The sequence below is a fragment of the Micromonospora haikouensis genome (genome assembly GCF_900091595.1).
GTDB lineage: Bacteria > Actinomycetota > Actinomycetes > Mycobacteriales > Micromonosporaceae > Micromonospora > Micromonospora haikouensis.
In genome coordinates, this window is sequence record NZ_FMCW01000006.1 from 57,437 (window position 1) to 114,735 (window position 57,299).

Below are 57,299 nucleotides of genomic sequence, written 5' to 3' on the forward strand. Positions count from 1 at the left end.
GGGCGAAGAACGCGGCGATGTCGTTGCCGTAGTCGCGGACGGCGTCGCTGAGCCCGTGGTACGCCATCGGCCCGGCGAACTGCACGTAGAGCGGGTACGCCAGCAGCGACCCGGCCAGCACGGTGCACACCGCCACGGCGACGCCCAGGGGCCGCCACGCGGACGACCACAGCCCCGGCCGCTGCACCAGCACGGCGATCAGGAACACCCCGCAGGCCATCGCCGTGAAGAGCAGGATCTCCTCGTTGATGAACGCCTGCACGGTGACCAGCAGCGCCAGCAGCGCCCCGTCGCGGACCGGCCGCTTCGAGCGGGTGATCACCAGCACCCGCCAGACGATGAACGGCAGCAGGAACTGGCTGATGATGTTCGGGTGCCAGTTGGCGTGCGAGAGCATCGCCGGGGAGAAGCCGCAGAACCAGCCGCCCACGGCGGCGGCGAGCGGGTTGCGGACGACGTGCCGGGACAGCACCCGGTACCAGGCGGCGGCGGTGCCGGCGAGGCCGCAGGTGACCAGCACCACAAAGGAGACGGCGGGTCCGAACAGCAGGGTCACCGGCACCATCGGGATGCCCAGCGCCAGGACGGCCGTGTTGGCCATCAGGTTGACCCCGTCGGGGTAGTTGAACTGGTCGGTGTAGAACGGGAACTCGCCGTGCAGCACCACCCGCACGGAGTGGGCGAGGAAAAACTGCACCTGGGCGGGGTCGCTGCTGTAGAGCGAGGCGACCCGGCCGTCGGGGTCGACCCAGATCTGGCTGGTCACCCAGAGCGCGGCGAGCAGGAAGAGGCCGTACGCGGCGAGGTCGCGCCGCCGGGGCGTCCACCGCCAGCGCCGCCGGCTGCGGGCCACGGCGGATCCGGCCGGGGCCACGGCGGTCGCGGTCGACGAGGGGGCTGCGGCGGCGGGCTGCGGGGCTCCGACGGGCGGCGGGGCGGCTGCGGGCTCCGCGCCGGCCGGGGGCTCGACGGTCGGAGGCTCGACGGTCAGGGGCTCGGCAGGAGTCACAGTCGGCGGAGTCTACCGGAGGCGGGGCCGCGTCCGACAATCACCGTTGCGTCCCTTGTGGGCGGTCGGCGCGCGGCGCGCGGCCGGGGATCGAGGTGCCGGTTCGCGGCCGGCCGCCGTCTCGTACCATGTGGGGCGCAACACGACCGGCGACGCGATCGGGGGCGTAACAGGTGGCTTCAGCGCGCCGGCGCGGCGGGACGGCCACCACGCTGCTCGCCCTCCTGCTGACCGCGACGGCCTGCGGCCCGGTCGCCGACCGCAAGCCCGACGCCCTCCCGGTGGGCTACGACAGCCTGGACGGCTCGCTGCGGGTGTGGCCGGCGCGGGGCGGCCTGGCCGGCGACGCGGCGGCGACGGCGGCGGTGACCGACGCGGTCCGGGCCTGGCGGACGCCGGTCGACGACCGGGCGCACCTGCCCTCCTCCGGGATCCTGTGGTCCGGCGAGGCCGACGGCACGCCGCTGGCCCTGGTGGCCGCCGACGTCCCCGGCGAGAGCGCCTCCTGGCTGCTGCAGCTGACCCGCGACGGCAACCGCTACGTGGTCGACCGGGCCAGCGAATACACCGACCCCGGCTACCTCGTCTACTCCGACGTGCTGCCCGTGCAGACCAGCGCCGGGCGTCGCTACCTGCTCTCGGAGCGGGTGGAGCGGCTGCTCGGCCCGAAGGGCCGGGCCCTGGTCACCCGCGACGGCCTGACCGACCCGGTGGACGTGCCGGCATGCCAGGCGGTGCCGCTGACCGCGACGCTGCGGGCCACCAGCTCGCTGCCGCGCGGCCGGGCCGCCGACCGCCTGCTCGACCTGGGTACGGCCACCACGGACCCCCGCTACCCGCTGGTGCGGGACGAGACGGGCTCTGGCCGGCGGGCGCTGGACGACCTGGACACCTGCGAGCTGGCCGACGAGCGGGGCCCCTTCGGCAGCATCCCGCGCCGCATCGGCGACCGGGACGCGCCCCGCGCGGTGCCGGAGTCGTGGCCGCGGGGCAAGGTGAGCGTGCGCGCGCTCGGCGAGGTGGCCCTCGGTGGGGGCGACCCAGCCGACCTGGAGCAGCTGAGCTGGGAGACCGGCACGGGGACGATGACGGCGGTCGTCTACCGCCCGGCGGCCGGCGACCCGGTGTTCTCGCCGGCCGACCGCGCCAACACGCTGCAGGCGTACGTGCTGCCGGTGCCGGGGCAGCCGCTGGTGGTGCTGAGCTGGCGGGCCAACCGCTACACGTCGCTGTCGGTGCCGCCGGGCACCCCCCGGCTGGTCGACCGGCCGGGCCTGGTGGTGGTGCCGCAGCCGACGAGCAAGGCGACGTTCAGCCTGGCCGGCGCGGAGAAGACCTACTACCGCTCGGTCGGCGGCCGGTAGCCCGCACCGCGCCGCCCCGCCGCACCGCGCCGCCCCGCCGCACCGCGCCGCCCCACGGCGGACAGGTGAGAAGGGGCCCCTTCTCGACGCCAGGCGTTAAGAAGGGGCCCTTCCTTGCACTCAGTTGGGCAGGCGGACCGGCTCGGCCTGCTGGGCGTCCAGGCGGGAGATCCACCCGGTGACGTCGCGGGCCACGTCCTGGGCGGTGAGGCCCAGGTCGGCGAGGATCTGCGCGCGGGTGCCGTGCGGGTGCCAGTCGGCCGGCACCCCCAGGTCCCGCAGCGGCACCCGGACGTCGGCGTCCCGCATCGCCTGGGCGAGGGCGTCGCCGACGCCGCCGACGCGCACGCCGTCCTCGACGGTGACGACGAGCCGGTGGCCGGCGGCCAGCTCGACCAGCTCGGCGGGGACCGGGCGCACCCAGCGCGGGTCGACCACGGTCACCCCGTAGCCCTGCTCGGCGACCCGGGCGGCGACCTCCATGCCGAGGTGGCCGAACGAGCCGACCGCGACCAGCAGCACGTCGGCGCGGTCCGCCTCGGCCAGCACGTCGACCGGGCCGACCCGGCGCACGGCCGGCAGGTCGGCGGCGACGGTGCCGGTCGGGAACCGCACGACGGTGGGGCCGTCGTCCACGGCGATCGCCTCGCGCAGCTCCTCGCGCAGCGTCGCGGCGTCCCGGGGGGCGGCGATGCGCAGGCCCGGCACCACCCCGAAGACGGACATGTCCCAGATGCCGTAGTGGCTCGGCCCGTCCGGGCCGGTGATCCCGGCCCGGTCCAGCACGAACGTCACCGGCAGCTTGTGCATCGCCACGTCCAGCAGGACCTGGTCGAACGCCCGGTTGAGGAACGTCGCGTAGACCGCCACCACGGGGTGCAGCCCGCCGAGGGCCAGCCCGGCCGCCGAGGTGGCGGCGTGCTGCTCGGCGATGCCGACGTCGTAGACCCGGTCGGGGTGCTTGCGGGCCAGCTTGGCGATGCCGGTGGGCTCGGCCATCGCGGCGGTGATGCCCACCACGTCGGGCCGGGCGTCGGCGATCGCGACCAGCTCGTCGGCGAAGACGTGCGTCCACTTCACCGACGGGGCGGCCACGAGCTTGCCGGTCTCCACGTCGAACGCGCCGCCGGGGCCGTGCAGGCAGTCGGCCTCGTCCTCCTCCGCCGGCCGGTAGCCGTAGCCCTTGCGGGTCACCGCGTGCACGATCACCGGGCCGCCGAAGTGCTTCGCCGCCCGCAGCGCCGACTCGACCGCGTCCAGGTCGTGGCCGTCGACCGGGCCGACGTACTTGATGCCGAGGTCCTCGAACATGGCCTGCGGGGCGACCGCGTCCTTGATGCCCTTCTTGACGGCGTGCAGCACCTCGTACATCGGGCGGCCGACCAGCGGCGTCGAGCCGAGGGCGTCCTTGACGGTGTCGAGGACCTTCTCGTAGCCGGGGTTGAGCCGCAGCGACGACAGGTGGTCGGCGAGGCCGCCGATGGTCGGCGCGTACGACCGGCCGTTGTCGTTGACGACGATCACCAGGGGGTTGCCGGAGGTGGCGATGTTGTTCAGCGCCTCCCAGCACATGCCGCCGGTCAGCGCCCCGTCGCCGACGACGGCCACCACGGAGCGCGCCTCGCCGCGCAGCGCGTACGCCTTGGCCAGCCCGTCGGCGTAGGACAGGGCGGTGGAGGCGTGCGAGTTCTCGATCAGGTCGTGCTCGCTCTCGGCCTGGCTCGGGTAGCCCGAGAGGCCGCCGCGCTGGCGCAGCCTGTCGAAGCCGTCCTGCCGGCCGGTGAGGATCTTGTGTACGTACGCCTGGTGGCCGGTGTCGAACAGGAGCCGGTCCCGGGGGGAGTCGAAGACCCGGTGCATCGCCAGTGTCAGCTCCACCACACCCAGGTTGGGGCCGACGTGCCCGCCGGTGCGGGAGACCTTGGCGATCAGGAAGTCACGGATCTCGGCGGCGAGGATGTCCAGCTGCTCGGCGGTCATCCGCTTCACGTCCTGCGGACCCCGCACCGTGGCCAGCAGCCGGCCGTGGTTGGCCGTGTCCTCTTCAGCACTCATGAGCGAAGAGTCTATCGGCCGCCCGGTAGTCCGCAGCCTGGCCGGGGAACGACCCCGCTGACCGGGTGCGCAGTCAGGAGACGATCACCAACCGTCGCGGCGGGGCGACCGGCGGGGCGTGCCGGTCCGGCCCGGCCGGCGTCCAGGAGCCCAGCACGGCCGCCTCGCGGGCCCCGGTCACCGACGGGACCGCCCCCGGCAGGCCGTGCCAGGACAGCCAGCCGAGCAGGGCGAACGCGTACGCCTCCTTGGCCTGGGCCGGCACCCCCAGCTCGTCGCTGGTCCGCAGCCGCCACCGGCCCGCCCCCAGGGCGGCCAGCCGGCCCCACAGGGTCCGGTTGCGCACCCCACCCCCGGCGGCGACCACCTCGGCCACCTGATGCCGGTCGCAGGCGGCGGCCACCGTCCGGGCGGTCAGCTCCGTCAGCGTGGCCAGCACGTCGTCGGCGGCCACGGGCTCGCCGAGCGCGGCGAGCCGGTCGTCGAGGTACCCGGCGTGGAACAGCTCCTTGCCGGTGGACTTGGGCGGCGGCGCGGCGTAGTAGGGCTCGGCGAGCAGCAGCTCCAGCAGGCCGGGGTGCACCCGGCCGGCCGCCGCCCGGGTCCCGTCGAGGTCGCAGGGGCGGCCGAGGAACCGCCGGGCCGCCGCGTCGAGCAGCGCGTTGGCCGGGCCCACGTCGTACCCGAGGGTCGGCGCGCCCGGGGCGACCACGGTGAGGTTGGCGATGCCGCCCAGGTTGAGCGCCGCCCGGGGCGGGCCGGACCGGCCGCCCAGCAGCAGCGCGTCGAACGCCGGCACCAGGGGCGCGCCCTGACCGCCGGCGGCGACGTCGGCGGCGCGCAGGTCCGCCAGCACCGGTACGCCCACCCGCGCGGCCACCCGGGCCGGCGCGCCGAGCTGGAGGGTGCCGCGCACGGTGCCGCCGTCGACCCAGTGGAAGACGGTCTGCCCCGGCGAGACGACCGCGTCGACCCGCCCGCCGGCCAGCTCCACCCCGCGCGCCGCCGCGTCGGCGAACACCTCGCCGAGCCGGTTGTCCAGCCGGCAGACCGCCTCGATGGTGGTCGGGTGCGGCGGCAGCACCGCCTGGATCTGCGCCCGCAGCCCCTCGTCGTGGTCGAGGCCGACGTGGCCGAGCGGCCGCAGCCGCAGGTCGTCCCCGTCGACGGTGAACTCGGCGGCGACGACGTCCACCCCGTCGTACGACGTCCCCGACATCAACCCCACGATCCGCATGTAAGGAAGGGCCCCCTGTTAACGCTTTCTGTATAGGAAGGGCCCCCTGCAATCACCCGGGCGCCGGTTACCGCGCGGGTTGCAGGAGGCCGACCAGCTCGACGTGCCGGGTCATCGGGAACAGGTCGAAGCCGCGCAGCTCCGCCAGCTCCCAGCCGGCCTCGGCGAAGGTGCGCACGTCCCGGGCGAAGGCGGCCGGGTCGCAGGCCACGTACGCCACGGCGCGCGGGCCGGCCGCGACCACGTCCCGCACCACCCGCGCGCCCGCCCCGCTGCGCGGCGGGTCCAGCACCACCAGGTCCACCGGGCCGGTGATCCGGCGGCGGGCCAGGGCGGTCTCCACCCGGGCCGCCACCACCTCGACCCCGGGCAGGTCCCGCAGGTTGTCCCGGGCGGCGGCGACGCCCTCGCCGGCGGACTCGACGACGGTGACCCGGGCGGCCGGGCCGACCCGGGCGGCCACGGCGGCGGCGAACAGCCCCGCCCCGCCGTAGAGGTCCCAGGCCGGCTCGCCCGGCTGCGGGTCGAGCAGGTCGAGCACCGCGCCGACCAGGGTGTCGGCCGCCGCCGGGTGCACCTGCCAGAAACCGGACGCCGGCAGCGTCCACTCCCGGCCGGCGGCCACCTCCCGGACGGTCACCGGGCCGTCGATGGGCGGGACGGCCACGGAGCCGTCGGGGGGCAGGGCGGTGATGGTGACGTCGCCGCCGGTCGAGGCGACCGCCTCCACCGCCTCGGCCGCCGGCCAGGGCCGCCCCAGCACCGGCAGCGCCTGGATCGCCGGGTGGGCGATGAGGCAGCGGTCGACCGGCACCACCTCGTGCGAGCGGTGCTTGAGCAGCCCGGCCCGGCCGGCGGCGTCGACCGCGTACCGGACCCGGGAGCGCCAGCCGAGCGGCCCGCCGGGCAGCGCCGCGACCCGGACCCCGAGCCGGTCGATCTCCGCGTCGGTGAGGCCGGCGAGGCGGGTCAGCTGCTCGCGGACCACCGCGGCCTTCCAGTCGAGCTGGGCCGCGGGGGCGACGTGCTGCAGGTCGCAGCCGCCGCACAGACCCGGTTTCGCGTACGGGCAGGGCGGCGCGACCCGCTGCGGCGCGGCGTCGAGCACCGTCACCGCGTCGGCGCGGACGAACCCGCGGTGCACCTCGGTGACCTCGGCCACCACCCGCTCGCCGGGCAGCGCGTGCCGGACGAAGACCACCTGCCCGTCGACCCGGGCCACGCAGTGCCCGCCGGGGGCGACGGCGTCGACGGTCAGCTCGACCCGCTCGGCCTCCTCCAGCCCGCGCCGCTCGCCGTCGGCCGGTCCGGTGCCCGCCGGCCGGACCCGACCGTCGCTGCGGGCCGGTCCGGCACCCGCGCGGGACGCGTCCACGCTTGGCCGGGTCATCGCCGGTCCCCCTCGGTCGGGCCGTGCTCGCCGGGCGGGGCGGAGGCCACCGGCGGCACCGGTGGGGGCAGGGTGCTGCGCGGGGCGACCCGGGGGCCGCGCGCCGGGCCCCGGGTCAGCGTCGCGTCGAGCCGGTCGAGGTTCTTGCCGGCGGTGGAGGCGAGCTGCCACGGCACGCTGGTGACCATGACGCCCGGCTCGAACAGCAGCCGCCCCTTGAGTCGCAGCGCGCTCTGGTTGTGCAACAGGTTCTCCCACCAGCGTCCGACGACGTACTCGGGAATGAAGACCGTGACCACGTCGCGCGGCGACTCCCGGCGGGTGTTGGCCACGAAGTCGAGGATCGGCCGGGTGATCTCCCGGTACGGCGAGTCGACCACGGTCAGCGGCACCGGCAGCTCCCGCCGCTCCCATTCGGCCTGGAGGTCCCGGGTGTCCTTCTCGTCGACGTTCACCGTCACCGCGGTCAGCGTGTCCGGGCGGGTGGCGCGGGCGTACGCGATGGCCCGCAGCGTCGGCTGGTGCAGCTTGCTGACCAGCACGATGGCGTGGTTGCGGGCGGGCAGCACGCCCCGGACCTCGGTCGGCTCCAGCTCGGCGGCGACCCGGTCGTAGTGCCGCCGGATGGCGAGCATCAGCACGTAGAGCAGCGCCATCGCGACGATGGCGATCCACGCGCCGAGCAGGAACTTGGTGACCAGCACGATGACCAGCACCGCGCCGGTCATCGCCATGCCGAAGGCGTTGATGGCCCGGGACCGGATCATCCGGCGGCGGGCCTGCGGGTCCCGCTCGGTGCGCAGGTGCCGGTTCCAGTGCCGGATCATGCCGGCCTGGGAGAGGGTGAAAGAGACGAAGACGCCGACGATGTAGAGCTGGATGAGCTTCGTCACCTCGGCCTGGAAGCCGACGATCAGCACGATCGCGAAGACGGCGAGGAAGACGATGCCGTTGGAGAACGCCAGCCGGTCGCCCCGGGTGTGCAGCTGCCGGGGCAGGTAGCGGTCCTGGGCCAGGATCGAGCCGAGCACCGGGAAGCCGTTGAACGCGGTGTTGGCGGCGAGGAAGAGGATCAGCGCGGTCATCCCGGCGACCACGTACAGCAGCACCGACCCGGAGCCGAAGACCGTCTCGCCGAGCTGGGCGGTGACGGTCTTCTGCACGTACCCGTCGGGGCCGGAGAGGATCTGCAGGTTCGGGTCCTCGACGAACTGGAGGCCGGTGAGCCGGGACAGCCAGATGATGCCGACGAGCATGCTCACCGCGATGGTGCCGAGCAGCAGCAGGGTGGTGGCGGCGTTGCGGCTCTTCGGGGTCTTGAACGCGGGCACCCCGTTGGAGATCGCCTCCACGCCGGTGAGCGCGGCGCAGCCGGAGGAGAAGGTCCGCAGCAGCAGGAAGACCAGGGCGAACCCGGTGACGCTGTGCTCCGCCTGGATCTCCAGGCCGGCGCTGGGCGCGCGCAGGTCGTGGCCGAGCACGAAGTACCGGACCAGGCCGGTGATGATCATGCCGCCCATGACGATCACGAAGCCGTACGTCGGGATGGCGAACGCGGTGCCGGACTCGCGCAGCCCGCGCAGGTTCACGGCGGTGAGCAGCACCACCGCGGTCACGGCGATGAGCACCTTGTGGGTGGCCACGAACGGCACCACCGACCCCAGGTTGGCCACGCCGGAGGAGACCGACACGGCCACGGTGAGCACGTAGTCGACCAGCAGGGCGCTGGCCACCGCGACGCCGGCCCGGGGGCCGAGGTTGACGGTGGCCACCTCGTAGTCGCCGCCGCCGGAGGGGTAGGCGTGCACGTTCTGCCGGTAGCTGGCCACCACCGTGAGCATCACCACCACCACGGCGAGGGCGATCCACGGCGAGAAGAGGAACGCCGACGCGCCCGCGATGGAGAGCGTCAGCAGGATCTCGTCGGGGGCGTACGCGACACTGGAGAGGGCGTCGGAGGCGAAGACCGGCAGCGCGATGCGCTTCGGCAGGAGGGTGTGCTGGAGCCGGTCGGACCGGAACGGTCGACCGACGAGCAGCCGCTTCAGCAGCGAGGTGGGACTGGCCACAAGCGCTAAGGGTACGACCACGGTTCCGTGGTCGCCCGGGGGTGGCGGAGCGGGAGGTTCGACCGGGCGGGGTACCGTCGGCCCCCGCTGGTAACCCCGACGTGGCAGGCTCGCAGTCGAGGGGTCGACGGCGGACGGGTGCGCGCACCTTGGGAGGGACACGTGCATGTCGTGATCATGGGCTGCGGCCGGGTCGGGTCGACCCTGGCCCAGAGCCTGGAGTCCCGGGGGCACTCGGTGGCGGTGATCGACCAGGACGCCGACGCGTTCCGCCGGCTCAGCCCGGACTTCGCGGGCATCACGGTCACCGGCGCGGGCTTCGACGGCGAGGTGCTCCGCCAGGCCGGCATCGAGCGGGCGGACGCCTTCGCGGCGGTCTCCAGCGGAGACAACTCCAACATCATCTCGGCCCGGCTGGCCCGCGAGACGTTCGGCGTCTCCCGGGTCGCCGCGCGCATCTACGACCAGCGCCGGGCCCAGGTCTACGAGCGGCTGGGCATCCCGACCGTGGCCACCGTGCGGTGGACGGCCGACCGGATGCTGCGCCATCTGGTGCCCGAGGGCAACGTGGAGATCTTCCGCGATCCGACCAGCACCGTCTCGATCGTCGAGGTGCCGGTGCACAAGGACTGGATCGGCCGGCCGCTGCGGGCGCTGGAGGAGGCGAGTGGGGCGCGGGTGGCGTACCTGATCCGCTTCGGCATCGGCACCCTGCCCACCGGCTCCACCGCCGTGCAGGAGGGCGACCAGGTCTTCATGCTGGTCACCGACGACATCGTGGCGTCGGCGACCTCGGTGGCGGGCAGCCCGCCGGAAGGAGCGCACTGAGCATGCGGATCGCCATCGCCGGCGCCGGCAACGTGGGCCGCTCGATCGCGCAGGAGCTGATCGACAACGGCCACCAGGTGATGCTGATCGAGCGCCAGCCCCGGATGCTGCGGCCCGACCGGGTGCCGGCGGCCGAGTGGGTGCTCGCCGACGCCTGCGAGCTGGCCAGCCTGGAGGAGGCCGACGTCGCCGGCTGCGACGTGGTGGTCGCGGCGACCGGGGACGACAAGGTCAACCTGGTGGTGTCGCTGCTGGCCAAGACCGAGTTCGCGGTGCCCCGGGTGGTGGCCCGGGTCAACCGGGCCGAGAACGAGTGGCTGTTCACCGAGCAGTGGGGCGTCGACGTCGCGGTGAGCAAGCCGCGGGTGATGGCGGCCCTGGTCGAGGAGGCGGTGACCGTCGGCGACCTGGTGCGGCTGATGACGTTCCGGCAGGGCGAGGCGAACCTGGTGGAGATCACCCTGCCGCCGACCGCGCCGTACGTGGGGCAGCCGATCCACGCCGTGCCGATCCCCCGCGACGCCGCCCTGGTGGCCATCCTGCGCGGCAAGCGGGTGCTGGTGCCCAGCCCGGACGACCCGATCGAGGCCGGCGACGAGCTGATCTTCGTGTGCACGGCGGAGGTGGAGGACGACGTCCGCGCGGTGATCCTCGGCACGGACAGCATCGAGCGGACCCGCGGCGCGGGCTGAGCCTGGTGGCCGGGCGACGCCGCCGGTGCGGGCGGGCGCGGTGCCCGGTGGCCGCCGCCCGGGAGGATCAGCCGCCGGGCAGGGGCTCCGGGGCCGCCGTCGGGTCCTGCCCCGCCGCCGGCTGCTCGCGGGTCACCCGGCGCACCGTCCAGACCGTGATCAGCAGCAGCAGCGCGTACGGCGGGTAGCCCAGCGCCAGCCGGGCCACGCCGAGCGCGGTGTCCTGGTGGGCGAGGTAGAGCCCGGCCTGCACGCCGACCTTGGCCAGCCATACCACGCCCCACAGGACGGTGAGCTGGGTGAAGGTCCGCACGAGGCGCGGGTCGTCCCGCCACTCGGAGCGCCCCTTGGCCACCAGCACCGACCAGATCCAGCCCACGAGGGGCTGCTTGACCGCGGCCGAGACCAGCAGGGCCAGCCCGTAGCCGATGCCGTAGAGGATGCCGGGGAGGTAGAAGTCACGCTCGTCGCCGGTGCGCCAGGCGATGGCCGCGCCGATGCCGATGCCGAACAGCCCGTTGACCGCGTGCCGCACCGGCCGGCGCTGGACCAGCCGCAGCGCGGCGATGAGCAGCGCCACGGACACCGAGGCGATGACGGCGGGGCGCAGCTCGCCGACGACGTTGGCGACGACGAAGACGACCACCGGGATGCTCGACTCGACCAGCCCGCGCCAGCCGCCGAGCTGGTCGGCCATCTGCTCGGCGAGGGTCGGCAGCGGCGCCTCGTCCTCCGGCCCGGTGCCGGGCTCGGCCGCCCGCTGGGCTCCGGTGGTCATCGCGGCCCTCCCGTCGGGGGCGTGCGGGTCGTCACTTCGGCGGCTCCAACTCGTAGTACGGGTTGTAGATGACCTTGCGGTCGTCGCGCACCGCCACCCGGCCCCTGGCCGTCAGGTGCCGGCCCGGCTCGATGCCGGCGATGTGTCGCCGCCCGAGCCAGACCAGGGTCACCACGTCGCTGCCATCATATAGATCGGCTTCGAGGGTGGGGAGGTTCGTCCGGGGGGTGTAGACGACCGTGCGCAGCCGGCCGTTGACGCAGACGACCTGGCCCCGCGCGCACTGCCGGGCCGGCACGCCGCCGGACTCGGCGCTCTCCCGGCGCAGCTCCTGCGCCTCGATCTCGGCCTCGCTCGCGGTGAGCCGGTGCAGCAGCCGCCGGAACGAGACCCGGCCGCCCTCCTCGGTCGTCATGACCGCGTCAACCTCTCCTCCGCCGGCAGGCCGCGCCGGCACCGGTGCGGCCTGCGTGGGCGAGGCCGTCCCGCCAGCGTACGCCGGCCGGCGCGGGGTCGGGACCGGCGGCCGCCCCGGGCCGGCCCGGCGACGGTACGCCGACGGCGGGCCCGGGTGGGCCCGTCGGTGCCCCGCTCAGGCCTCGACGGGCGGGGCGGCCTGATCGGCGACCTCGCGCGGCAGGCGCAGCGGCAGCGGCTCGCGCACCGGCTTGGCCTCCTGGCCGCGGTCGACGACCAGCCCGTCCAGGCACTCGCGCAGCGGGCCGGCGGCGGCCGGGTCGGTCGCGGCGGCGCCCTGGTAGACGCCGCGCACCATCCAGCGCGGGCCGTCGATCCCGACGAACCGCAGGTCGGTCAGGCCGTCCGGGGTGCGCACCCGGGCGTGCAGCTCCGGGCCGTACTCGCCCTGCGCCTCCTGGGCCGCCGCGCCGTCGTTGAACAGCGACTGCCGGATCTCCTCGCGCACCTCGTCCCAGATGCCCTCGGAGCGGGGCGCGGCGAAGACGCCGAGCTGCAGGGCGCTCTGCCCGTGCACCAGCACGACCTGCTGGATCACGCCCTCCGGGTCGGCCTGCACCCGCACCTCCACGTCGGCCACCGCCGGGATGTGCAGGCTGCCCAGGTCGAGCCGCTGCACCCCGTCGGGGGCCTCGGCGACGTCGTACGGGCCGCGCGCCGGTGCCTCGGCGGTCGCGCCGTCGACGGCCTCGGCGGGCCGCTCGTCACGGGCCTGCCGACCGTCACCGGCCCGCTTTCGGGAGAAGATCACTGCACCCACCCTCCGCTGTTCGCACTCACCCTGCCACCTCTTCCGGCTGCCCGCCGGCCCGGTCCGCCGGCGGCGGGACGAGCCCGGCGTGCCCGCCGGTCGAGCCGTGCCCGCCGACGCCCCGCCGGGACGGCGGCAGCTCGGCCACCGGCCGGAAATCGGCCCGCGCCACCCGCTGGACAACGAGTTGCGCGATCCGATCGCCACGGGCGATCTTCGCCGGTGTCTCCCGATCATGATTGATCAGGTTGACGAGGATCTCACCCCGGTAGCCGGCGTCGACCGTACCGGGCGCGTTGAGCACCGTCACGCCGAGCCTGGCCGCCAGGCCCGACCGGGGATGCACCAGACCCACGTACCCCTCCGGGAGGGCGATCGCCAGGCCGGTCGGGACCAGGGCCCGGCCGCCGGGGGGCAGTTCCACGTCCGCGGCGGCCACCAGGTCCGCGCCGGCGTCGCCGGGATGGGAGTACGCCGGCAGCGGCAGCTGCGGGTCGAGCCGCCGCACGGGCACGGGTACGTCGTCGGTCACGGTCTGCCTCTTCCGTCCGGTTCACGGGGTGCCCTGTCATCCTGCCGGGTCGACCAGCCGTCGCGCGCCGTACCCTGGCAGGAGTGAGCCGATCGCCCGCCCCCACGCCCGCCACGACCGCCACCACGTACGCGGAGCGGCTCAGCCTGCCGTGGTGGCTCTGGCTGGCCGGGCCGGCCCTCGGCGGCTTCCTCGCGCTGGAGCTGTGGCTGGGCGCGGGCGGCCTGCGCGCCTGGCTGCCGTTCGTGGTGCTGCTGCCGGCGACGGTGGCCGCCCTGTGGTGGCTGGGCCGCGTCCGGGTCGCCGTGGCCGACGGCGAGCTGCGGGTGGACGACGCCCGCCTGCCCGTGCGGTTCGTGGCCGACGCCGTCCCGTTGGACGCCGCCGGCCGCCGCGAGGTGCTCGGCGTCGGGGCGGACCCGCTCGCGTTCGTGGTGCAGCGCCCCTGGATCGCCGGGGCGGTGCAGGTGGTGTTGGACGACCCGGCCGACCCCACCCCGTTCTGGGTGGTCAGCACCCGCGACCCGGTACGCCTGGCCGCCGCGCTCCTCGCCGCCCGCGACGCCAACCCGTCGTCGCCGGCCTGAGCCCGCCCACGACGCCCGCTGAGGCGCCCGCACGCACCCGCCTCGGCGGTCAGGGCAGGGCGGGCGGCGGGCCGGGCAGCTCGCGCCGCTGCCGCCCGAGGTCCTTGCGGAGCTGCTCGCCGAGGGACCGGGTGGCCCGCCGGTTGAGATAGCTGGCGACAGCCGCCCCGGTGAGGAACGGGCCGAGCGTGGTCAGGTTGCGGCCGAAGCGCTTGAGCAGGGTGTCCCGCAGCTCCTTGCGGGCCGCCGTGCCGAGCACCGCGCCGACGCCCACCCCGGGCATCATCGGGTTGATCCCCCGCTGGCTGGCCCAGGACTGCACCACGGCCACCGTCCGCTGGGTGCCGGCGGTGGGCAGCGGGGCACCGTACACCTCGTGCAGCTCGCCGATCAGCTTCAGCTCGACGGCCACCACGGCGACCGTCTCGGCGGCCAGCAGCACCGGCGCGGAGAGCAGCGTCGGCGCGACCGCCCACTCGACGGCCGCGACTCCCCCGCCGGCCGCGCCGATCGCGGCGGTCGTCCGGGCGGCGTTGCGGACCAGCCGGTCGGCGAGGGCCTCGTCGTCCAGGCCGGGAAAGTGCCGGCGCAGGGTGGCCAGGTCCCTGATCGGCACGTGCGGGGCGACGTCGGCGACCGCGTCGGTCATCCAGCGGACGGCGGCGCGCGGCTTGAACAGGTCGGCGAGGCCCCGGCCTCGGACCTGGCCGACCAGCCGGGTCAGCAGCTGCCGCCGGCGGGCCGGCTCGACGTCGTCGGCGGTCAGCGCGGCGACCGTCGCGCCCAGCTCCTCCCCCGCGCCGGTGCCGCCCGGCCGGGCGGCCTCGGACCCGGTGCGGGCGCTGCCCGGCGGAGCGGGCTCGGACCCGGTGCGGCTGTCGCCCGGCGGGGCGGGCTCCGGCCCGCCGGTGCCGTCGGTGGCGGGCCGCCCGCCGTCGTCGCTGCGCTCGACCATGCGTCGACCTCCCGGTGCTTCGGCGGGTGGGGAACCGTCCCGACGAGTCAAGCAGTTCCCCGCCACCGGCGCACGGCGGTGCCGTGGGCCGGTGGCGCACCGGCGGGCGCGGACGTGCCCGGGATCGGCGGCTCCCACAGCGGCGGCCTCACCGATGAGGCCGCCGCTGATGTCGCCGGATGGAGGCGCTGGTGTCCCCCGTCGAGGTGCTGGTGTGCCCTGTCGCGGTCAGACGCACTCGCGGCAGATCAGCTCGCCGTTGCGCTCGACCGCCAGCTGGCTGCGGTGGTGGACCAGGAAGCAGCGGGCGCATCGGAACTCGTCCTGCTGCATCGGTAGCACCTTGACCGTGAGCTCCTCGTCGGCCAGGTCAGCACCGGGGAGCTCGAAGCTCTCGGCCACCTCGGCCTCGTCGACGTCCACGGCGCCCGACTGTGAGTCGACCCGCCGGGCCTTGAGCTCTTCCAGGCTGTCCTCGCCGAGGTCGACCTCGTCGCGACGCGGGGCGTCGTAGTCGGTGGCCATCGGTTTCACTCTCCCATATCGATATGGTCGCTCCCGGTTGTAACGCCGGAAGGCGCTGTTTCGGTTCCACTGCCGGCCACCAACTTTTGTCGGTCACCCGACCCGGCCACCGGCCGGACCGGGTCCGCCAGAGAAACTCCCCCAGCGAGCGCGGTACCTTACCCCCCTCGGGCGAGGCATGTATACCGCCCTCGCGGCTCAGATGTACGCCCCAGACCTCGAAGTTGTTCCCAATGTGACTCAGGCGACACGAAGATAGGGGTAGTACTACCCGCTTCCCGGTTGGCGCGCCGGCATGTCGGACTGTTTCCACGCGACCGCCGGACAACCGTTAGCCTCAGCGGCGTACTCGGCGGCCGGCGGGGCGGCCCACCCGCCCCCGGCCGCCGCCACCCAATCACCGTCCGGGGAGCGCCAGGATGAGCTTTGCGCGAGTGCGAGCACTCGTAGTCGTCGGTCTGCTGGCGGTCGTCGCCCTGGTCTTCGTGGTCGTGGCCGTGGTCCGCGACACCCAGGGCAAGGGCGGCGCGGCAGCCGGCTGCCCCGAGGGCGCGCCGCTGGCGGACGTGACCCTGCACGAGAACAAGGACGTGAAGATCAACGTCTACAACGCCACCGACGAGGCGGGTCTCGCCAAGAAGGTGGCGGACGACTTCCGCAACCGCAAGTTCCAGGTGAAGAAGGAGGGCAACGCCAAGCAGCAGCTCGACGGCGTCGCCGTCCTGCAGTACGGCCCGAAGGGCGTCGGCTCCGCCCACCTGCTGCGCGCGTACTTCCTCAACAACGCCGAGCCGAAGTTCGACATCAAGCGCAAGGACGACACGGTCGACGTGGTCCTGGGCAACAGCTTCGCCCAGCTCGCCACCACCACGGAGGTCAACCAGTCCCTCGGCGACCTGGGCGCCCCGGTCGCCCCGGCCGGCACCTGCCCGATGCCCGTCGACAAGTGACCGGGCCGGCCGGCCCGGTCACCTCCGGGCGGTCAGGGGCCGCCCGAGGCGTCCAGGTCGGCCAGCCGGTCGTGCAGCGGCGCGAACAGCGCCGGCGGGGCCGCGATCACCAGGTCCGGGCCCGCCGGCCGCCCGCCGAGCCCGCCGACCAGCAGCCCGGCCTCGGTGCCGACCAACGCGCCGGCCGCGTGGTCCCAGAGGTTCAGGCCCTTCTCGTAGTACGCGTCCAGCCGCCCCTCGGCGGCCAGGCAGAGGTCCACCGAGGCGGCCCCCTGCCGGCGGACGTCCCGCACGTGGCTGATCAGCCCGGCGAGCACCCGGGCCTGGTGGGCCCGGCGGGCCGGGTCGTAGCCGAAGCCGGTGGCGACCAGCGCCTGCCCGAGGTCGGTCTCGGCCGAGCAGCGCAGCCGCTCGCCGGCCCGGTACGCGCCACCCCCGGCGGTGGCCGTCCACTCGTCGCCGGTGAACACGTTGCGCACCACGCCCGCGACCACCTGGCCGTCGACCTCGGCGGCCAGCGACACCGCGCAGCACGGCAGCCCGTAGAGGTAGTTGACCGTCCCGTCGATCGGGTCGAGGATCCAGCGCACCCGGGCGGCCGGGGCGGCGTCGCCCGCGCCGTACTCCTCCCCCAGGACCGCGTCGTGCGGCCGGAGCCGGCGCAGCGCGTCGAGCACCTGCCGCTCCACGGCCCGGTCGGCGGCGGTGACCACGTCGGTGACGGTGGACTTGGTGGCGGCCACCGACACCCCCTCGGCCCACATCCGGTGCGCGGTCGCCGCCGCGGCCCGGGCGACATCGACGGCGATCTCCAACAGTTCCCCGGGTGGCGGCACCGCGCGGTCCATAGGTTCGTCCCCTTCCCGCACGACCGGACCCGTCCGGGTCGCGCGCGAGTATCATCCTTACAAAGTCCACATCTGCGTCGAATCGGCGGTCCCGCCAGTCGGTCCGCCGTGCGGCGCAGGATGATCGCGGCAGACGGCGTTACAATTCACCCTGCCCACGCGCCACGGACCGCCAGCCACCGGCCGGCCCGGGACACGGGGGTCCCTCAACGACATCGCCCGGCACCGTGTTCCGCGCCGCGTCGGGCAACCCGGCCGTGCTCGCTTTTCGCCTCCGGAAGGTCTTCGTGACAGAACCCCGCCAGACCGGCGCCGACGTTCGCTCGCTCACCGACACCCTGATCGCCCACGCGCAGAGCGCCGGCGGCCAGCTCACGTCGGCCCAGCTCGCGCGCACCGTCGAGTCCGCCGAGGTGACTCCGGCCCAGGCCAAGAAGATCCTGCGTGCGCTCGCGGAAGCGGGGGTGACCGTGGTCGTCGACGGCTCGGCCAGCCCGCGCCGCCGGGTCGCCGCCGCCCGGTCCGCCACCCCGGCGTCCCGGGCCACCACCGCCAAGACCACGAAGAAGGTGGCCGCGCCCGCTCCGAAGCAGGCGCCCGCCGCCGACGACGCCCCCGCGCCGGCTCCCCGGAAGGTCGCCGCGCGCAAGGCGACGACCGAGGCGGTGGCGAAGGCCGCCGTCCCGGCGAAGGTCGCGCGGCCCACCCGGGCCACCAAGGCGACGGTGGCCGCCGCCGCGGGCAAGCCGGCCAAGGCTGCCGCCAAGCCCAAGGGCGAGGGCGCCGAGGGCGACATCGATCCGGAGGAGCTCGCCGCCGAGATCGAGGACGTGGTGGTCGAGGAGCCGGCCGAGCTGGCCCAGGCCGCCGCGGCCGACGCCGCCAGCTCCGCCACCGACAACGACTTCGAGTGGGACGACGAGGAGTCCGAGGCGCTCAAGCAGGCGCGTCGCGACGCCGAGCTGACCGCCTCCGCCGACTCCGTGCGGGCCTACCTCAAGCAGATCGGCAAGGTGCCCCTGCTCAACGCCGAGCAGGAGGTGGAGCTCGCCAAGCGGATCGAGGCGGGCCTCTACGCCGCCGAGCGGCTGCGCGCCGCCGAGGAGGGCGAGGAGAAGCTGGTCCGGGAGATGGTCCGCGACCTCGGCTGGATCTCCCGCGACGGCGAGCGGGCCAAGAACCACCTGCTGGAGGCCAACCTCCGGCTGGTGGTGTCGCTGGCCAAGCGCTACACCGGCCGGGGCATGGCGTTCCTCGACCTCATCCAGGAGGGCAACCTCGGCCTGATCCGGGCGGTCGAGAAGTTCGACTACACCAAGGGCTACAAGTTCTCCACGTACGCGACCTGGTGGATCCGCCAGGCGATCACCCGGGCGATGGCCGACCAGGCCCGCACCATCCGCATCCCGGTGCACATGGTCGAGGTGATCAACAAGCTCGGCCGGATCCAGCGCGAGCTGCTCCAGGACCTGGGCCGCGAGCCCACCCCGGAGGAGCTGGCCAAGGAGATGGACATCACACCCGAGAAGGTGCTGGAGATCCAGCAGTACGCTCGGGAGCCCATCTCGCTCGACCAGACCATCGGTGACGAGGGCGACAGTCAGCTCGGCGACTTCATCGAGGACTCGGAGGCCGTCGTCGCGGTCGACGCCGTCTCCTTCTCCCTGCTGCAGGACCAGCTCCAGCAGGTGCTCCAGACGCTGTCCGAGCGTGAGGCGGGCGTGGTCCGGCTCCGCTTCGGCCTGACCGACGGCCAGCCGCGCACGCTGGACGAGATCGGCCAGGTCTACGGCGTGACCCGGGAGCGGATCCGGCAGATCGAGTCGAAGACGATGTCGAAACTGCGTCACCCGTCGCGGTCACAGGTTCTCCGTGACTACCTGGACTGACCCGCGTTCGTCAACTGCCCGTGTCGCTTTGATCACCAGCCGTACAACACCCGATGGTGATCGGTCGGTTGCACGATTGTGATCGTTGACGTGGCACCCTTGGTGCACGGCACACTGTTGCCGCCAGGTGTGACCTCGGTCCCCCGCGGGCACACAGGGAAGGCAAGACCCTCGTCGGGTGTTGCACGATAGGTGAGCAACGACCGACGAGATTGTTCATCGGTGACGACCAGAGGAGGAAGGCGATGACCCCGACCCTCACGCCGCCGCCCGAGACGGTGGCTCCCCCAGCCGCCGATGAACGGTGCGACCGCTGCAACGCTGCCGGCAAGCTCCGTATCACTCTGGCGGGCGGGAGCGAGCTGGTGTTCTGTGGGCACCACGCGAACAAGTACGCGGAGGATCTCGTGAAGATCACCGTGCGGTACGCGACGGACCCCGAGTTCAGCTGGCGTGGCGCCGATCTCATGGCGAACTGACCCCAAGAGACCGCATACCGACATAAGCCGGCCGGAGGCACCCGTTGGGTGCCTCCGGCCGGCTTATCCGTTTCCGCCCCCGGTCACAGGGTCTGGACCGTGGCTATCCGTTCCTCGAGCTGCTCGATCGTGGCCTGGGCGCTGGGCGGGCCGCCGCACAGCCGGCGCAGCTCGGCGTGGATCTTGCCGTGCGGGAGGCCGGTGCGGTGGTGCCGCGCGGCCACGAGGGCGTTCAGTTGCCGCCGTAGCGCCACCCGGCGCTGGGCGGCGCTCATCGGCGGCGGAGGCGCCACCGTGGCCGTAGCGGCCGGCTCAGCGGCCCGCTCGGTGGCCCGGCGGCGCTGGGCGGCCAGTTGCTCGGCCTGCCGCTTGGTGAGCAGCAGGGAGACCTGGTCGGCGGTGAGCAGCCCGGGCAGCCCCAGGTATTCCTCCTCCTCGGGGGTGCCGGCCTGGGCGGCCGTGCCGAAGGACGCGCCGTCGAAGATCACCTGGTCCAGCTCGGCCGTGGCGGACAGGGCGGCGAACCGCTTCTCCAGCTCCCCGCTGGCCTGGTCGTCGCGCTGGGCGCGCTCCAGCAGGTCGTCGTCGAAGCCCTCGCGGTCCTTCGGCTTGCCGAGCACGTGGTCCCGCTCGGCCTCCATCTCGCTGGCCAGCCCCAGCAGGTGCGGGACGCTGGGCAGGAACACCGACGCGGTCTCCCCGGGCCGGCGGGCCCGGACGAACCGGCCGATGGCCTGGGCGAAGTAGAGCGGGGTGCTGGCGCTGGTCGCATAGACGCCGACCGCCAGCCGGGGGATGTCGACGCCCTCGGAGACCATCCGGACCGCCACCAGCCAGCGCTGCTCGGACGCCGCGAACGTCGCGATCCGGGCGGACGCGCCCTGGTCGTCGGAGAGCACCACCGTGGCCTTCTCGCCCGTGAGCCGCTCGATCAGCTTCGCGTACGAGCGGGCGGTCTGCTGGTCGCTGGCGATGATCAGCCCGCCGGCGTCGGGCATCCCCGCGTTGCGCAGCACGGTCAGCCGGGCGTCGGCGGCCCGCAGCACCTGCGGCATCCAGTCGCCGGCCGGATCCAGGGCGGTACGCCACGCCTGGGCGACGAGATCCTGGGTCATCGGCTCGCCCAGCCGGGCGGCCAGCTCGTCCCCGGCGTTCGTCCGCCACCGGGTCTCCCCCGAGTACGCCAGGAACAGCACCGGCCGGACCACGTTGTCGCGCAGCGCGTCGGCGTAGCCGTAGACGGCGTCGGCGCGGGACCTCAGCAGGCCGTCGCCGCCCCGCTCGTAGGTGACGAACGGGATCGGGTTGTCGTCGGAGCGGAACGGGGTGCCGGTGAGCATCAGCCGGCGCACGGCGGGCTCGAACGCCGCCTTCACCCCGTCGCCCCAGGTGCGGGAGTCGCCCGCGTGGTGGATCTCGTCGAGGATGACCAGGGTGCGTCGCGTCATGGTGCGCCGCCGGTGCACCTGGGGCGCCATCCCCACCTGGGCATAGGTGACCACCGCGCCGTGGAAGTCGGCGGACGAGTGCAGGTCGGCGTTGCGGAACGCGGCGTCGAGCTGGATGCCGACCCGGGCCGCCGCCTGCGCCCACTGGGTCTTCAGGTGCTCGGTGGGGGCGACCACGGTGACCGCCTCGACGGTGCCGTCGGCGAGCAGCTCGGCGGCGATCCGCAGGGCGAAGGTGGTCTTGCCGGCCCCCGGGGTGGCGACCGCCGTGAAGTCCTCGGTGCGTCGCCGCAGGTACTCCACCAGCGCCTTGCGCTGCCACGCACGCAGGGGCGGGAACGTCTCGAGCGCCGGCGTCCGGGCTGCCACGCGTCAGGCTCCTCTCCGACCGCGCGACGGCGGGCCCCGGTCGAGGGCCACGGGTGCCGCCGCCCATGAAAAGGCCCTCGCGCATCGGGTGCCGCGAAGGCCGGATCAGCATAACCAGCGCGGGCCGGTGGGCCCAGGCGACGCCACGCTGGTCACATCAGCACCCTCCGCACCACACGAACAGGCGGCACACGATCACCCTCGGTCAGGAGCCGGGGCCCCGGGCGCCGGTGCGGGGCGGGCGCAGCGTGGCCACCGGGGCGGACCAGCGCCGCCGCAGCGACACCAGGCGCAGCGCGAAGACGAACACCGCCGCGGCGGTCAGCCCGGCGGCGTCGGCCCGCCCGAACGCGTCGAGCAGCGCCACGGCGACCGCCCCGGCGAGGGCCGCCACCGCGTAGATCTCCCGGCGCAGCACCACGGGGATCTCGCCGGTGAGCAGGTCCCGGCCGAGCCCGCCGCCGATGGCGGTGAGCATGCCGAGCAGGCACGCGCCGACCGCCGGGACGCCGGCGTCGAGCGCCTTGAGGGTGCCGGTGACGGTGAACAGGCCGAGGCCAGCGGCGTCGAGCACCAGCACGGTGGTGCGCAGCCGGGCCAGTCTGGGGTGCAGCCAGAAGGTGGCGGCGGCGGTGAGCGCGGCCGTCGCCGCGTACCGCCAGTCGGCGAAGGCCAGCGGTGGCACCTCGTCGATCACCAGATCGCGGAGGATCCCGCCGCCGAGCGCGGCGACGAAGCCGACGAAGACGACGCCGAACAGGTCGAGGCGCTTGGCCACCGCCGCGGAGGCCCCGGAGGCGGCGAAGACGGCCACCCCGGTCAGGTCGGCGAGGAGCAGGGCGGTGGAGGTGGTCACCGCCGAAGGTTACGTGGGCGGCCGGAGGGGCCGCCCATGGTCACTCGCCCCAGGATTCGTAGATCTCCTTGCACTTCGGGCAGACCGGAGAGCCCGGCTTGGCGGCCTTCGTCACCGGGAACTTCTCCCCGCACAGCGCGACGACGAAGGTGCCCATGACGGCACTCTCGGCGATCTTGTCCTTGCGGACGTAGTGGAACATCTCGGGACCGGTGTCGGCATCCTTCAGGTCCGGACGTTCGAGAACCTGTGTGTTCACTTCTGCACCTCCAACTTTCCAGTCTGGCAGGCCGACCTGGCCGGGTCCACCGCAGGCCACCCTTTCCCGGCCCGTACCGTAACGGACGTGAACAGCTTCCACACCCGCCTCGGCGTCGAGGTGGCCGCCGCCCTGCGCGACCGGCTTCCGGTCGTCGCCCTGGAGAGCACCATCGTCTCGCACGGCCTGCCCCGGCCCGACAACCTGCGGGTGGCCCGCGAGATCGAGCAGGCCGTCCGCGCCGCCGGGGCGGTCCCGGCGACCATCGGCATGGTCGGCGGTCAGCTCGTGGTGGGCCTCGACGACGCGGAGCTGACCCGGCTCGCGACCGTCGACGGCGTGAGCAAGCTCTCGGTGCGCGACCTCGCGATCGCCGCCGCGGCCGGCGCGGACGGGGCCACCACGGTCGCCGCCACCAGCGCGGTGGCCGCCGCCGCCGGGATCGGGGTCTTCGCCACCGGCGGGCTGGGCGGGGTGCACCGGGAGGCCGCGACGACCTTCGACGAGTCGGCCGACCTGGGCACCCTGGCCCGCACGCCGATCGCCGTGGTATGCGCCGGGGTCAAGTCGATCCTCGACGTCGGGGCGACCCTGGAGCGGCTGGAGACCCTCGGCGTCGCCGTGGTCGGCTACCGCACCCGCCGGTTCCCCGGCTTCTATCTCACCGACGCCGGCTTCGACCTCGACTGGTCGGTCGACTCGCCCGAGCAGGTCGCCGACGTGCTGGCCGCGCGGGACGCCCACGGGGTGCACGGCGGGGGGCTGATCGTGGCCAACCCGCTGCCGGCCGACGAGCAGCTCGACCCCGCCCTGCACGACCGGACGCTCGCCGAGGGCCTCGCCCTGCTGGAGCGCGACGGGGTGACCGGCAAGGCCGTGACGCCGTACCTGCTCGCGCACTTCCACTCCGCCACCGAGGGCGCGAGCCTCGCGGTGAACGTGCGGATCATCCTGCGCAACGCCGACCTCGCCGCCCGGATCGCGGTCGCCGCCGCCGGCCGCGCCGCCGCATGACCGCTGCACGCCACCCGGCCGGGCCGGGCCGGATCGTCGTCGTCGGCGACCTGATCACCGACGTGGTCGCGGTGCTCGGCGGGCCGCTGGCCACCGGCTCCGACACCCCGGCCACGATCCGGGTCACCGGCGGTGGGCAGGCCGCCAACACCGCCGCCTGGCTCGCCGCCCAGGGCGTGCCGGTGACCATGGTCGGCGCCGTCGGCGACGACGACGCGGGCCGCGACCGGGTCGCCGAGCTGGAGCGGGCCGGCGTCGACTGCGCCGTCGAGCGGCACGTGGGCCGCACCACGGGCACGGTGATCGTGCTCACCGGCGACGGCGAGCGCACGATGGTGACCGAACGGGGGGCGAACCTGCGGCTGGGCGCCGGGCACGTCGACGCCGCCCTCGCCGCAGCGCCCGACGCGCGGCACCTGCACCTGTCCGCGTATCCCCTGTTGGACGTCGGGTCGCGCGGCGCCGGGCTGCGCGCGCTGGCCGCGGCGCGCGAGCGCGGGCTCACCACGAGCGTCGACGCGGCGTCCGCGGCGCCGCTGCGGCGGGTCGGCGCGGCGGCCTTCCTGACCTGGGTACGCGACGTCGACCTGCTCCTGGTCAACGCCGGCGAGGCGGCCGTGCTGGCCGGCGGGCTGGACCCGGCGGCGCAGGCGCGGGCGCTGACGGCGACGGCCCGGCGGGTGGTGGTGAAGCGGGGCGCGGCCGGGGCGGTGTGGGCGGACCGGGCGGCGACGGTCAGCGTGGCGCCGACGCGGCGGGTGGCCGTGGCCGACGTCACCGGGGCCGGGGACGCCTTCGCGGCCGGGCTGCTGTCGGCCTGGCTGGCCGGGGCGGGGCCCCGGGCGGCGCTGGACCGGGCCGGCGACCTGGGCGCGCTGGCCGTGTCGACCATCGGCGCGCGCCCGACGGGCTGACGGCGGCCCGCCCGGCGCGCGCCGGCCGCCGGGGGCCGGGCCGTGCCGGTCAGGGCTCGGCGTCGATGACCTTGTGCGGGCGCTCCTCGGCGGCCAGGCTCATCGGCGGGGCCGGGTCGGTGTGCCGGGGCTGGAAGCGGTTGGCCAGCCGGTGCTTCTCCTTCGGCGGCCGGTCGTTGGCCAGCAGCACCGCCAGCCACGGGATGAGCACCATCCCGAGGCCGCACAGCGGCAGCCAGAGCCAGAGCATGGGCGCCTGCGCGCCGACCAGGATCGCGCCGACGATCACGCAGGCCACCCGGACGCCCATCATCACGACGTAGCGGCGCTGCCGGCTGGTGAGCTGGTCGTCCTGGCTGCGGGCCGCGTCGGTGATCAGGATCGGCTGGTACGCCTGACGCTTCACCACGAACCTCCAAGAGGGATCGCCCCCATCCTGTCACCCCGGGGCGTTGATCGGTTCGTCGCGGGGCGTTGATCAGCGAAATCGACTCGTTCCGGCGCGTGTTACGCCCGTGGTACGCTCCGCTCGTGGGCAGCCGGTTCAGCTTCACCGACGAGGCGTTGGCCAACCTGCGGGTCTACGACGTCACGCCCGGGGAGGTCTGGGAGGCGCTGCACAGCCCGCGGCGGGTCATCCGGCACCTGGGCGACGACGTGATGGTCGTCTACGCCGCCGCCCGCCACGGCAGGCGGCTGGCCGTGCTGCTCGCCGAGGCCGACGGCGCCGACAACGACTGGGACGTGCTCTCCGCCCGGGAGCTGACCGACGCCGAGGCCAAGCGCTACGACGAGGCCGTCCGCCGGTTTCCCGACGACGACGCCGGCCGCAGATTCCGCCGATGAGGAGGCGTGGCGATGAACCGTAACGACGCGACCAAGCAGTTCCACGGCGGTGGCGACCCGCTGGCCGAGTTGATCGACACCGGCGCGCCCGTGGAGCTGCCCACCCCCGACACCGACGTGCCGATGGTCAGCCGCTCGGTGCGGCTGCCGCTGGAGACGTACGAGCGGATGCGGGCCGCCGCCGACGCCCGGGGCATCGGGGTGACCACGCTGATGCGGCAGTGGATCGAGGCCGGCCTGGCCGAGCTGGACGACTCGGCGACGGTGTCCCTCGCCGACGTGCGGCGGGCCCTCGCCGCCCTCTCCCGGCCCACCGCGGCCTGAGCCCCGGGCCACAACCGCGCCTGAGCCCCGGGCCACAACCGCCTGGACCCCGGGCCGCCCCGGGGCGGCCCGGGATGGCGGTGGGCGGGCCGCTACAGCGGCGATGCGGGGCGCTCGGCCGGGCGGCCCCACGACCGCGCCGCGTCGCTCACGGCGATCGCCACCAGCACGGCGGCCGCCGACGCGAGCGCAACCATCGGCGACATGCGCAGCGCCAGCGGGGCCAGCGCGACCAGCACCAGCACCCCGGCCAGCCGGGAGCGGGAGACCCGGCCGAAGATCTCGTACTCGAAGCGTGCCCGGGCGGCCAGGAACAACGCGGGGCCGCCCAGGACGAAGACTGCCCACGTCGACTCCATCCGGGCGAAGGGATGGTCGATGACCAACTCGTAGCCGACGGCCGTGAGCAGCACACCGGCCACCATCACCAGGTGGGTCCAGCTCGCCGACTCGCCCAGCAGCCCCGGCGACCGGGCCACCCGGATCGCCTCGGCCAGCAGGTGCCCGGCCCGGTGGAAGTAGATCCGCCAGAACAGCGCCGTGACCAGGAACGAGAGGGCGAACGCCCCGAACCTGGCGGCGGAGAAGTCGCTGCCGCTGAAGGTCAGCCCGATGATGAGGATCGTCTCGCCGAGGGAGATCAGGAAAATCTGCTGGTACCGCTCCGCCAGGTGCTCGCCCATCACGGCCCAGCCGGAGACCCGCGTCGGCCCGAGGCGCGGCACCGGCCAGCCGAGCGCCAGCCCCGTGTAGTCCCAGGCCACCGCGACGGTCCAGAACACCGCCCGGAGGGTCTGCTGCGGCACCAGGGCACCGGCGAGCCAGGGCACCGCGCCGAGCGTCAACCACGCCAGGATGCGCACCGTCACCGTCCGACGGGGATGCCGACGCAGCGCCACGGTGATCAGCAGCGGCCGGCCGATCTGGACCGCCAGGTACGCGCAGGCGAAGATCAGCGCCCGCTCGGCGAAGGCCCGGGGCAGGGCGACGGCCATCACCATGCTGCCGAACATCGTGGCCACCACGACGAACTGGATGATCCCGCGTTCCGGCTCGTAGCGGCTGGTCACCCAGGCCGTGAGCGTCCAGACCAGCCAGAGCGCGAGGAACAGCAGCAGGGTCTGCGCGACCTCGCTCCACACGTCCCGGCCGGGGGACGCCACGTCGTCGATGATCCGCTGCGACACCCGGGTCAGCGCGAAGACGAACACCAGATCGAAGAAGAGCTCCAGGAAGCTGGTCCGGGGCGAGCTCACCGCGCCCCGCAGCAGCGCCGTGCCCCGCTGGTCCTCCGTCATCGCCCACCCGTCGCCGACGCCCGACGGGCTCAACGAGCCCGAGCGGCGCGGGTTTCGTCAGCCCTTCGCGGCCTTCGCCTCCGCCTTCATCCGCTGCTTGTACTCGCGTACGCGGCGCAGCGAGTCCGCGTCGGCCACGTCGGCCACCGACCGGTACGCGTCGGCGTCGCCGTAGCCGCCGGCCGCCTCCCGCCAGCCGGCCGGGGTGACGCCGTACCGCTTGCCGAGCAGCGCGACGAGGATCTGCGCCTTCTGCCGGCCGAACCCGGGCAGCTCGGTGATCCGGCGCAGCAACTCCCGCCCGTCGGCGACGTCGGCCCAGAGCCGGACGGCGTCACCGTCGTACCGGTCGACCAGCACCCGGCACACCTCCTGCGTCCGGGCGGCCATCGCCTTCGGGAACCGGTGCAGGGCGGGCGGCTCGGCGAAGACCGCCACCAGGGCCTCTGGGTCGTAACCGGCCAGCTCGCGGGCGTCCGGCTCGTGCCCGAGGCGCTGGGTCAGCACGTACGGCGAGGAGAACGCCTTCTCCATCGGGATCTGCTGGTCGAGCGTCATTCCCAGCAGCAGGGCCAGCGGGCTGCGCTCCAGCAGCCGGCTGGCCTCGGGGTCGATGGGCAGCGAGAACGTCATGCCCTTATCTTGCCCGGCCAACGGCCTGGACTCGGAGCCGACACGGCTGGCCACGTCCGAGGCGGCATGCACCCCCGCATGTCGCCACCAGGTCCGAAAGGCCGGACGAGTCGAAGCCGTTAGGCTCAAACGACCAGCCACGAGGGAGACAGTCGATGCCAAGCCTCGAACGACCTCGCGTCGAGTACCGGACTCCGGAAGACCTGGTGCGCGACGTCGAGCAGGGCACAGTTCGCATCCCTCCCTTCCAGCGAGCGTTCAAGTGGGAAGCAGCCGACATCGTCAAGCTCTTCGACAGTCTGCTGCGCGGATTCCCGATCGGTAACCTTCTGCTCTGGCGTCGCCCCGCACCGGCCCAACGGCTGCAGGTGGGACCGCTGACGATCGACGCAGAGGAGACCGGCGCGGCGCTGTGGGTCGTGGACGGCCAACAGCGAATCGTGTCCCTGGTGGGGGCCCTCACCCAGGCACACCAGGCGGTGGATCCCCGGTTCCGGGTGCATCTGGATCTGGACTCCGGTGAGTTCCACACCAGCGGCACCCGTCAGCAACCGCCCCGCAGTTGGATTCCGGTCAGTTTCCTGCTGGACACCGCAGTCCTGCTTCGGTGGATGCGCAGCAACTCGAACTGGCTGACCGAATCGCAACTGACGTTGGCCGATCAGGCCGCCAAGGCCATCCGCGAATACCAGATCCCCACCTATGTCGTGCATTCCTCGGACGAGAGCGCACTGCTGGAGATCTTCACCCGGATGAACACGACGGGCAAACGCCTCACGAAGTCGGAGGTCTTCCAGGCGCTGCACGCCGGCACGGTCGCCGACGACCTCACCACCCTCCCCGGGCTCGGCCGCATCACCGCCGAGTCGGGTTTCGGGACCATCGATGACCGACTGGCCCTGCGATGTGTGCTGGCCTATCGCGGCGGGGACGTCTTCCGTGAGGACTTCCGTCAGGAGTTCGCCCCAGGGGACGACCCCGCCGAAACCCTGCGAGAGGTCGCCGGAGCGCTCCGTGACGCCGTGGACTTCCTCCGGGGCACCTGCGGAATACCGCACATCAGGCTGCTTCCCTATTCACACGTCCTGCCCACCCTGGTGCGGTTCGTCAAGCTGCACGGCGTGCCGGCTGAACGGGCCGCGACCCTGCTTCGTCGATGGGTGTGGCGCAGCGCGGTGGCCGGGACCCGTGCCCGAGGCGTCAGCGTCGCCGACATCCGCGGACAGGTCGCCGCAGTGGACGTCCCCAAGGCGGTGGACGGCGCCGCGGAACTCCTCCGGCGAGTCCAGCCCTTCCCAGACTTCGTCCCCGAACTCGACAAGATCCACTTCAGTCACGCCATGGCGAAGATCAACACCCTGGGCCTGCTGTCCTTGGAGCCACGTGATCCCGCGAGCGGGGACCTCCTGGACACCACCCGGCTCCTGGAGAACGGCAGCCCGCTACGCCCGTTCCTAGCGGCCGGCGGGTCCGCCCTGACGGACACCCTCGCCAACCGTCTCGTTCTGCCGGCCGGCGAGCGGACGTCGCCGGCGCAACTCGCGTCGGCGCCGGCCCATGTCGCCGCCAGTCAGCTCATCGACGAACGGGGCCAACAGTTGCTTGCAGACCAGCACTGGGAAGCTTTCCTGTCCCATCGGGCCACGGCCTGCACCACGGCCATCGCCGCTCACGTCGACCGGATGAGCGAATGGGGGGCTCGGGACGGACGGGCCATGACCGACATCCTCCGGTCGGCCGCCTGACATGGACACCACGACGACGGCAGAGGTCCGCCTGCACAACCGCCGGGTAGGACACATCGCCTACTGGCAAGGTGGATCGGAGTTTCACTACGAGGACGACTTGTCCCGCCCGGACCACAAGATCCTCGGCCAGGTGTTCGAGGACGATCCCCGAAAGATCCGGAGCGCACGCGTCGGCCTGCCCGCCTGGTTCGCCAATCTGCTTCCCGAGGGCGCGCTCCGCCGTCAGATCGTCCGGGAACTGGGTGGCGGGAACATTGGCGACTTCACCCTGCTGCTACGGGTGGGGAGCAACCTGCCCGGAGCGGTGACCGTTTCCGGCGACCACGAGCCCGAGGGCGACATGCTTCCACACGACTCGGACGGTCAGCTCCCCGACCACCCGCTTCGGCACTCACTCGCCGGCGTGCAGCTCAAGTACTCGATCTCCGCCGATCGACTCTCCGTGCCCGTGAGTGGTGACGGTGGCTGGTGGATCGTGAAGCTCCCGGATCAGAGCCTCAGGGAACTGCCGGCCAACGAGTTCGTCACGATGCGTTGGATGGCGGCAGCCGGATTTCCCGTCCCAGCAGTCGAACTCATCGCCGCGAGAGAGGTGGCCGGTCTCGCCGACGGAATCGTCGATCCGGCCGATCTGGTCTACGTGATCAATCGCTTCGATCGTACGGCCCAGGGCAAGGTACACGTCGAGGACTTCGCTCAGGTGGCCGACGTCGACCCCAGGTTCAAGTACAGCGAGTCCAACGTCTCCTATGACACTCTGGCATCGGCGATCAGGCAGTTGGCCGGGAAGGACGGCTACGACGACTTCATCCGCCGGCTTGTCGCCATGCTCGTCGTCGGCAACACCGACGCGCACTTGAAGAACTGGGCGCTGATCTATCGGGATGGTAGAACGGCGGATCTCGCGCCCGTCTACGATTTCCACTCACTCACCGTCTACCGACCCTACCGGTATCAGCCCCTCGCCCTCAGCCTGAACGGCGAGAAGGTGCCGTGGTCGATCAGGGTGGACGACTTCCGGAGGATGGCCGACAGGATCGGGGCCGACCCGGCACGCACCGCCGACCTCGTCGCCGAGACCGTCTCCCGACTGCGCGACGCCTGGCGCGCAGGCATGGTCGACGAGGCCACCCGGCGTTTCCAACCGCTCGCCGAGCACTACAGTCACCGCCTGGAGAGCTTGCCCATCTGCCGCCACGCGGACTGAACATGGAAATGTCGGGTGGCGACGAACGCACTCGGCCCGGCAGGCAGGATGGCGACGTGGACGAACACGACATGCTGCTCTCCCCCGCCGGCGTCGAGGCGCTCCGGACGGCGCTCGCCCGCGCCGCGTACACCTCGAACGGCATCGCCGACCGGCTCGGACCGCAGGCCACCGGCGGGATCGCCCGCAACGACTTCCGGGCGGCCCTGCGCGCCACCGCCGACCTCGACCCGCTGGCCACCCTCATCCGGGTGTTCATCTGCGACCAGACCGAGCCGGAGGCCGCGGTGGCCGCCGCGCTCGCCCCGCTGACCGTGGCCGAGGCGCTGGCCGGGGGCCTGGTGGAGCGGCACGGCGACGGGCTGCGCGCGGGCGTCGACCTGGAGCCGTACGCCGACGACTGGTGGGTCCTCGCCGACCTGCCGGTCAGCTCCCGGCCGGGCCGGCCGCTGCACTCCGAGCACGTGCTCGGCATCGGCGGGGCGACCCAGACGCTGATCGGGGCGGCGGTGCGCCGGCCGGTGGAGACCGCGCTCGACCTGGGCACCGGCTCCGGGGTGCAGGCGCTGCACCTGGCCACCCACGCCCGCCGGGTCACCGCGACCGACGTCTCCGAGCGGGCTTTGCGCTTCGCCGCCACCACGGCCGCGCTCAACGGCCAGGACTGGGAGCTGAGACGCGGCGACCTGGTCGCCCCGGTCGCCGGGCGCCGGTTCGACCTGGTGGTCAGCAACCCGCCGTTCGTGGTCGGCCCCGGCACCACCACCCACGTGTACCGGGACTCGGGCCGGGTCGGCGACGCGATCGGCGCCGAGCTGGCCGCCGCCGCACCGGGGCTGCTCACCGAGGGCGGCACCATGCAGTACCTGGCGAACTGGGTGCACGTCACCGGGGAGGACTGGGACGAGCGGGTGGCCGGCTGGTTCGCCGGCACCGGCCTGGACGCCTGGGTCATCCAGCGGGAGGTCGCCGACCCGATGGCGTACGTCAACCTGTGGCTGACCGACGTCGGGGAGGCCGCCGACCCGCACCGGGCCGCGGCCTGGCTCGACTGGTTCGACGCGCACAAGGTGGAGGCGATCGGCTTCGGCATCGTCTCGCTGCGCCGCGGCGGCCACGCCGACCCGGTGGTGCGGGTGGAGGACCTGCGGCAGCGGGTGGAGCCGCCGCTGGGCGGCCAGATCGCCGCCTGGTTCGACCGCCAGGACTGGCTCCGGGCGCACGGCGCCGACGGGCTGCTCGACGCGCGCTACCGGGCCGCCGAGGGGCTCCAGCTGCGGCAGGAGGCGACCATGGGCGACGAGGGCTGGGCGGTGGACCGGCAGGTCCTGGCGATGCCGCACGGGCTGCGCTGGACGGAGGAGATCGACCCGTTGGTGCTGGCCCTGGTCGGCGGCGCGGACGGCCGGCTGCCGATGCGCGACCAGCTCGCCCTGCTCGCCGCCGCGCACGACGTGACGCCGCAGGAGCTGGCGGAGGCGGCCGGCCCGATCGTGGCGCACCTGGTGGAGCGCGGCATCGTCGAGCCGGTGACCGACTGATGCGGGCGCTGAGAGCCACGCGGATGCCGGCGGCGGCGACACGGGCGGTGCTCTGATGCGGGCGGTCGTGCAGACCGTCGGCCGGGCCAGCGTCACCGTCGACGGGGAGGTCGTCGGCGCGGTCACCGACGGGCTGCTGGTGCTGCTCGGGGTGACCCACACCGACACCGGGGAGACCGCCCGCACCATGGCCCGCAAGATCCACGAGCTGCGCATCCTGGACGACGAGCGCAGCGCGGCGGACACCGGTGCGGGCATCCTGGTGGTCAGCCAGTTCACCCTCTACGGCGACGCCCGCAAGGGCCGGCGGCCGAGCTGGACCGCCGCCGCCCCCGCCGAGGTGGCCGAGCCCCTGGTCGAGGCGGTCGTGGCGGCCCTGCGCGAGCGCGGCGCCCCGGTGCAGACGGGCCGCTTCCGCACCCACATGCTGGTGGAAAGCGTCAACGTCGGCCCCCGCACCCTCCTCCTGGACCTCTGACCCCACCCTTGGTGATCAAGAGGTTTGCGTCAGCCGCCGGCCGGAACCTGACGCAAACCTCTTGATCACCGAAGAGGTCCCGGGGTCAGAAGAAGAGGCCGCGGCGCTGGATGGACTGGCGCAGCCAGCCGTCGAGCTGGGCGGCCCAGTCGGTGTTGTGCACCGTGGCGTGGTCGACGCTGAACCGGCCGAAGGCGTCCCGCCCCTCGGTGAACACGCCGCCCCGCTTGTCGATCTCCAGCACCACCTGCACCTGCTGCGGGTCGGTGACGAAGGTGACCTCCAGCTGGTTGATCGCCTGGGCGTACTGGGGGGCCGGGTAGAACTCGATCTCCTGGTAGAACGGCAGGTGCTGGCGTACCCCGTAGATGTGGCCCCGCTCGACGTCGGCGCGGGCGAACCGGAAGCCCAGCCGCAGCAGCGCCTCCAGCAGCGCCTCCTGGGCCGGCAGCGGGTGCACCGCCACCGCGTCCAGGTCGCCCTTGTCGACCGCCCGCGCCACCTCCAGCTCCGTACGCAGCCCCATCGTCATCCCGTGCAGGTGCTGCCCGTACAGCTCGGTGAGCGGGGTCTCCCAGGGCACGTCGAAGCGGAACGGGACGTCGTAGCGCTGCCCCGCCTCCAGCCGGAACGCCCCCGTCACCTGACGGCGGTGGAACTCCTGGGTGGTCTCGTACTCGCTGTCGCCGCTCTCCACCTCGACCCGGGTGGCCAGGCCCAGCGCGACGTAGTCGATGTCGACCGCGTGCTCGCCGCCCGCCACGTGCACGACGCCCTCCAACTGACCGCCCGGACGGCAGTTCGGATTGCTCAGCACCGTCTCCACCGACGGACCGCCCACACCCATCGCCTGCATGAGCCGCTTGAAGACCACGACGCCCTCCACCCTCTCGAAGATCGGCCGACGAGCCGCCGACCTGCTGATTCGGCCCGAACGACCGACTGCCGGCACGGTAGCCGGGCCTGGCAAGGTCAGGGGTCCGCCACACCCCTATCCGCTGTCGGTTCCCCGATCGCCTCACTCCCGTTTCACGTCCCGCTTGCCAGAGTGTGAGTCACCGGCACCACTGGGCCGGCAACGCGGCACCGACGTGGACACGGGGAGAGACAGAGATGGTCCTTCAGATGATCGAGAACCAGATCGGCCCGGCCGTCACCACCGACGCCGAGGCTGCCGCCGACACCCTGACCGACCTGGACGCCACCGACGAGCGCGGCGTCTCCACGGACCTGGTCCGGGCCTACCTCAACGGCATCGGGCGCACCAAGCTGCTCACCGCCGAGCAGGAGGTGGTGCTCGCCAAGCGGATCGAGGCCGGGCTGTTCGCCGAGGAGAAGCTGGCCACCTGCACGCCGGTCTCGACGGAGCTGCGCGCCGACCTGGAGATCGTCGTCGCCGAGGGGCGCACGGCCAAGGACCACCTGCTGGAGGCCAACCTCCGCCTCGTCGTCAGCATCGCCAAGCGGTACACGGGCCGGGGCATGGCGTTCCTCGACCTCATCCAGGAGGGCAACCTCGGCCTGATCCGGGCGGTCGAGAAGTTCGACTACACCAAGGGCTTCAAGTTCTCCACGTACGCGACCTGGTGGATCCGGCAGGCGATCACCCGGGCGATGGCCGACCAGGCCCGCACCATCCGCATCCCGGTGCACATGGTGGAGCAGGTCAACCGGATGGTCCGGGCCCGCCGCGAGCTGGCCGTCACGCTGGGTCGCGAGCCCACCGTGGCCGAGGTCGCCCGGGCCATGGACGTCCCCGAGTTCCAGGTCATCGAGCTGATCTCGTACGACCGGGAGCCGGTCAGCCTCGACCAGGCCGTCGGCGAGGACGGCGAGAGCGCCCTCGGCGACTTCGTCGCCGCCGTCGACCCGGCCGCCGAGCCCGGTGCGGCCGCCGCCGACGGCGAGCTGCGCAACGAGGTGCAGATCGTGCTGGCCACCCTGTCCCAGCGGGAGCAGGCGGTGATCCGCCTCCGCTTCGGCCTGGACGACGGCCGGCAGCGCACCCTCGACGAGGTGGGCAAGGAGTTCGGCCTGTCCCGGGAGCGGATCCGGCAGATCGAGAAGGTCACGCTGCTCAAGCTGCGCGCCCCGGAGCGGGCGCAGCGACTGGAGGCGTACGCCTGCTGAGCGGCACACGTAAGGAGGGGCCTCGGCGGTTCGCCGGGGCCCCTCGCGTGTGCGGCGCCGGAGCGCGCGCGGCGCGCGCCCAGCGGTGTTAGGAGGGGGCCCTTCCTATGCAGAATGCGTTAACAAGGTGCCCTTCCTTACAGGCGGCGGGGGCCCGTGTCGGGGCGGGGGGCGCCCGCCGCGCCCACGCCCACCGTGGCGTGCAGCACCGAGATGCCGTCCGGGCGGGCCAGCACCGGGTTGAGGGTGAGCGAACGCACCCGGGGCTGCTCGTCGGCGAGCCGCCCCACCCGCAGCAGCAGCTCCGCCAGGGCGGCCCGGTCCACCGGCGCGGCCCCCCGGTGCCCGCGCAGCAGCGGCGCGGCCCGGGGCGCGTCGACCAGCTCGGCGGCGTCGGCGTCGGTCAGCGGCACCGCCCGCCACGCCCGGTCGCCGAGCAGCTCGGTGGCGACGCCGCCGAGGCCGAACCCGACCACCGGCCCGAACGCCGGATCCTCCACCAGCTCCACCACGCACGGCACGCCGGGCGGGACCATCGCCTGCACCAGGACGTCCGCGCCGAAGACCGCCGACATCTCCGCGTACGCCCGGCGCACCGCCGCCGCGTCGGCCAGGTCGAGCCGGACCGCGCCGAGGTCGAGGCGGTGCCGCAACCCGGGGGCGGCGGCCTTCAACGCCACCGGGCAGCCGAGCGCCCCGGCGGCGGCGACCGCCTCGTCGGCCGACCCGGCGCGCACCGACGGCACCACGTCGATCCCGTACGCGCCCAGCAGCCCCGCCGGGTCGGCCCCGTCGGCGCGCAGCGCGGCGGACGCGGCGGCGGGGTCGATCCGGGGCAGCTCGGGCAGCGCGCCGGTCGGCCGGCGCAGCCAGTCGGCGTACGCGGCGACCCGGGCCAGGGCCCGCACCGCCTCCTCCACGCTCGGGTACGCCGGCACCCCCGCCGGCACGCGCCCGGCGAGGAAGGTCGCCACCACCGGCTTACCGGCGTCGAGCGCGCCGGGCAGGGCGGCGGCGAAGTCGGCCTCGGTGTCGGTGAGCTGGCCGGGCAGCGGCGGGGCGAAGACCGCGACGAGGGCGTCCACGCCGTCGTCGGCGGCGGCCGCGCCGAGCGCGGCGGCGAACTCGGCCGCCCCGGCCCGGGGGCCCACGTCGGACGGGTAGCCGGCGGCCACCGTCAGCCCCTGGGCGGCGCAGGCGGTGGCGGCCAGCCCGGTCAGCGCCGAGGAGTTGCCGACCACGGCGACCCGCCGTCCGGCGGGCCGGGGCTGGTGGGCCAGCAGCACGCCGACGTCGAGCAGCTCGGCGACCGTGTCGACCCGGATCACCCCGGACTGGGCGAACAGGGCGCTCACCGCGACAGCGTCGGGGCCGGGCGCGTCGCCGCCCAGGCCGGGCGGGCGGGCCGGGGACGCCAGCGCCACCACCGGCTTGTCCCGGCCGATCCGCCGGGCCAGCCGGGCGAACTTGCGCGGGTTGCCGAACGTCTCCAGGTACAACATGATCACGTCGGTGCCGGGGTCGTCCTGCCAGTATTGAAGCAGGTCGTTGCCGGAGACGTCGGCCCGGTTGCCGGCGGAGACGAAGCTGGACAGGCCCAGGCCGCGCCGGGCCGCCTCGGCGAGCAGCGCCACCCCGAACGCGCCGGACTGGCTGAAGATGCCCACCCGGCCGGGGGCCGGCAGCGCGGGGGCGAGGGTCGCGTTGAGGCGTACCTGAGCGGCGGTGTTGGCCACGCCGAGGCAGTTCGGGCCGACGACCCGCATGCCGGCGGCGTGCGCGGCGCGGACCAGGGCCCGCTGGGCCGCCGCGCCGCCCGCGCCGGCCTCGGCGAAGCCGGCCGAGATCACCACCAGGCCGTGCGCGCCGGCCGCCGCCGCGTCGGCCACCACCGCGCCCACCGCCTCCGGGGCCACCGCGACGACCGCCAGGTCGATCGGGTGGCCGGCGTCGACCGCCGACGGGTACGCGGGCAGCCCCGCCACCGTCGCCGCGCCCGGGTGCACCGGCACGACCGGCCCCGGGTAACCGCCGTCGCGCAGATGCCCGAGCAGGGCCGCACCGACGCCCTGCCCGGTGGCGCTCGCGCCGTAGACGGCGACGCCCCGGGGGGCCAGCAGCCGGGCGATGGAACGGGCCTCGGTGCGGTGCTCCCGGCCCCGCTGCACGGCGAGCGTCGCCTCGGTGGGGGCGATCGGGAAGCTCAGGTGCACCACGCCGTCGGCGTACTGGCGTTGGACCTGGTAGCCGAAGTCGGCGAAGACCCGCAGCATCGCCCCGTTGGCCGGGAGCACCTCGGCGACGAAGCGCACGATCCCGGCCCGGCGGGCCGCGTCGGCCAGGTGCTCCAGCAGCACCGAGCCGATCCCCCGACCCTGGTGGGCGTCCTCCACCACGAACGCCACCTCGGCCTCGGGGGCCTGCGGGCCGAGCCGCTCGTAGCGGCCCACGGCGACGATCCGCCCGGCGGCGAGCACCACGAACGCCTCCCGGTCGCGGTGGTCGACGTGGACGAACCGGTTCAGGTCCCGCTCCGGGATGCGCGGGTACGGCGAGAAGTAGCGCAGGTAGCGGGTGCGCTCGGAGAAGCGGGCGTGCATCGCCACGATCCCCGACGCGTCCTCGGGGCGGATCGGGCGCAGCCCGACGGTGCTGCCGTCGCTCAGCAGCACGTCCACCGGCTGGTCGACTGTGGTCACCGGTTCCGGCCTCCTCCCCAGGTCGCCGGCTCAGTCCCGAGGGTCGTGCGGGTCGAGGCCGAGCAGGGGGAACACCGCCTTGCGGGTCGCCGCGATCGCCCGGTCCACCGAGCTCGGCTCGCCGGTCGGCTGCCACGGCGCGAACGCGGGGTCGGCGTCGTCGGTCATCCGCAGCGGCACCTCCCGGCCGGGGCGGCGGGCGGCGGCCAGCGCACGCCAGCCGGGCGGGGTGAGCGTCGCCGGGTCGATCGGGTCGCCGGTCGCCACCGCGAGCAGATGGGTCCAGGCGCGGGGCACCACCTCGACGAGGGCGTACCCGCCGCCGCCGGTGGCCACCCAACGGCCCTCGCACAGCTCGTCGGCCAGCGCCCGCAGCGCCAGGTAGGTGGCGCGCTGCCCGTCGACGCTCAGGTGCAGGTCGGCGAGGGGGTCGAGCCGGTGCCCGTCGGCCCCGCACTGGGTGACCAGGAGCTGCGGCCGGAACGCCCGCAGCACCGACGGCACGACCGCGTGGAACGCGCGCAGCCAGCCGGCGTCGTCGACCCCGGGCGGCAGCGGCACGTTCACGGCGGTGCCCTGCGCCCCCGGCCCGCCCGTCTCGTCGGGGAAGCCGGTGCCGGGGAACAGGGCGAGCGGGGTCTCGTGCAGGCTGACGGTGAGCACCCGCGGGTCGTCCCAGAAGACGGCCTGCACGCCGTCGCCGTGGTGCACGTCCACGTCGACGTACGCGATCCGCTGCGCGCCGAGGTCGAGCAGGCGGGCGATGGCCACCGCCGGGTCGTTGTAGACGCAGAACCCGGCGGCGCGGGCCGGCATCGCGTGGTGCAGCCCACCGGCCACGTTGACCGCCCGCCGGGCCTCGCCCCGCCACACCGCCTCGGCGGCGGCCACCGTGGCGCCGGCGACCAGCGCGCTGGACTCGTGCATCCCGTCGAAGACCGGATTGTCCGACGTACCCAGCCCGAACCCGGCGAACAGCGGGTCGCGGGGGGCGACCCGGACCGCGTCGAGATAACGCGGGTCGTGCACCCGGGTCAGCAGGGCGTCGTCGGCCGGCTCGGGCCGGACCAGCCGCACCCCGGGCCGGCCCAGGACGCCCAGCTCCCCGGCGAGCGCGACGGTCAACTCGACCCGCACCGGGTCGAGCGGATGGTCACCCATGTCGTAGGCGAGCAGGGCCTCGTCCCACACCACCACCGTGTCCTCGGACATGGGGTCATCGTCGCACGGGCCACCGACGCCGCCCAGCACACGCGCTGCTGCGTGGCCGGTGTCTCCCCGGTCGGCGGGCTCGCCCGACGGCCGGCTCCCCTGGTGGTCGGGTGCCGGACGCTCAGCCGCCGGTGGCGACGGGACGGGACGGGTCGGCCACCCAGTTGCTCCACGATCCGACGTAGAGGGCGGCGTTCGGGCGGCCCGCCAGGTGCAGGGCGAGCACGGCCTGCGCGGCGGTCACCCCGGACCCGCAGTACGCCCCCACGGGCGCGGCGTCGGCGACCCCGGCGGCGGCGAACCGCTCCCGCAGCGCCCCGCCCGACGGGAAGCGGCCGTCCGGTCCGACGTACTCCCCGGCGGGCAGGTTCACCGCGCCCGGCACGTGCCCGGCCACCGGGTCGACCGGCTCGTGCTCGCCCCGGTAGCGGGCCGCGGCCCGCACGTCGAGCAGCGTCCCGTCGCCGGTGGCGGCCAGCGCGGCGGCCGCGTCGGCGTCGAGCACCGGCAGCCCGCCCGGACGGACGGTCACGTCCCCGGGGACCGGCGTGGGCACGTCGGTCGACACGGGCAGGCCGGCGGCCACCCAGGCCGGGAAGCCGCCGTGCAGCACCCGGACCGGCCGGTGCCCGGCCCAGCGCAGCGTCCACCAGGCCCGTGCCGCGCCGAGGCCGTCGCCGCCGTCGTACACGACGACGGGGTGACCGGCGCGGACCCCGGCGGCCCGCAGCGCGGCCTGGAGGACGGCGGGGTCGGGCAGCGGATGCCGGCCGGCCGCGCCGGGCGGCCCGCACAGCGCGGCGTCCAGGTCGACGAAGACCGCGCCGGGCAGGTGACCGGCGGCATGGTCGTCGCGGCCGGGCGGCCCGGCGAGCCGCCACCGGACGTCGAGCAGGGCGGGCGGGTCGGCGGAGTCGAGCTCCGCCGCGAGCCGGTCGGCCTCGACCAGCAGCTCCTCGGTACCGGACATGGCGTCCAGTCAACACCATCCGGGCGGTCACCTCGCGATTCGGCCGCGGGCGATGTCCGGCGGCCGGGGTACCATCGACCTCCGGGAGGTCGCCGACGTGAAGCACCTGGTCGACACGAGTGGGCGCGGAACTGCCTCCGCCGAGAGGGGGAATCGATGCGCCACGATCTAGTGGACACGACCGAGATGTACCTGCGCACCATCCTCGAACTCGAGGAGGAGGGCGTCCCGCCGCTGCGCGCCCGGATCGCCGAGCGGCTGCGGCAGAGCGGTCCCACCGTCAGCCAGACCGTCGCCCGGATGGAACGCGACGGGCTGCTCACCGTCGAGGGCGACCGGCACCTCGCGCTGACCCCGCTGGGCCGCGCGTCCGCCGTGTCCGTGATGCGCAAGCACCGGCTCGCCGAGCTGCTGCTGGTCAACGTCATCGGGATGCCCTACGAGGAGGCCCACGAGGAGGCCTGCCGGTGGGAGCACGTGATGAGCGACGCGGTGGAGAAGCGGGTGTACGACCTGCTCAACCGCCCCACCCGCTCCCCGTACGGCAACCCGATCCCGGGCCTGGAGGAGCTGGGCACGCCCGAGCAGCCGACCGACCGCAGCGACGGCGAGCGCAACCTCGCGTTCCCCGGGCTCACCGGCACGGTGGTCGTGCGGCGGATCTGCGAGAGCGTGCAGACCGACGCCGACGTGCTGCGCCAACTGCACGCCGCCGGGGTCGACCCGGGCGCGACGGTCACCGTGGCCCAGGAGCGCGACGGCGTCTCCATCGACCGCTCCGGCGACCGGGTCCGGCTGCCCCGCGAGGTCGCCTCCCGGGTCTTCGTCGCCGCCCACTGACCTGACGCCGACACCCGGGCCCGGCGAAAAAGCTCACAGGGCCCGGGTGTCGACCGTTCCCGCCAGCGCGACCAGCTTCCCGGCCACCTCCTCGGCGGCGGCGCGCTCGGTGCCCTTCGGCAGCGTCCAGCGCAGCACGGCCAGCCGGTCCTCGGCGGCCAGCCAGCCCACCTCGGCGACCGGCCCCTGCCCCTTCGTCGCCGCCCCGGTCCGCCGGTAGGCGACCTGACCCAGCCGGCTGATCTTCCGGGCCCCGGCGGGCTGCACGTCGGCCGTGAAGTCGGCCACGTCGATCGACGTGTCGGTGACGGTGAGGGCCAACTCCGGCAGCAGCGCCCGCTTCGCGCGCAGCACGCAGGTGCGGGTGTCGTCGCGCGTGCTCGCCGCCGCCACGTCGAACCGCTCCCCGGTGTGCTCCTCAACCACGGCGAAGTCGAGCAGCCGGCAGGCGCCGCCCGAGGACGCCGCCGGGACGTCGACCGCGACCGGCGTGCCGCGCGGCACCGCCACCGGCTCCGCCGCCTCCGCCCCGCACCCCGTCACCAGCAGCGCCGACACGCCCGCCAGGCAGATCCAACCGCGCACGCCAACCTCCGCGCCTCCCGGCGGTTCCCGCCGATGTCCGCCCGACACCGTACGGGTTGTCCGCCTCGGGCGAAAGCCCACGGTCGGCGGTGCTCCAGGCGGCCGAGAGCCAGGCGGCGGCGGTGGGCCGCCCGGGGCCGGCGGGCTCAGTCGGCCACGTACGGACAGTGTCGGCAGCCTCGCCCACAGCAGGCGCCCCGGCGGGCCAGGAAACCGGCGGTGAGCACGAACAGGCCGGTCGCCGGATCGGGATAGCCAGCCTGCCCCGCCGCGAGGGCGGCGGCGTGCGCGGCGAGGATCCGCCCCCGGTGCGGATGGTCCGGCGGCAGCCGCGACGGGTGCGGCTCGGTCAACGGCCGGTCCGCCAACGGCACCCGCTCTCCCCCCACCGCCGCAGTGTAAGGAAGGGCACCTTGTTAACGCATTCTGCATAGGAAGGGCCCCTTCCTAACACTCCTCGGCGCCCCACCGCCGCGCCCGCCGCCCGGCCCGCCGCCGCCTACGCCGGGTCGGCGTCGTGGGGCCGGCGGGCCAGCAGGTACGCCTGGGGGCCGCGCTCGTAGTCCTCCGGCTCCCGGACCAGGCGGGCGTGCACCGCGAACCCGGCGGCGGCGAGCTGCGCGGCGATCCGGTCCGGCGGCAGCCAGTGCACGTCGTAGGAGACCGTGTGGCCGTACGCCTGCTCCAGGCGGATCCGCCGGTCGCCGGCCTTGAACGCGAGCAGCAGCTCGCCGCCCGGGGCGAGCACCCGGTGGAACTCCGCGAAGACAGTCGGCAGCGCCTCCGGCGGCAGGTGGATGATCGAGTACCAGGCGACGAGGCCGGCGAGGCCGGCGTCGGGCAGCGGCAGGTCGGTCATCGAGGCGACGCCGAAGCGCACCCTCGGCCAGGACTCACGGGCCACGGCGACCATCCCCGGCGACAGGTCGAGGCCGGCGACGCCCAGCCCGAGGCCGCACAGGTGGGCGGTGATCCGGCCCGTGCCGCAGCCGACCTCCACGACCGGCCCGGACGCGGCCGCCCGGGTGGTCCCACCACCGCCCACCAGCTCGGCGAAGGTGGCCAGCAGGGCCCGCTCCAACGGCCTACGCGCCAGCTCGCCGTGGACCAGCCGGGCGTAGTCGACGGCCACCTCGTCGTACGCGGCGCGGGTCTCCCGCAGCCAGTTCGGTTCCCCCATGACGGGCGACCCTAGCCGCTGCCGGACACGACGCGCTGCCCGAGTGCCGCGCGCCGAGGCGGGCCGGGCCGCTGGAACAGCGACCGGTGCCCGGCGCCGGGGATGACAACGTGCTCCTTGCGGGGGGCCTGGAGCTGGACATTCCGCTGGTCGAGCAGGCGCAGCCGCCCCGGCACCTCGTGCTCACCGTCCACGAGGTACGTCGGGACGTCGAGCCGCCGGACCTCGGCGCGAAAGTCCAGGCCCTGCAGGCGCGGGTAGAGCGTGTCCCAACCGTCGATGAAGCCGCGCTCACCGGGCCGGCGACACGGTCGGGTCCACAGGGGACCATCCGCCCGCGCCGGCGACCTGACCCGGTCGACGCGACCCGGGCAGGCGAGACCGGCCGGCCGGGCGAGGGCGGGGTGGGGGGTCGCCGGCGGGGGTCACGCAAACCAGGTGACCGCCTGGCCGTGCGGCCTCGTCCAGGCCAGCGGCGTGCCGTCCAGCGTGAGCACGTTGTGCAGCGTCCCGTCCGGTGGCTCCGGCAACGCGTCGTGCCCCAGCACCTCCGGGGTCTCGTTCGCGAGCCAGTGGCCGGGCAGCGTGCGTACCAGATCGGCGAAGGCCGCCCGGCGCGGAGCCGGCACCAGATAGAGCACGCTGGTGTGGAAGACCACCAGGGTCGCGCCGGCGGGTGCCCGCGCGGCCAGCGCCGGCAGGTCGTCGACGAGGTCGCCGCGCACGAGCAGCGGCGGGTCGGCCGCCGCGACGGCCGCCGCGGCCCGCAGCCGGGCGCGGCGGTGGGCCTGCTCGGGCCAGACGAGGGCGTCGAGCCAGGCGACGTCGGCGGGGTCGGTCACGTCGAGGGGGCTCAGGTCCAGCCCGGCCCGCCACGCCACCACGGGCCGACGGTCCGGCGGCGCGGCACCGGTGAGCGCGCAGTCGAGAACGGGCTCCCCGGAGCCGACCCGGTGGTCGCCGTAGCGGTAGGAGTACCGGTCGGGATAGAGGCACAGCCCCGCCGACGCGCCGACCTCCAGCAGCGCGAGGGGCTGCGGCAGCGCGGCCAGCACCGGCAGGAGCGCCGCGCACCGGCCGGCCTCGTTGGTCTGGGTCGCGCGGGTACGCAGCTGCGCCCCGACCGCCGGCCAGTGGGCCGCCGCGAACTCGCCGAACGCGGCCGGGTCCTCGACGGGCCCGCCGAGCAGCCGGACGACGGCGAACAGCAGATTGGGCTGCCGCTTGGCCTCCGGCACCGTGCCGAGCAGCGCGTGCAGGCGCCCGTCGCGGGCGACGGAGCGGGCCAGCCGCTCGTACGCGGGCGACACCCCGCGCGCCTCGCGGTCGGCGAAATCGACGTAGCTGGCGGCGACCGCCGCATCCACACCTGTCGTCATCGACGAAGGCTAGCCGCTCTGCGGGGTGTGAGAGGGGTGCCCTTCTCTACCGTAGGCGTTAACAAGGTGCCCTTCCTTGCCAACAGGTCGGGCCCCGGGCGCTGGCGCGCCCGGGGCCCGACCTGCCTGCAACACTCAGCTACAACCGCTGGTCGACCCGCAGCCCTCGCAGACATAGCAGCTGCCCGCCGGGCGCATCTTCGTGCCGCAGGTGAAGCAGAGCGGCGCGTCGGCGGCCTTGCCGATCACGGCCTCCAGCAGCTCCGTGCTGGAGCCCACCGACGGGGCCGGCTTCGCGGCGGCGACGTCGGCCAGCTCCTGCGCCGGCTGGGCGACCGCACCGACCGTGGCCGGCTGGCCCGGCCCGGCCTTGGTCTCCGGCGACTCGACCGGCGCGGAGGCCGCCATCGCGGTGAGGTCCGCACCGCTGACCGTCGCGCTCTCCGCCTCCGCCTCGGCCCGCAGCTGGGCGGCCCGCTCCTTGGCGGTGAAGATGCCCAGCTCGGCGCGGCGCTCGTACGGCAGGAAGTCCAGGGCCAGGCGACGGAAGATGTAGTCCATCACCGAGGCGGCCATCCGCACGTCCGGGTCGTCGGTCATGCCGGCCGGCTCGAAGCGCATGTTGGTGAACTTGCTGACGTACGTCTCCAGCGGGACGCCGTACTGCAGGCCGATGGAGATGGCCACCGAGAAGGCGTCCATCACGCCGGCCAGGGTCGAGCCCTGCTTCGACATCTTCAGGAAGACCTCGCCCAGGCCGTCGTCCGGGTACGACGAGGCGGTGAGGTACCCCTCCGCGCCGCCGACGGAGAAGCTGACGGTCTCCGAGGGACGCTTCTTCGGCAGCCGCTTGCGCACCGGGCGGTACTCGACGACCTTCTCCACGACCTTCTCGACGGCCTTCTCCGCCTCGGCCGGGGCCTCGACCGACGCGGTCGCCTTGTTGGGCTTGGCCACCGACAGCGGCTGGCCGACCTTGCAGTTGTCCCGGTAGATCGCCAGCGCCTTCAGGCCGAGCTTCCAGCCCTCGAAGTAGATCTTCTCGACGTCCTCGACGGTCGCCTGCTCCGGCATGTTGACCGTGTTGTGGTTCATGATGCCGTTCGCCACGAAGGCGTGGGTCTCCGGCACCGACAGGTCGAACACCTCCCGCTCACCGGCATCCACGATGGAGTCGACGGGCGAGAAGTGCAGGTTGCCGTCCAGCACCTGGCGCAGCCATCCCGGCAGCACCACCCCGTCGAGGGAGGCCACCCGCTCCACCGTACGACGGGTGACGTGCGTGGTGCGCTCGTCGAGGAGGAACGCGAAGCTCGAACGGTCACCGCGAACGCCGCCCCGGCCCGGCCTTCCCGCTGGAAGGAGGTCGTACAGCTCCCGCCCGGTGATGCCGGGCACGACATCCGCCGTCCCCGTGCCATAGGACTGTGCGAGGTAGCGCGCGGCGGCAGCCGCCTTCTCCGGCTCCAGGAACGGCACCATGCTCACCAGGAGCTGCCCCTGGTAGCCGGCGGCGTAGACCTCGTCGTACGACTTGCCGTACTCGGAGTTGAACTTGCTCACCCGGCCGTGCACGACGCCGAGGTTGGTCAACACGGCCTGCAGGTCGTCCAGCAGGGCCGGGCTGTCCAGACAGATCGCCCACTTCGGCGCGGTCGCGGTCGTCACGTACGCGTCGAGCGCGAGCCCACGCAGGAAGGCCAGCACCATGTCGCGGGGCGAACGCAGCACCGCATCGGGGATCCGCTTGTCGGACGCCCGCGAGCCACAGCCGAGCTCCGTCATGAACTCCACGACGGACTTGGATGACAGGACCACCCCCGGGCACTTGCCAGGCTGCCGGTCGATCCGGGCGGTCAGCCCGAACACCGACTGCCAGGCTGCCTGGATCCGCTCCAGCACCGAGTCGACCGAATTGGTTATGGTGATCGTCCAGTTGCTGCGGCTGGTGTGCCCCTCGGCGGCGTAGGCACCGAGAAGGAATGCCAGCTCCTCCGTCATCTCCTGCGGCAGCGTCACGGCCCGCTGGTTCCCGTAGGACCGCGACGTCACCACGTCTCGCAGGCTCGCCGGGACGGACGACCACAGGTCGGCGCCGTACTGGGTGGCGACGTGGTCACCCGGCTGGAGCTCACCCAGCGTTTTCCAGACCAGTCCGCCGTCCCCGGCGGTGAGCAGTCGGTGCGGGTAGGTGCCGGTCACCGAGTGCCCCGAACGGAGCGTGACCGTCCGCACCGGCCGGACCCCGCCGTAGTAGAACGCGTCGGTCTTGCGGTCACCGTCCAGGGAGGAGATCTTCAGGAACTCCGTCCGGAAGGTGTCCTCCGCCTCGCCCTGATAGAGACTGCCCATCCGGACGAGCCCGTCCCCGGAGGCCACCAGGGTCTCCCCGACGACGCACTTGGAGATGGCGCCGGAGATGAACGGCTGGACGGCCGCCATCATCCGCACGTGCCCCATCGGCGCGATGGACCGCTCGCCCATGGCGCAGTCGAAGACCGGGTAGTGCTCCGGCTTGAGGCCGGGGGCGTCCACCACGTGACCGTGGTCGGCGATGTGCTCGACGATCGCCTCGACCTGCTCCTCGGGGTAGCCGAGGCTGCGCAGGGCGCGCGGGACGGTCTGGTTGACGATCTGCATCGAGCCGCCGCCGACCAGCTTCTTGAACTTGACCAGCGCCAAATCGGGCTCAACGCCCGTAGTGTCGCAATCCATCATCAAGCCGATAGTTCCGGTAGGTGCGAGCACTGCGGCCTGGGAGTTGCGCCAGCCGTGCTTGTCGCCGACCTTGTTGCCCTGGGTCCACTGCTTCGTGGCCTCGCGGACGATCGCGGTGGCGACGGTGCCCGTGGGCTTGATCTCGTCGTTGGCGGCGGCGTGCTTGCGCATGACCCGCTTGTGCGGCTCGGCGTTGCGGGCGTAGCCGTCGTACGCGCCGACGATGCCGGCCAGCTCGGCCGAGCGGCGGTACGCCGTGCCGGTCATCAGCGAGGTGATGGCGGCGGCGACGGAGCGGCCCTGCTCCGAGTCGTACGGCAGGCCCGAGGCCATCAGCAGCGCGCCGAGGTTGGCGTACCCGATGCCGAGCTGCCGGTAGGCGCGGGTGGTCTCGCCGATCCGCTCGGTCGGGAAGTCGGCGAAGCAGATCGAGATGTCCATCGCGGTGATGACGAACTCGACGCTACGGACGAACTTCTCCACCTCGAACCCGCCGTCGGCCCGCAGGAACTTCATCAGGTTCAGCGAGGCCAGATTGCAGGACGAATTGTCCAGGTGCAGGTACTCCGAGCAGTTCCGGACCACGACGCCGTTGGCGATGTAGGAGTGGTTACGCGGCTCGGACAGGTTGTAGGTGGTCTCGATCCCGTCGAACTCGCGCTTGGCCAGAGTCGCCGTCTGGTCCGTACGGTAGAAGCGCTTCTCCCTCAGCCAGTCGGCGAGCCGATCCGCCTTGCGCGGGTGGGCGAAGCCGATCGCCGCCGCGAAGGTCGGAATGTTCGCTCCGCTGATCCGCAGGTCGTAGAGCTGCCCGCCTGTGTAGCTACGGTCCTCACCAGCAACGGTGGTGTAAGAGAAGGAGGGGCCTTCCGTGCGACTGGTGTAGATCCGGCTGCCGATGCCGAAGCAGCTCAGCATCCGCTGCACATCCCGCAGCAGTTCGACGGAGACCGAGCCGAGCCCGACGTAGCGGGTGTCGTTCGCGGTCTCGGCGGCGCACCCGTCGGCGTCGAACAGGCCCTTGAGGAACTCCGCCTGGATCTCCACGGGCGCCTCGAGGACCGCCGCCGGGACCCGCTTGTCGGCGGCCTTGCCGGCGCTGACCCCGAGCCCGACCAGGAAGTCCACGACCGCCGTCCGGCCGGCCCGGAGCTGGACGGTGCCGTTCGGCTGCTCCGACGGCTTCGGGGTGAAGCCGAGCAGCTCCGTGAGCAGGGTCTGGTGCCGAGGCAGGAACGCTTCGCGCTCCTCGGCGCTGTATACCCAGGTGGCGACGGGATTGTCACCGCGCTCCTCGCTGCCCAGACGCACGCAGCCGTCACCGGTGAGCCAACCCAGCAGGTGAGCGAACTCCTCGGTCCACTTCTCCGGCAGCCGGGACTCCCGCTGCCACTTGGTGGTCACCACGTCACCGGGCCGCACCGCCGTGCCGGGCCGCATGGCGAAGGCGCGGGAGGCGGCCACCGCCGGCGTGGGCAGGTTCAGCGGGAGGATCCGGTCGGAGCTGGTCAGCTCTGCCGCCTCGACGTAGCCCCGGTTGGTGGTCCAGATCCGGTGGTTCGGCGTGCAGCGCAGCACCATGCCGTTGCTGAACTCCAGGCGCAGAATCTCGTTCGTGCCCGTGATCATCAGCGCTTCGGGGCTGGTCAGCTCGATCCGGTCTGCGGGAGCGTCCGGGTTGGTCGCGTCATGGGTGTAGATGCCGAACGTCTCGCCCTGCCGCGCCCGGTCGATCAGCGCATCGAACCGAATCAGCCCCTTGTCCGTGTGCACCAGGGTATCTGCGGTGAAGCACGGGTTGGACGCGGTGATCCGCCCGGTCTCCGGGCAGGTGTGCCAGTCGTTGATCGTGTCGTCGTACTGGAGGCCGGGGTCGGCGCACTCCCAGGCGGCCTGGGCGATGGTGCGGAACAGCTTCTTGGCGTCGATGGTCTCGATGGTCTGCCCGTCGAGCCGGCCGCGCAGGTCGAAGCCGCCGCCGTTCTCGACGGCCGACATGAACTCGTCGGAGACGCGCACCGAGTTGTTGGCGTTCTGGTACTGCACGCTGACGATGTCGTTGCCGCCGAGGTCCATGTCGAAGCCGGCGTCCCGCAGCGCGCGGATCTTGTCCTCCTCGCGCGCCTTGGTGATCACGAACTCCTCGATGTCCGGGTGGTCGACGTCGAGGATGACCATCTTCGCCGCGCGCCGGGTGGCGCCGCCGGACTTGATGGTGCCGGCGGAGGCGTCCGCGCCGCGCATGAAGCTGACCGGGCCGGAGGCGGTGCCGCCGGAGGAGAGCAGCTCGCGGGAGGAGCGGATCCGGGAGAGGTTGACCCCGGAGCCGGAGCCGCCCTTGAAGATCAGCCCCTCCTCCTTGTACCAGTCGAGGATCGAATCCATCGAGTCGTCGACGGAGAGGATGAAGCAGTTGTGCACCCGGAGGTTACCGGCGAGGAACTCGCCGCTCTCCGTCTGGATGTCATAGACCTCCATCGCGCCGAGCGGCTCGATGCGGTCGATCTCCAGCCGCTTGACGCCGCCGGCCGACCGGCCCGCCTTGGCGAAGCTCTGCTCGAGCTTGGCCATCTTCTCCGCGCCGACGAACCCGATGTGGGTGGCGAAGAGGTCGCGGTCGCCGTCGTTCTGGATGCGGACCGACCAGCAGTCCTTGCGGTTCGAGCGCGGGTCGGGCTTGTGCGCGACGCGGGAGAAGATCCCGAAGCGCAGCAGCAGGCTCTGCACGCCCCGGATCAGCTTCTCCGAGACCATGTCCACCGCGACGAGCGTCGAGTGCTCGCGCGCGGAGACGTAGCCCTCGGCCTGGAAGATGCTGCGCAGGTACGCCGCGACGACCGGCAACGGCGCGGTGAAGAGTTGCCGCGGCACCTCCATCTCGACGCCGCGGGTGAGCAGGTCCCACTTCTGCACGAACGGGCGCAGGTGCTCGCCGTAGAGGCGGGTACGCCGACAGTCCAGCTCGTCGCTCTGCGTCGTCACGGTGCGCTCGTGCCGGTGCGCGTCGCCGAAGACCTCGTCGAGGGTGACGGCGACCCAGTCCAGCTCGTCGTCGTTGACGGTCATCGCCTCGATCGTCAGCGACCGGTTGGTGCCCTCGTCGTACTGCCCCACGAAACCATCGGACTGCAACCAGCCGGCGAGGGCGGCCTCGCGGATCTCCCGCAGGTCGATCTCACTCTCGCCGTAGGCGTAGGTGCGGTGCCATTCCAGCTTGTCGCCGGGCGCGAGCGTGCCGGCCTCGACCCACTGGCCCGTGCCGTCGCCCGTGCTCTTCCACACCACGTGGTCCGGCGTGACGTCGAGTTGGTAACCCGCCTTGGTGTGCAGCCGGATGACCTCGCGCACCCCGTTGGCCTTGACGGCGACGATTCTGGTCAGGCCGCCGCCGTCGTACACCTTGGCCCCGACGGCGTTCTCCTCGACCAGCTTGCCGATCGGCACCAGGCCGCCGGGGGTGCTGACCAGCGAGTCGTAGGGCAGGCACGCGCTGACCTGCTGGGGTGAGGGCGTGCCGACGTTGAACCAGACCGGCGAGTTGAAGCTGAACACCTGGTGCAGCAGCATCCAGGTCAGCTCCTGGGCGAACACCTCGGCGTCGGCCGGGGTCGCGAAGTAGCCGTGCTCCTCACCGGCGGCGCGGTAGGTGCTGACCACCCGGTCGATGAGCTGCCGCAGCGACCACTCCCGCTCGGGGGTGCCGACGGCGCCCCGGAAGTATTTGGTGGTGACGATGTTGGCCGCGTTGACGCTCCAGGACTCGGGGAACTCGACCCCGCGCTGCTCGAAGTTGATCGAGCCGTCCCGCCAGTTCGTCATCACGACGTCGCGGCGCTCCCACGTCACCTCGTCGTAGGGGTGGACTCCCTCGGTCGTCCACACCCGCTCGACCTTCAGGCCGGTGCTGGCCTTCGTCCGCGTCCGGCTTGCTGTCACGCCGTCCCCCGCCATCTCATCCGCCCCCTCGTCTGCGCGGTCACCCGCCGCGCGTCCAAACTGTCAGAAACCAGGAAAATCAATTGGTACGGCCGGCGGCCCCCGCCGCGGCCGCCCCGTCGCCGGCCCCGGCGCCCTCCCGGGCGCGGGCGGCGGCCCGTAGGGTCTCGATCTCGCGCTCGAAGTCCGCGAGGGAGTCGAACGAGCGGTAGACGCTGGCGAAGCGCAGGTAGGCCACCTCGTCCAGGTCCCGCAGCGGGCCCAGGATCGCCAGGCCCACGTCGTGGCTGGGGATCTCGGCGGCCCCCTTGGCCCGGATGGTCTCCTCGACCTTCTGCGCGAGCAGGGCGATCGAGTCCTCGTCGACCGGTCGCCCCTGGCACGCCTTGCGCACCCCACCGACGATCTTGATGCGGCTGAACGGCTCGGTCACCCCGCTCCGCTTGACCACGGCGAGCACCGCCTCCTCGACGGTGGTGAACCGCTTGCCGCACTCGGGGCAGGACCGCCGCCGCCGGATCAGCTGGCCGTCGTCGGCCTCCCGCGAGTCGACGACCCGGGAGTCGGCGTGCCGGCAATATGGGCACCGCATCGCCTGACCTCCTTCATCGACGGCGGGCCGACAGGCATCCCCGGGCACGCGAAACCGCGGTGCCGGCCCCGCTCGGGGACCACCACCGGGTGCGGTAGCGGGGAGTGCGGTCGGTAGTCGAACCCAACCTGTAGGCGACTTACGCCCGTGTGACTACTACATCTAGGGGTTGACCGTATGCGTCCGGCGGACCGTGGTCAAGTTCGCCGGGGCGTGTCCGGCGCGTCGCCAGAATCACGTCGACGCCCCCTCCGCAGGGCCGCCGAAAGCCCCAACGCGGCACGCGTCCTCCCGGTCACGCCCTGCGGCCGACCAGCCCTCGAACGAGGGCCGGGCAGGGCGAACGTCGAACTGACGTTCGAGCGCGCGTACCATTTATCAGAACAGGCGTTCGGATTTCCCGCTTTTCGAGTCCGACACGCCGACGAAGGTCGTACAGATGTTTGAAAATGACCGATCTCACCTATACGGTCAAGAACAACCGGGCCGGCGAGCCACGCGGACCGGTCGAGGCAACCGCGCGCGGCTCCGACCCCACAGCCCCCGAGCCGCCGGGCACCGAGCGCCGACCAGGGAGGACGGACGTGACCGAGGACCGGGCCAGCCGGCCGAAGAACCCGCAGCAGAGCACCGAGGCGGGTCCGCCGGCCACCCGGCGCCCCCGCGCCGCGCGCAGCCGGGCCGCCCAGCCGGCCGTGCGTCCGGTCACCCCGGTGGTCAGCAGCTTCCCCGACCCGGCCACGGTCGACCTGACCGCGCGGCAGCGCCGCATCCTGGAGTTCATCCGCACCTGGGTCGAGCGGCACGGCTACCCGCCGAGCGTGCGGGAGATCGGCGAGGCCGTCGGCCTCGTCTCCCCGTCCAGCGTCGCCTACCAGCTCAAGGAGCTGGAGAAGAAGGGCTTCCTGCGGCGCGACCCGAACCGCCCGCGCGCGGTGGACGTGCGGACTCCCAGCGACACCCTCGACGACGAGGCGAGCCGCTCGCAGCGCCCCGCCCCGGCGTACGTGCCGATGCTCGGCCGGATCGCCGCCGGTGGCCCCATCCTCGCCGAGCAGGCGGTGGAGGACGTCTTCCCCCTCCCCCGCGAGCTGGTGGGCGAGGGTGAGGTCTTCATGCTCCAGGTCAAGGGCGACTCGATGCTGGACGCGGCGATCTGCGACGGCGACTGGGTGGTGGTGCGGCAGCAGCCGACCGCAGAGGCCGGCGACATCGTCGCCGCGATGCTCGACGGCGAGGCGACCGTGAAGACCTACCGCCGCCGCGACGGCCACGTCTGGCTGATGCCGCAGAACCCGGCCTTCGACCCGATCCCGGGCGACGACGCCACCATCATGGGTCGCGTCGTCGCCGTCCTGCGCCGCATCTGACGGTTTGCCGGCCCCCGGCCCCGCCCGACGGGTAGCCGGAGGGCGCCGGCCCCGCGAGGAACGGCCCGGGTGCCCGCGCACCCGGGCCGGAAGATCAGCGGCGGTCGTCGTCGCGATCGCCCCGGCCGCGAACAGCCCGGCCCTGCGCCAGGGCGCGACGACGGTCAGTAGCGGTCGCCCCGGTATTCGCGGCCTCCGCCGGGCGGCTGGCCGTAGCCGTCGCGCTCGTCGCCGGGCCCGCCGTCGCCGTGTCGTCCTCCGCGTGGGTCCCGGGGGTCGCGCCCGCGCCGGGGCGGCTCGGCCCGCCCGCCGTAGACCCCGCCACGGCCCGGCGGGGCCGGCCGGTCCGGCTGCGCCGCCCCGCCGCCCCGGCCGGGGGGAACGCCGCCGGGCTGCCCGCCGCCGTAGCCGCCGCCGGCGGGCCGCCCTCCGCCGCCGCCGTACACGCCGCCGCCCTGTGGTGGGCGGGCGGCACCCGCCGGGCGGGCCGCGCCGCCGTACACGCCGCCGGAGGGCGGGCGCGGTCCGCCGGCGGCAGCCGGGGTCGCGGGGTAGCCGCCACCGCCCGCCGGCGCTCCGCCGTAGACGCCGCCCCGGCCCCGGCCGCCGCCGGGCGGCGGCTCCTCGACCGGCCGCCCCCGCGCGGGTCCGCCCGGACCGGCGTTGAGCGGGAACTCGTCGCGCTCCGGCAGGTCGGCGTCGCCCGCCGGGTCGTCGGGCGGCGCGGGACGCCGCCGGGCCCGCAGGATCCCGACGATGCCGGCACCGACCATCAGCGCGCCGATCACGCCGACTGCCGCGATGAGGTACGTGATCTCGTCGAGGCTCAGCCCCTCCATCCACGACTTCTCCGCCGCCGGCTTCGCTACGTCGTCCCCGCCGGCGACTGGCTTCGCACCTTCCGTCGAGGGCGTGTAGCTCAGAATCTCGATCGGCTCGCCCTCCTCCATGGACCCGCCGTCGGACACGGTGACGAAGGACTTCCCGTCCGGGGTGTAGGCGATCGCCTCGCCGAACGGGTCAGCCAAGGGGGTAACCCGGGGTTTTCCGGCAGTCAGAGCAGCCAGGACATCACCGTTCGCCACGTCGAACTCGAACGCGTCTGCGTACGTACGCAGCACCACGCGGGTGCCGTCGGGAGACCGAGCGGCCCCGGTAATCGCGATCCGGCCGAGCGGGCCCATCCGAGTATCGGTGTCAGTCTTCGGCAGCGAGACCTCGCCGACCCTGGTCATCGGCACGGGGTCGGTGTCGCCGCTGTTGAGCTTGCCCTCCGGGGTGAAGATCTCGGCCTTGCCGCTGGCCACCTTCGTGATGATCAGCGGCTTGCCGTCGTCGCCAATCAGCAGCGCCTCGGCGTCGTGCGGCTTCTTCTCCGGGTACGACAGCCGGTGCAGCACCGGCCGGGTCGATCCGTCGGCCGGCATGCTCCACACCGCGACCCGCTCCCGGCGCTGGGTGCTGGTGATGTTGTCGCCGATGTCGCCGATCCAGAGCTTCCCGCCGTCCGGCGAGAGCGCCAGGTCCTCCGTGTCGAGCGGGCCGTTGCCCGAGTAGCGGACCTCCTTCGTCACCTGGCACTTGGTATCGAGGAAGAACACCCGCTTGCGGTCCTCGATGGTGGTGCCGTCGTTGATCACGACGTAGCCGCTCTTCGTCGCCACCAGGCCGGAGAGCTCGCGCAGCCGCTCGTCGGTGACGGCGCAGCGCTTCTTGCCGGGGGTCGGCTCGGGGGCGGCGGCGGCCCCGGGGGCGGGCGCGGCCAGGGCGACTCCGGTGAGCGCCACGGTCGCCCCGAGCAGGCCGAGGGCAACCGTGACCGAGGAAACAGCGCGGCGCATGGGGTCAGTGTCGCATGCCCGTGTAAACGCGAGGAGCACGCCGGACCGCCCGTCGCGGTGGTCCGGTGTGCCCCTCGCTGTCGCATTCGGTGCCGGGCCCGGGTTCACCGGGCGGCAGCGGCGACCCGCCCCTCGTCGGTGGCGAACGGCGCCAGTTCGGCGGCGAGCGCCTCGCTGACCCGTACGTGCAGCATCGTGCCCTCGGGCAGGTGGGCGGAGCTGAGCACCTCGCCCTGCCGGTGCACCCGGGCGACCAGGGCCCCCCGGTCGTACGGCAGCACGGCCCGGACCTCCACGGCGGGGCTGGGCAGCCGCGTCTCGATGGCCGCCCGCACCTCGTCGATCCCCCGCCCCGAGCGGGCCGAGGCGAACACGGCGTCGGGCCACAGCCGCTTGAGCCGCAGCAGGGTCTCCTCGTCGGCCGCGTCGGTCTTGTTGACCACCAGCAGCTCGGGGAGCCGGTCCGCGCCGACCTCGGCCAGCACCTCGCGGACCGCCCGGACCTGCTCCTCCGGGTCAGGGTGGGTGCCGTCGACGACGTGCACCACCAGGTCGGCCTCGGCGACCTCCTCCAGCGTCGAGCGGAACGCCTCGACAATCTGGTGCGGCAGGTGCCGGACGAAGCCGACGGTGTCGGACAGGGTGTAGATCCGCCCGTCGGGGGCGGTGGCCTTGCGGGTGGTCGGGTCCAGGGTGGCGAACAGGGCGTTCTCCACCAGCACGCCGGCACCGGTCAGCCGGTTGAGCAGGCTGGACTTGCCGGCGTTGGTGTAGCCGGCGATGGCCACGGCGGGCACCGCGTTGCGGGACCGGCGGGCGCGCTTGGTCTGGCGTACCGTCCGCATGGCCTTGATCTCGCGGCGCAGCCGGGAGATGCGGTGCCGGATGCGCCGTCGGTCGGTCTCCAGCTTGGTCTCACCGGGGCCGCGGACGCCCACGCCGCCGCCCGCGCCGCCGCCGCGGCCGGAGCCACCGGTCTGCCGGGACAGCGTCTCGCCCCAGCCGCGCAGCCGGGGCAGCAGGTATTCGAGCTGGGCCAGCTCGACCTGCGCCCGACCCTCCTTGCTCTTGGCGTGCTGGGCGAAGATGTCGAGGATCAGGGCGGTGCGGTCGACCACCTTGACCTTGGTGCGCTGCTCCAGGTTGCGCAGCTGGGACGGCGACAGCTCGCCGTCGCAGATCACCGTGTCGGCGCCGCTGGCGAGCACCACCGCGCCGAGGTCGTCGACCTTGCCCCGGCCGATGTAGGTAGCGGGGTCGGGGCGGCTGCGGCGCTGGATGAGCCCTTCGAGGACCTGCGAGCCGGCCGTCTCGGCGAGCAGCGCCAGCTCGGTGAGGGAGTTCTCGGCGTCGGTCTGCGTGCCCTCGGTCCAGACCCCGACGAGGACGACCCGCTCCAGCCGGAGCTGGCGGTATTCGACCTCGGTGATGTCGGTGAGCTCGGTGGAGAGGCCAGGGACCCGCCGCAGCGCCTGCCGCTCCGACAGCTCGAACTCCCCGGTGGTCGCCTCGAGCTCGTCGTCCGTGAAGGGTACGTAGGTCTCCTGGTCGCGCAAGCCGCGCCTCCTGTCCGTTATGTGCCGTGGCGACGGATTCTGTCGCGTACGACCAATCCTGACACGTGTCAACGCCGGACGCACCGCTATATGCCCGTCGTGTGGACCACCGAACGTGGGGGTGAGTGCTCCGCGATCCGGGCGGGCGAGTAGAAATGCGGGCGAGGTACGACCGACCCCGATCAGCGTTGACGGAGGGAATCCTGTGGCCATCACCCGACTTCCGAGCGCGGGATTCTCGATCACGATCCGGATCTCCGTGCCGGCGGACGCGTCCTCGATCGGCCGGCTGACCACCTCCGTCGGCGAGGCCGGGGCGATCGTCACCGCGCTGGACGTGGTCGACTCCGACCCGACCCACGTGCTGGTCGACCTCACCTGCGACACCGCCGACGCCGGCCACGCCGACCAGGTCGTCGACGCGCTCACCGCCCTGGACGGGGTGGACGTGCGCAAGGTGTCCGACCGCACGTTCCTGCTGCACCTCGGCGGCAAGATCGAGGTGAGTTCCAAGGTCGCGCTGCGCAACCGCGACGAGCTGTCCCGGGCGTACACGCCGGGGGTGGCCCGGGTCTGCATGGCGATCGCGGAGAACCCGGCCGACGCCCGCCGGCTGACCATCAAGCGCAACACGGTCGCGGTGGTCAGCGACGGCTCGGCGGTGCTGGGCCTGGGCAACCTCGGGCCGGCGGCGTCGCTGCCGGTGATGGAGGGCAAGGCGGCGCTGTTCAAGCGCTTCGGCGGGGTGGACGCCTGGCCGGTGGTGCTCGACACCCAGGACACCGACGAGATCGTGGCGATCGTCAAGGCGATCGCGCCCGCGTACGGCGGGATCAACCTGGAGGACATCGCCGCGCCGCGCTGCTTCGAGATCGAAGCCCGGCTGCGCGCGGCGCTGGACATCCCGGTGTTCCACGACGACCAGCACGGCACCGCGATCTGCGTGCTGGCCGCGCTGACCAACGCCCTGCGCGTCGTGGGCAAGCAGCTCGCGGACGTGCGGGTGGTCGTCTCCGGCGCGGGCGCGGCCGGCACCGCGATCATGAAGCTGCTGCTGCGCCAGGGCGTGGGCGACATCATCGCGTACGACCGGCAGGGCGCCCTGCACCGCGGCCTGCCCGGGCTCAACCCGGCCTGGCAGTGGCTGGCCGAGAACACCAACAAGGAGAACTACTCCGGCGACCTGGCCGGCGCGGTGCGCGGCGCGGACGTGTTCATCGGGGTGAGCGCGCCCAACCTGCTCACCGGCGACGACATCGCCACGATGGCCAAGGACGCGATCGTCTTCGCGCTGGCCAACCCCGACCCGGAGGTCGACCCCCGGGAGGCGCGCAAGCACGCCGCCGTGGTCGCCACGGGCCGCTCCGACCAGCCCAACCAGATCAACAACGTGCTCGCCTTCCCGGGCGTGTTCCGGGGCATGCTCGACGCGCACGCCGAGGAGTTCACCGAGGAGATGGCGATCGCGGCGGCCCGGGCCATCGCGGACGTCGTCGGCGAAGACAAGATCAACCCGACGGTCATCGTGCCCAGCGTCTTCGACTCCCGGGTGGCCCCGGCGGTCGCGGCGGCCGTCCGCGCCGCCGCGCAGACCCCCGCCGCCGCGACTCCCCCGCCGGCCGCCGACCCGGGCCCGGCGGACCTCCCCGAGATCGCCGCCGCCGCCAGCGCCACCCCCTGACCCACCCCGCGTCCCCCCGGGTTCGCTTCGGTGATCAAGAGGTTTGCGTCATCGTCGAGATCGACCCTGACGCTTTTCTCTTGATCACCGTCCCGAGCCCGGCCCGGGCGGGGGCGGGAGGTCAGTGGGGCAGGGCCGTCGGGGTGACCGTGCCGGTGGCGATCAGGAGGGCCGGGCCCGCGAGCCAGCAGGAGTCGTCGGTCACCGTGACCGTCAGGCGACCGCCGGGCACGTCGACCGTCATCGTGCCCGTGTCCCGG

Annotated in this window: 51 protein-coding genes (2 of these 51 running past the window's edge); 19 read left to right on the plus strand and 32 right to left on the minus strand. The window is 73.7% G+C overall.

Features of this window, described 5'->3' with window-relative positions:
- A protein-coding gene (locus GA0070558_RS07790) for a DUF6311 domain-containing protein (RefSeq protein WP_091277505.1) crosses the window boundary here: on the minus strand, positions 1-874 show its beginning. The gene continues 911 nt to the left of window position 1, outside the view; only the first 874 of its 1,785 coding nucleotides appear in the window; its start codon is at positions 872-874; its stop codon lies beyond the left edge, outside the window.
- A 308-nt stretch (positions 875-1,182) separates the two neighbouring features.
- On the opposite strand from GA0070558_RS07790, the gene GA0070558_RS07795 reads away from it, so the two are divergent.
- Positions 1,183-2,373, plus strand: a complete 1,191-nt coding sequence (locus GA0070558_RS07795) for a hypothetical protein (RefSeq protein ID WP_091277273.1) — start codon at positions 1,183-1,185, stop codon at positions 2,371-2,373.
- A gap of 120 nt (positions 2,374-2,493) precedes the next feature.
- Here the strand turns inward: GA0070558_RS07795 and dxs are convergent, their stop codons facing one another.
- The 4 genes from dxs to GA0070558_RS07815 form a co-directional block, all read right to left on the minus strand.
- Positions 2,494-4,428, minus strand: coding sequence for a 1-deoxy-D-xylulose-5-phosphate synthase (gene dxs, locus GA0070558_RS07800; RefSeq protein ID WP_091277275.1), 1,935 nt, complete (start codon positions 4,426-4,428; stop codon positions 2,494-2,496).
- A gap of 73 nt (positions 4,429-4,501) precedes the next feature.
- Positions 4,502-5,647, minus strand: a complete 1,146-nt coding sequence (locus GA0070558_RS07805) for an anhydro-N-acetylmuramic acid kinase (protein WP_439709574.1) — start codon at positions 5,645-5,647, stop codon at positions 4,502-4,504.
- Positions 5,648-5,732: 85 nt separating this feature from the next.
- Positions 5,733-7,055 (minus strand): class I SAM-dependent RNA methyltransferase, encoded by a 1,323-nt coding sequence (locus tag GA0070558_RS07810; protein ID WP_091277279.1) that lies wholly within the window; start codon positions 7,053-7,055, stop codon positions 5,733-5,735.
- On the minus strand, positions 7,052-9,124 hold the full coding sequence (locus GA0070558_RS07815; RefSeq protein ID WP_091277281.1) for an APC family permease: 2,073 nt from the start codon (positions 9,122-9,124) through the stop codon (positions 7,052-7,054). Before GA0070558_RS07815 ends, GA0070558_RS07810 begins: the two co-directional genes overlap by 4 nt.
- 162 nt (positions 9,125-9,286) lie before the next feature.
- Between GA0070558_RS07815 and GA0070558_RS07820 the strand changes: the two genes are divergently transcribed.
- Both GA0070558_RS07820 and GA0070558_RS07825 read left to right on the plus strand, forming a co-directional pair.
- Positions 9,287-9,952: a potassium channel family protein gene (locus GA0070558_RS07820; protein ID WP_043962519.1), complete on the plus strand. Its 666-nt coding sequence runs from the start codon at positions 9,287-9,289 to the stop codon at positions 9,950-9,952.
- A gap of 2 nt (positions 9,953-9,954) precedes the next feature.
- Positions 9,955-10,644 carry a potassium channel family protein gene (locus GA0070558_RS07825; RefSeq protein WP_091277283.1) on the plus strand — a complete coding sequence of 230 codons (690 nt, stop codon included), beginning with the start codon at positions 9,955-9,957 and terminating at the stop codon, positions 10,642-10,644.
- 67 nt (positions 10,645-10,711) lie between these two features.
- On the opposite strand, the gene GA0070558_RS07830 is transcribed toward GA0070558_RS07825, so the two are convergent.
- The 4 genes from GA0070558_RS07830 to dut form a co-directional block, all read right to left on the minus strand.
- The gene (locus tag GA0070558_RS07830) at positions 10,712-11,422 is read right to left on the minus strand and encodes a DUF3159 domain-containing protein (RefSeq protein ID WP_091277285.1); all 711 of its coding nucleotides are present in this window, start codon (positions 11,420-11,422) and stop codon (positions 10,712-10,714) included.
- Positions 11,423-11,453: 31 nt separating this feature from the next.
- Entirely contained in the window at positions 11,454-11,837 is a 384-nt protein-coding gene (locus GA0070558_RS07835; RefSeq protein WP_043962516.1) for an OB-fold nucleic acid binding domain-containing protein, read from the minus strand.
- A 177-nt stretch (positions 11,838-12,014) separates the two neighbouring features.
- Positions 12,015-12,650: a DUF3710 domain-containing protein gene (locus tag GA0070558_RS07840; protein ID WP_091277287.1), complete on the minus strand. Its 636-nt coding sequence runs from the start codon at positions 12,648-12,650 to the stop codon at positions 12,015-12,017.
- Positions 12,651-12,675: 25 nt separating this feature from the next.
- Entirely contained in the window at positions 12,676-13,182 is a 507-nt protein-coding gene (dut, locus tag GA0070558_RS07845) for a dUTP diphosphatase (protein ID WP_043962514.1), read from the minus strand.
- 83 nt (positions 13,183-13,265) lie between these two features.
- Here dut and GA0070558_RS07850 point away from each other — a divergent pair, with 83 nt between their 5' ends.
- Positions 13,266-13,769, plus strand: a complete 504-nt coding sequence (locus GA0070558_RS07850) for a DUF3093 domain-containing protein (RefSeq protein WP_091277289.1) — start codon at positions 13,266-13,268, stop codon at positions 13,767-13,769.
- 49 nt (positions 13,770-13,818) lie between these two features.
- Here GA0070558_RS07850 and GA0070558_RS07855 read toward each other — a convergent pair whose 3' ends face one another.
- Together GA0070558_RS07855 and GA0070558_RS07860 are read right to left on the minus strand one after the other, a co-directional pair.
- Positions 13,819-14,724 carry a hypothetical protein gene (locus GA0070558_RS07855; RefSeq protein ID WP_256091812.1) on the minus strand — a complete coding sequence of 302 codons (906 nt, stop codon included), beginning with the start codon at positions 14,722-14,724 and terminating at the stop codon, positions 13,819-13,821.
- 228 nt (positions 14,725-14,952) lie between these two features.
- Positions 14,953-15,249, minus strand: a complete 297-nt coding sequence (locus tag GA0070558_RS07860) for a DUF4193 domain-containing protein (protein WP_007075406.1) — start codon at positions 15,247-15,249, stop codon at positions 14,953-14,955.
- A gap of 434 nt (positions 15,250-15,683) precedes the next feature.
- Between GA0070558_RS07860 and GA0070558_RS07865 the strand changes: the two genes are divergently transcribed.
- On the plus strand, positions 15,684-16,199 hold the full coding sequence (locus GA0070558_RS07865; protein WP_176734137.1) for a LytR C-terminal domain-containing protein: 516 nt from the start codon (positions 15,684-15,686) through the stop codon (positions 16,197-16,199).
- 32 nt (positions 16,200-16,231) lie between these two features.
- On the opposite strand, the gene GA0070558_RS07870 is transcribed toward GA0070558_RS07865, so the two are convergent.
- A complete protein-coding gene (locus tag GA0070558_RS07870; RefSeq protein WP_091277292.1) occupies positions 16,232-17,047 on the minus strand; it encodes an inositol monophosphatase family protein in 816 nt (271 codons plus the stop codon).
- 287 nt (positions 17,048-17,334) lie between these two features.
- Here GA0070558_RS07870 and GA0070558_RS07875 point away from each other — a divergent pair, with 287 nt between their 5' ends.
- Both GA0070558_RS07875 and GA0070558_RS07880 read left to right on the plus strand, forming a co-directional pair.
- Positions 17,335-18,936 (plus strand): RNA polymerase sigma factor, encoded by a 1,602-nt coding sequence (locus GA0070558_RS07875; RefSeq protein ID WP_043964218.1) that lies wholly within the window; start codon positions 17,335-17,337, stop codon positions 18,934-18,936.
- 245 nt (positions 18,937-19,181) lie between these two features.
- Positions 19,182-19,415, plus strand: a complete 234-nt coding sequence (locus GA0070558_RS07880) for a DUF7455 domain-containing protein (protein ID WP_036374862.1) — start codon at positions 19,182-19,184, stop codon at positions 19,413-19,415.
- An 83-nt stretch (positions 19,416-19,498) separates the two neighbouring features.
- Here the strand turns inward: GA0070558_RS07880 and GA0070558_RS07885 are convergent, their stop codons facing one another.
- The 3 genes from GA0070558_RS07885 to GA0070558_RS07895 form a co-directional block, all read right to left on the minus strand.
- Complete coding sequence (locus GA0070558_RS07885) at positions 19,499-21,232, minus strand: DEAD/DEAH box helicase (RefSeq protein ID WP_091277294.1); 1,734 nt, start codon at positions 21,230-21,232, stop codon at positions 19,499-19,501.
- Positions 21,233-21,437: 205 nt separating this feature from the next.
- A complete protein-coding gene (locus tag GA0070558_RS07890; RefSeq protein WP_077936790.1) occupies positions 21,438-22,088 on the minus strand; it encodes a trimeric intracellular cation channel family protein in 651 nt (216 codons plus the stop codon).
- Between the two features lie 40 nt (positions 22,089-22,128).
- Positions 22,129-22,347, minus strand: a complete 219-nt coding sequence (locus tag GA0070558_RS07895) for a DUF3039 domain-containing protein (protein WP_043962508.1) — start codon at positions 22,345-22,347, stop codon at positions 22,129-22,131.
- An 87-nt stretch (positions 22,348-22,434) separates the two neighbouring features.
- Here GA0070558_RS07895 and GA0070558_RS07900 point away from each other — a divergent pair, with 87 nt between their 5' ends.
- Both GA0070558_RS07900 and GA0070558_RS07905 read left to right on the plus strand, forming a co-directional pair.
- Positions 22,435-23,361, plus strand: a complete 927-nt coding sequence (locus GA0070558_RS07900; protein WP_077936789.1) for a pseudouridine-5'-phosphate glycosidase — start codon at positions 22,435-22,437, stop codon at positions 23,359-23,361.
- A complete protein-coding gene (locus GA0070558_RS07905) occupies positions 23,358-24,275 on the plus strand; it encodes a carbohydrate kinase family protein (protein WP_091277296.1) in 918 nt (305 codons plus the stop codon). The genes GA0070558_RS07900 and GA0070558_RS07905 overlap by 4 nt, the downstream gene beginning before the upstream one ends.
- Before the next feature lie 49 nt (positions 24,276-24,324).
- Here GA0070558_RS07905 and GA0070558_RS07910 read toward each other — a convergent pair whose 3' ends face one another.
- A complete protein-coding gene (locus GA0070558_RS07910) occupies positions 24,325-24,681 on the minus strand; it encodes a DUF3099 domain-containing protein (protein ID WP_077936787.1) in 357 nt (118 codons plus the stop codon).
- A 125-nt stretch (positions 24,682-24,806) separates the two neighbouring features.
- On the opposite strand from GA0070558_RS07910, the gene GA0070558_RS07915 reads away from it, so the two are divergent.
- Positions 24,807-25,121: a hypothetical protein gene (locus GA0070558_RS07915; protein WP_228986787.1), complete on the plus strand. Its 315-nt coding sequence runs from the start codon at positions 24,807-24,809 to the stop codon at positions 25,119-25,121.
- A 12-nt stretch (positions 25,122-25,133) separates the two neighbouring features.
- Positions 25,134-25,445 (plus strand): hypothetical protein, encoded by a 312-nt coding sequence (locus tag GA0070558_RS07920; RefSeq protein WP_091277507.1) that lies wholly within the window; start codon positions 25,134-25,136, stop codon positions 25,443-25,445.
- 92 nt (positions 25,446-25,537) lie between these two features.
- Here GA0070558_RS07920 and GA0070558_RS07925 read toward each other — a convergent pair whose 3' ends face one another.
- Positions 25,538-26,743 carry a low temperature requirement protein A gene (locus GA0070558_RS07925; protein ID WP_091277509.1) on the minus strand — a complete coding sequence of 402 codons (1,206 nt, stop codon included), beginning with the start codon at positions 26,741-26,743 and terminating at the stop codon, positions 25,538-25,540.
- 57 nt (positions 26,744-26,800) lie between these two features.
- The gene (locus GA0070558_RS07930; protein ID WP_091277298.1) at positions 26,801-27,376 is read right to left on the minus strand and encodes an HhH-GPD-type base excision DNA repair protein; all 576 of its coding nucleotides are present in this window, start codon (positions 27,374-27,376) and stop codon (positions 26,801-26,803) included.
- 155 nt (positions 27,377-27,531) lie between these two features.
- Here GA0070558_RS07930 and GA0070558_RS07935 point away from each other — a divergent pair, with 155 nt between their 5' ends.
- Genes GA0070558_RS07935 through dtd form a run of 4 tightly spaced genes read left to right on the plus strand, consistent with a single transcriptional unit; the run spans position 27,532 to position 32,350 of the window.
- Positions 27,532-29,121 (plus strand): DUF262 domain-containing protein, encoded by a 1,590-nt coding sequence (locus GA0070558_RS07935; protein WP_091277300.1) that lies wholly within the window; start codon positions 27,532-27,534, stop codon positions 29,119-29,121.
- A gap of 1 nt (position 29,122) precedes the next feature.
- On the plus strand, positions 29,123-30,331 hold the full coding sequence (locus GA0070558_RS07940; protein ID WP_091277302.1) for a type II toxin-antitoxin system HipA family toxin: 1,209 nt from the start codon (positions 29,123-29,125) through the stop codon (positions 30,329-30,331).
- Between the two features lie 56 nt (positions 30,332-30,387).
- Positions 30,388-31,872, plus strand: a complete 1,485-nt coding sequence (locus tag GA0070558_RS07945; protein ID WP_176734138.1) for a DUF7782 domain-containing protein — start codon at positions 30,388-30,390, stop codon at positions 31,870-31,872.
- Between the two features lie 55 nt (positions 31,873-31,927).
- A complete protein-coding gene (gene dtd / locus GA0070558_RS07950; RefSeq protein WP_077936784.1) occupies positions 31,928-32,350 on the plus strand; it encodes a D-aminoacyl-tRNA deacylase in 423 nt (140 codons plus the stop codon).
- Between the two features lie 85 nt (positions 32,351-32,435).
- Here dtd and GA0070558_RS07955 read toward each other — a convergent pair whose 3' ends face one another.
- Entirely contained in the window at positions 32,436-33,224 is a 789-nt protein-coding gene (locus GA0070558_RS07955; RefSeq protein WP_091277513.1) for a sporulation protein, read from the minus strand.
- A 239-nt stretch (positions 33,225-33,463) separates the two neighbouring features.
- Here GA0070558_RS07955 and sigB point away from each other — a divergent pair, with 239 nt between their 5' ends.
- The gene (sigB, locus tag GA0070558_RS07960; RefSeq protein ID WP_043962501.1) at positions 33,464-34,480 is read left to right on the plus strand and encodes an RNA polymerase sigma factor SigB; all 1,017 of its coding nucleotides are present in this window, start codon (positions 33,464-33,466) and stop codon (positions 34,478-34,480) included.
- 137 nt (positions 34,481-34,617) lie between these two features.
- On the opposite strand, the gene GA0070558_RS07965 is transcribed toward sigB, so the two are convergent.
- From GA0070558_RS07965 to GA0070558_RS07975, 3 genes are all read right to left on the minus strand, one after another.
- Positions 34,618-37,179, minus strand: a complete 2,562-nt coding sequence (locus GA0070558_RS07965) for a bifunctional acetate--CoA ligase family protein/GNAT family N-acetyltransferase (RefSeq protein WP_091277304.1) — start codon at positions 37,177-37,179, stop codon at positions 34,618-34,620.
- A gap of 30 nt (positions 37,180-37,209) precedes the next feature.
- Positions 37,210-38,391: an acetoin utilization protein AcuC gene (locus GA0070558_RS07970; RefSeq protein ID WP_091277306.1), complete on the minus strand. Its 1,182-nt coding sequence runs from the start codon at positions 38,389-38,391 to the stop codon at positions 37,210-37,212.
- A 121-nt stretch (positions 38,392-38,512) separates the two neighbouring features.
- Positions 38,513-39,361, minus strand: a complete 849-nt coding sequence (locus tag GA0070558_RS07975) for a sulfurtransferase (protein WP_091277308.1) — start codon at positions 39,359-39,361, stop codon at positions 38,513-38,515.
- 156 nt (positions 39,362-39,517) lie between these two features.
- Here GA0070558_RS07975 and GA0070558_RS07980 point away from each other — a divergent pair, with 156 nt between their 5' ends.
- Positions 39,518-40,201, plus strand: coding sequence for an iron-dependent transcriptional repressor DtxR (locus GA0070558_RS07980; RefSeq protein ID WP_043962497.1), 684 nt, complete (start codon positions 39,518-39,520; stop codon positions 40,199-40,201).
- A 33-nt stretch (positions 40,202-40,234) separates the two neighbouring features.
- On the opposite strand, the gene GA0070558_RS07985 is transcribed toward GA0070558_RS07980, so the two are convergent.
- From GA0070558_RS07985 to nrdR, 7 genes are all read right to left on the minus strand, one after another.
- Positions 40,235-40,786, minus strand: a complete 552-nt coding sequence (locus GA0070558_RS07985; protein WP_091277311.1) for a hypothetical protein — start codon at positions 40,784-40,786, stop codon at positions 40,235-40,237.
- A 146-nt stretch (positions 40,787-40,932) separates the two neighbouring features.
- On the minus strand, positions 40,933-41,175 hold the full coding sequence (locus GA0070558_RS07990) for a DUF5522 domain-containing protein (protein ID WP_091277312.1): 243 nt from the start codon (positions 41,173-41,175) through the stop codon (positions 40,933-40,935).
- Between the two features lie 110 nt (positions 41,176-41,285).
- On the minus strand, positions 41,286-41,966 hold the full coding sequence (locus GA0070558_RS07995; RefSeq protein ID WP_091277314.1) for a class I SAM-dependent DNA methyltransferase: 681 nt from the start codon (positions 41,964-41,966) through the stop codon (positions 41,286-41,288).
- A gap of 11 nt (positions 41,967-41,977) precedes the next feature.
- Entirely contained in the window at positions 41,978-42,160 is a 183-nt protein-coding gene (locus GA0070558_RS08000; RefSeq protein WP_176734139.1) for a hypothetical protein, read from the minus strand.
- Positions 42,161-42,391: 231 nt separating this feature from the next.
- On the minus strand, positions 42,392-43,345 hold the full coding sequence (locus GA0070558_RS08005) for a DUF2332 domain-containing protein (protein ID WP_091277316.1): 954 nt from the start codon (positions 43,343-43,345) through the stop codon (positions 42,392-42,394).
- Between the two features lie 135 nt (positions 43,346-43,480).
- Positions 43,481-49,999, minus strand: coding sequence for a ribonucleotide reductase barrel domain-containing protein (locus tag GA0070558_RS33815; protein WP_256091813.1), 6,519 nt, complete (start codon positions 49,997-49,999; stop codon positions 43,481-43,483).
- A 79-nt stretch (positions 50,000-50,078) separates the two neighbouring features.
- Complete coding sequence (gene nrdR / locus GA0070558_RS08035; protein WP_043962490.1) at positions 50,079-50,591, minus strand: transcriptional regulator NrdR; 513 nt, start codon at positions 50,589-50,591, stop codon at positions 50,079-50,081.
- A 584-nt stretch (positions 50,592-51,175) separates the two neighbouring features.
- Between nrdR and lexA the strand changes: the two genes are divergently transcribed.
- A complete protein-coding gene (gene lexA / locus GA0070558_RS08040) occupies positions 51,176-51,961 on the plus strand; it encodes a transcriptional repressor LexA (protein ID WP_043962489.1) in 786 nt (261 codons plus the stop codon).
- Between the two features lie 164 nt (positions 51,962-52,125).
- Here the strand turns inward: lexA and GA0070558_RS08045 are convergent, their stop codons facing one another.
- Together GA0070558_RS08045 and hflX are read right to left on the minus strand one after the other, a co-directional pair.
- The gene (locus GA0070558_RS08045) at positions 52,126-53,802 is read right to left on the minus strand and encodes a WD40 repeat domain-containing protein (RefSeq protein WP_091277318.1); all 1,677 of its coding nucleotides are present in this window, start codon (positions 53,800-53,802) and stop codon (positions 52,126-52,128) included.
- A gap of 104 nt (positions 53,803-53,906) precedes the next feature.
- A complete protein-coding gene (gene hflX, locus GA0070558_RS08050) occupies positions 53,907-55,358 on the minus strand; it encodes a GTPase HflX (protein ID WP_091277320.1) in 1,452 nt (483 codons plus the stop codon).
- A gap of 205 nt (positions 55,359-55,563) precedes the next feature.
- On the opposite strand from hflX, the gene GA0070558_RS08055 reads away from it, so the two are divergent.
- A complete protein-coding gene (locus tag GA0070558_RS08055; protein WP_091277321.1) occupies positions 55,564-57,039 on the plus strand; it encodes an NAD-dependent malic enzyme in 1,476 nt (491 codons plus the stop codon).
- A 121-nt stretch (positions 57,040-57,160) separates the two neighbouring features.
- Here the strand turns inward: GA0070558_RS08055 and dapF are convergent, their stop codons facing one another.
- Positions 57,161-57,299, minus strand: the end of a protein-coding gene (gene dapF / locus GA0070558_RS08060; protein ID WP_091277324.1) for a diaminopimelate epimerase. The gene runs 707 nt beyond the window's last position; only the last 139 of its 846 coding nucleotides appear in the window; its start codon lies off the right edge, out of view — the gene reads right to left on this strand; it ends in the stop codon at positions 57,161-57,163.

Coding starts and splice junctions, on each gene's coding strand:
- GA0070558_RS07920 (WP_091277507.1), top strand. CDS start 25,134: ATGAACCGTAACGACGCGACCAAGCAGTTCCACGGCGGTGGCGACCCG.
- GA0070558_RS07970 (WP_091277306.1), bottom strand. CDS start 38,391: ATGTCCGAGGACACGGTGGTGGTGTGGGACGAGGCCCTGCTCGCCTAC.
- GA0070558_RS07880 (WP_036374862.1), top strand. CDS start 19,182: ATGACCCCGACCCTCACGCCGCCGCCCGAGACGGTGGCTCCCCCAGCC.
- GA0070558_RS07975 (WP_091277308.1), bottom strand. CDS start 39,361: ATGTCCGGTACCGAGGAGCTGCTGGTCGAGGCCGACCGGCTCGCGGCG.
- GA0070558_RS07810 (WP_091277279.1), bottom strand. CDS start 7,055: ATGACCCGGCCAAGCGTGGACGCGTCCCGCGCGGGTGCCGGACCGGCC.
- GA0070558_RS07925 (WP_091277509.1), bottom strand. CDS start 26,743: ATGACGGAGGACCAGCGGGGCACGGCGCTGCTGCGGGGCGCGGTGAGC.
- GA0070558_RS07830 (WP_091277285.1), bottom strand. CDS start 11,422: ATGACCACCGGAGCCCAGCGGGCGGCCGAGCCCGGCACCGGGCCGGAG.
- GA0070558_RS07995 (WP_091277314.1), bottom strand. CDS start 41,966: ATGGGGGAACCGAACTGGCTGCGGGAGACCCGCGCCGCGTACGACGAG.
- dtd (WP_077936784.1), top strand. CDS start 31,928: ATGCGGGCGGTCGTGCAGACCGTCGGCCGGGCCAGCGTCACCGTCGAC.
- GA0070558_RS07860 (WP_007075406.1), bottom strand. CDS start 15,249: ATGGCCACCGACTACGACGCCCCGCGTCGCGACGAGGTCGACCTCGGC.
- GA0070558_RS07835 (WP_043962516.1), bottom strand. CDS start 11,837: ATGACGACCGAGGAGGGCGGCCGGGTCTCGTTCCGGCGGCTGCTGCAC.
- GA0070558_RS08045 (WP_091277318.1), bottom strand. CDS start 53,802: ATGCGCCGCGCTGTTTCCTCGGTCACGGTTGCCCTCGGCCTGCTCGGG.
- GA0070558_RS07935 (WP_091277300.1), top strand. CDS start 27,532: ATGCCAAGCCTCGAACGACCTCGCGTCGAGTACCGGACTCCGGAAGAC.
- GA0070558_RS07905 (WP_091277296.1), top strand. CDS start 23,358: ATGACCGCTGCACGCCACCCGGCCGGGCCGGGCCGGATCGTCGTCGTC.
- GA0070558_RS07870 (WP_091277292.1), bottom strand. CDS start 17,047: ATGGACCGCGCGGTGCCGCCACCCGGGGAACTGTTGGAGATCGCCGTC.
- sigB (WP_043962501.1), top strand. CDS start 33,464: ATGGTCCTTCAGATGATCGAGAACCAGATCGGCCCGGCCGTCACCACC.
- dxs (WP_091277275.1), bottom strand. CDS start 4,428: ATGAGTGCTGAAGAGGACACGGCCAACCACGGCCGGCTGCTGGCCACG.
- GA0070558_RS07825 (WP_091277283.1), top strand. CDS start 9,955: ATGCGGATCGCCATCGCCGGCGCCGGCAACGTGGGCCGCTCGATCGCG.
- GA0070558_RS08005 (WP_091277316.1), bottom strand. CDS start 43,345: ATGACGACAGGTGTGGATGCGGCGGTCGCCGCCAGCTACGTCGATTTC.
- GA0070558_RS07930 (WP_091277298.1), bottom strand. CDS start 27,376: ATGACGTTCTCGCTGCCCATCGACCCCGAGGCCAGCCGGCTGCTGGAG.
- GA0070558_RS07940 (WP_091277302.1), top strand. CDS start 29,123: ATGGACACCACGACGACGGCAGAGGTCCGCCTGCACAACCGCCGGGTA.
- GA0070558_RS07980 (WP_043962497.1), top strand. CDS start 39,518: ATGCGCCACGATCTAGTGGACACGACCGAGATGTACCTGCGCACCATC.
- GA0070558_RS07805 (WP_439709574.1), bottom strand. CDS start 5,647: ATGTCGGGGACGTCGTACGACGGGGTGGACGTCGTCGCCGCCGAGTTC.
- nrdR (WP_043962490.1), bottom strand. CDS start 50,591: ATGCGGTGCCCATATTGCCGGCACGCCGACTCCCGGGTCGTCGACTCG.
- GA0070558_RS07855 (WP_256091812.1), bottom strand. CDS start 14,724: ATGGTCGAGCGCAGCGACGACGGCGGGCGGCCCGCCACCGACGGCACC.